Annotated in this window: 49 protein-coding genes and 8 pseudogenes (1 of these 57 running past the window's edge); 30 read left to right on the top strand and 27 right to left on the bottom strand. The window is 70.5% G+C overall.

Translation table 11 applies throughout. The features are described from left to right. Positions 1-760 carry the 5' portion of an NAD-dependent epimerase/dehydratase family protein gene (locus tag LG395_RS31830; protein ID WP_225812138.1) on the bottom strand. The gene continues 95 nt to the left of window position 1, outside the view, so only the first 760 of its 855 coding nucleotides appear in the window; it begins with the start codon at positions 758-760; its stop codon lies beyond the left edge, outside the window. 135 nt (positions 761-895) lie between these two features. On the opposite strand from LG395_RS31830, the gene LG395_RS31825 reads away from it, so the two are divergent. Next, the gene (locus LG395_RS31825) at positions 896-1,744 is read left to right on the top strand and encodes a helix-turn-helix transcriptional regulator (protein WP_225812137.1); all 849 of its coding nucleotides are present in this window, start codon (positions 896-898) and stop codon (positions 1,742-1,744) included. A 194-nt stretch (positions 1,745-1,938) separates the two neighbouring features. Next, positions 1,939-2,132: pseudogene (locus LG395_RS31820) on the top strand (transposase); the annotation flags it as partial. Between the two features lie 184 nt (positions 2,133-2,316). On the opposite strand, the gene LG395_RS31815 reads toward LG395_RS31820, so the two are convergent. Then, positions 2,317-5,442: a discoidin domain-containing protein gene (locus tag LG395_RS31815; protein ID WP_372463494.1), complete on the bottom strand. Its 3,126-nt coding sequence runs from the start codon at positions 5,440-5,442 to the stop codon at positions 2,317-2,319. A 639-nt stretch (positions 5,443-6,081) separates the two neighbouring features. Between LG395_RS31815 and LG395_RS31810 the strand changes: the two genes are divergently transcribed. Genes LG395_RS31810 through LG395_RS31800 form a run of 3 tightly spaced genes read left to right on the top strand, consistent with a single transcriptional unit; the run spans position 6,082 to position 7,304 of the window. After that, entirely contained in the window at positions 6,082-6,249 is a 168-nt protein-coding gene (locus LG395_RS31810) for a hypothetical protein (RefSeq protein WP_225812135.1), read from the top strand. Next, positions 6,246-6,812 carry a PRC-barrel domain-containing protein gene (locus tag LG395_RS31805; protein ID WP_225812134.1) on the top strand — a complete coding sequence of 189 codons (567 nt, stop codon included), beginning with the start codon at positions 6,246-6,248 and terminating at the stop codon, positions 6,810-6,812. The genes LG395_RS31810 and LG395_RS31805 overlap by 4 nt, the downstream gene beginning before the upstream one ends. A 39-nt stretch (positions 6,813-6,851) precedes the next feature. Next, on the top strand, positions 6,852-7,304 hold the full coding sequence (locus LG395_RS31800; RefSeq protein WP_225812133.1) for a PRC-barrel domain-containing protein: 453 nt from the start codon (positions 6,852-6,854) through the stop codon (positions 7,302-7,304). 144 nt (positions 7,305-7,448) lie between these two features. On the opposite strand, the pseudogene LG395_RS41755 reads toward LG395_RS31800, so the two are convergent. After that, positions 7,449-7,577: pseudogene (locus tag LG395_RS41755) on the bottom strand (IS5/IS1182 family transposase); the annotation flags it as partial. A gap of 341 nt (positions 7,578-7,918) precedes the next feature. Between LG395_RS41755 and LG395_RS31795 the strand changes: the two are divergent. Beyond that, positions 7,919-8,683: a hypothetical protein gene (locus LG395_RS31795; protein ID WP_225812132.1), complete on the top strand. Its 765-nt coding sequence runs from the start codon at positions 7,919-7,921 to the stop codon at positions 8,681-8,683. 588 nt (positions 8,684-9,271) lie between these two features. Here LG395_RS31795 and LG395_RS31790 read toward each other — a convergent pair. The 3 genes from LG395_RS31790 to LG395_RS31780 form a co-directional block, all read right to left on the bottom strand. Further along, entirely contained in the window at positions 9,272-9,835 is a 564-nt protein-coding gene (locus LG395_RS31790) for a hypothetical protein (protein ID WP_225812131.1), read from the bottom strand. Between the two features lie 123 nt (positions 9,836-9,958). Next, on the bottom strand, positions 9,959-10,381 hold the full coding sequence (locus LG395_RS31785; protein ID WP_225812249.1) for a recombinase family protein: 423 nt from the start codon (positions 10,379-10,381) through the stop codon (positions 9,959-9,961). Positions 10,382-10,522: 141 nt separating this feature from the next. Further along, positions 10,523-10,927, bottom strand: a complete 405-nt coding sequence (locus LG395_RS31780; protein ID WP_225812130.1) for a hypothetical protein — start codon at positions 10,925-10,927, stop codon at positions 10,523-10,525. Between LG395_RS31780 and LG395_RS31775 the strand changes: the two are divergent. Continuing rightward, positions 10,862-11,412: pseudogene (locus LG395_RS31775) on the top strand (IS5 family transposase); the annotation flags it as partial. The gene LG395_RS31780 and the pseudogene LG395_RS31775 sit on opposite strands and share 66 nt — an antisense overlap. Before the next feature lie 8 nt (positions 11,413-11,420). Here LG395_RS31775 and LG395_RS31770 read toward each other — a convergent pair. The 5 genes from LG395_RS31770 to LG395_RS31750 form a co-directional block, all read right to left on the bottom strand. Next, positions 11,421-12,725 (bottom strand): alpha-glucoside ABC transporter substrate-binding protein, encoded by a 1,305-nt coding sequence (locus tag LG395_RS31770; RefSeq protein ID WP_225812129.1) that lies wholly within the window; start codon positions 12,723-12,725, stop codon positions 11,421-11,423. Then, a complete protein-coding gene (locus tag LG395_RS31765; RefSeq protein WP_225812128.1) occupies positions 12,722-13,882 on the bottom strand; it encodes a GlnX family signal transduction membrane protein in 1,161 nt (386 codons plus the stop codon). Before LG395_RS31765 ends, LG395_RS31770 begins: the two co-directional genes overlap by 4 nt. A 65-nt stretch (positions 13,883-13,947) precedes the next feature. Beyond that, positions 13,948-15,351 carry a vWA domain-containing protein gene (locus LG395_RS31760; protein WP_225812127.1) on the bottom strand — a complete coding sequence of 468 codons (1,404 nt, stop codon included), beginning with the start codon at positions 15,349-15,351 and terminating at the stop codon, positions 13,948-13,950. Continuing rightward, a complete protein-coding gene (locus LG395_RS31755) occupies positions 15,288-17,744 on the bottom strand; it encodes a tetratricopeptide repeat protein (protein ID WP_225812126.1) in 2,457 nt (818 codons plus the stop codon). Before LG395_RS31755 ends, LG395_RS31760 begins: the two co-directional genes overlap by 64 nt. Next, entirely contained in the window at positions 17,741-19,453 is a 1,713-nt protein-coding gene (locus LG395_RS31750; protein WP_225812125.1) for a trypsin-like serine peptidase, read from the bottom strand. Before LG395_RS31750 ends, LG395_RS31755 begins: the two co-directional genes overlap by 4 nt. 148 nt (positions 19,454-19,601) lie before the next feature. On the opposite strand from LG395_RS31750, the gene LG395_RS31745 reads away from it, so the two are divergent. Together LG395_RS31745 and LG395_RS31740 are read left to right on the top strand one after the other, a co-directional pair. Further along, positions 19,602-19,904: a trypco2 family protein gene (locus tag LG395_RS31745; protein ID WP_225812124.1), complete on the top strand. Its 303-nt coding sequence runs from the start codon at positions 19,602-19,604 to the stop codon at positions 19,902-19,904. An 817-nt stretch (positions 19,905-20,721) separates the two neighbouring features. Then, positions 20,722-22,320, top strand: coding sequence for a phytoene desaturase family protein (locus tag LG395_RS31740; RefSeq protein ID WP_225812123.1), 1,599 nt, complete (start codon positions 20,722-20,724; stop codon positions 22,318-22,320). A gap of 1,005 nt (positions 22,321-23,325) precedes the next feature. Here LG395_RS31740 and LG395_RS31735 read toward each other — a convergent pair. After that, positions 23,326-24,210 carry an SDR family NAD(P)-dependent oxidoreductase gene (locus tag LG395_RS31735; RefSeq protein ID WP_225812122.1) on the bottom strand — a complete coding sequence of 295 codons (885 nt, stop codon included), beginning with the start codon at positions 24,208-24,210 and terminating at the stop codon, positions 23,326-23,328. An 87-nt stretch (positions 24,211-24,297) separates the two neighbouring features. Between LG395_RS31735 and LG395_RS41525 the strand changes: the two genes are divergently transcribed. Beyond that, positions 24,298-24,990, top strand: a complete 693-nt coding sequence (locus tag LG395_RS41525; protein WP_225812121.1) for a TetR/AcrR family transcriptional regulator — start codon at positions 24,298-24,300, stop codon at positions 24,988-24,990. Positions 24,991-25,039: 49 nt separating this feature from the next. Here the strand turns inward: LG395_RS41525 and LG395_RS31725 are convergent, their stop codons facing one another. Then, complete coding sequence (locus tag LG395_RS31725) at positions 25,040-25,852, bottom strand: AraC family transcriptional regulator (protein ID WP_225812248.1); 813 nt, start codon at positions 25,850-25,852, stop codon at positions 25,040-25,042. Positions 25,853-26,109: 257 nt separating this feature from the next. On the opposite strand from LG395_RS31725, the gene LG395_RS31720 reads away from it, so the two are divergent. Next, a complete protein-coding gene (locus LG395_RS31720; protein ID WP_225812120.1) occupies positions 26,110-27,192 on the top strand; it encodes an aldo/keto reductase in 1,083 nt (360 codons plus the stop codon). Positions 27,193-27,445: 253 nt separating this feature from the next. Next, the gene (locus LG395_RS31715) at positions 27,446-27,982 is read left to right on the top strand and encodes a hypothetical protein (protein ID WP_225812119.1); all 537 of its coding nucleotides are present in this window, start codon (positions 27,446-27,448) and stop codon (positions 27,980-27,982) included. A 149-nt stretch (positions 27,983-28,131) separates the two neighbouring features. Here LG395_RS31715 and LG395_RS31710 read toward each other — a convergent pair whose 3' ends face one another. Continuing rightward, complete coding sequence (locus LG395_RS31710) at positions 28,132-28,698, bottom strand: universal stress protein (RefSeq protein WP_225812118.1); 567 nt, start codon at positions 28,696-28,698, stop codon at positions 28,132-28,134. 304 nt (positions 28,699-29,002) lie between these two features. Here LG395_RS31710 and LG395_RS31705 point away from each other — a divergent pair, with 304 nt between their 5' ends. Then, complete coding sequence (locus LG395_RS31705) at positions 29,003-29,353, top strand: SAV_915 family protein (protein WP_225812117.1); 351 nt, start codon at positions 29,003-29,005, stop codon at positions 29,351-29,353. A 15-nt stretch (positions 29,354-29,368) separates the two neighbouring features. Continuing rightward, positions 29,369-30,703 carry a diaminopimelate decarboxylase gene (gene lysA / locus LG395_RS31700; RefSeq protein WP_225812116.1) on the top strand — a complete coding sequence of 445 codons (1,335 nt, stop codon included), beginning with the start codon at positions 29,369-29,371 and terminating at the stop codon, positions 30,701-30,703. An 810-nt stretch (positions 30,704-31,513) separates the two neighbouring features. Here lysA and LG395_RS31695 read toward each other — a convergent pair. Next, entirely contained in the window at positions 31,514-32,086 is a 573-nt protein-coding gene (locus LG395_RS31695) for a hypothetical protein (protein ID WP_225812115.1), read from the bottom strand. Between the two features lie 168 nt (positions 32,087-32,254). Between LG395_RS31695 and LG395_RS31690 the strand changes: the two genes are divergently transcribed. Then, positions 32,255-32,887, top strand: a complete 633-nt coding sequence (locus LG395_RS31690) for a TetR/AcrR family transcriptional regulator (protein ID WP_308071460.1) — start codon at positions 32,255-32,257, stop codon at positions 32,885-32,887. Between the two features lie 239 nt (positions 32,888-33,126). Here the strand turns inward: LG395_RS31690 and LG395_RS31685 are convergent, their stop codons facing one another. After that, positions 33,127-34,116 (bottom strand): helix-turn-helix transcriptional regulator, encoded by a 990-nt coding sequence (locus LG395_RS31685; RefSeq protein ID WP_225812113.1) that lies wholly within the window; start codon positions 34,114-34,116, stop codon positions 33,127-33,129. A 93-nt stretch (positions 34,117-34,209) separates the two neighbouring features. Between LG395_RS31685 and LG395_RS31680 the strand changes: the two genes are divergently transcribed. The 3 genes from LG395_RS31680 (at position 34,210) to LG395_RS31670 (ending at position 36,798) form a co-directional block, all read left to right on the top strand. Further along, positions 34,210-34,608: a VOC family protein gene (locus tag LG395_RS31680; protein ID WP_225812112.1), complete on the top strand. Its 399-nt coding sequence runs from the start codon at positions 34,210-34,212 to the stop codon at positions 34,606-34,608. A gap of 546 nt (positions 34,609-35,154) precedes the next feature. Continuing rightward, the gene (locus LG395_RS31675) at positions 35,155-35,403 is read left to right on the top strand and encodes an integrase core domain-containing protein (protein WP_225812111.1); all 249 of its coding nucleotides are present in this window, start codon (positions 35,155-35,157) and stop codon (positions 35,401-35,403) included. A gap of 402 nt (positions 35,404-35,805) precedes the next feature. Next, entirely contained in the window at positions 35,806-36,798 is a 993-nt protein-coding gene (locus tag LG395_RS31670; protein ID WP_308071448.1) for a YncE family protein, read from the top strand. A gap of 312 nt (positions 36,799-37,110) precedes the next feature. Here the strand turns inward: LG395_RS31670 and LG395_RS31665 are convergent, their stop codons facing one another. Next, positions 37,111-38,082, bottom strand: a complete 972-nt coding sequence (locus tag LG395_RS31665; RefSeq protein WP_225812110.1) for a LysR family transcriptional regulator — start codon at positions 38,080-38,082, stop codon at positions 37,111-37,113. 92 nt (positions 38,083-38,174) lie between these two features. Between LG395_RS31665 and LG395_RS31660 the strand changes: the two genes are divergently transcribed. Together LG395_RS31660 and LG395_RS31650 are read left to right on the top strand one after the other, a co-directional pair. Further along, positions 38,175-39,020: an alpha/beta fold hydrolase gene (locus LG395_RS31660; protein WP_225812109.1), complete on the top strand. Its 846-nt coding sequence runs from the start codon at positions 38,175-38,177 to the stop codon at positions 39,018-39,020. Beyond that, positions 39,017-40,413, top strand: a pseudogene (locus LG395_RS31650) (MFS transporter). Before LG395_RS31660 ends, LG395_RS31650 begins: the two are co-directional and overlap by 4 nt. Before the next feature lie 163 nt (positions 40,414-40,576). On the opposite strand, the gene LG395_RS31645 reads toward LG395_RS31650, so the two are convergent. After that, a complete protein-coding gene (locus LG395_RS31645) occupies positions 40,577-41,182 on the bottom strand; it encodes a TetR/AcrR family transcriptional regulator (RefSeq protein ID WP_225812106.1) in 606 nt (201 codons plus the stop codon). 70 nt (positions 41,183-41,252) lie between these two features. Between LG395_RS31645 and LG395_RS31640 the strand changes: the two genes are divergently transcribed. The 7 genes and pseudogenes from LG395_RS31640 to LG395_RS31615 all read left to right on the top strand — a co-directional run bounded on the left by LG395_RS31640 (position 41,253) and on the right by LG395_RS31615 (position 46,747). Then, positions 41,253-42,146, top strand: coding sequence for an NADP-dependent oxidoreductase (locus tag LG395_RS31640; RefSeq protein WP_225812105.1), 894 nt, complete (start codon positions 41,253-41,255; stop codon positions 42,144-42,146). A gap of 371 nt (positions 42,147-42,517) precedes the next feature. Next, complete coding sequence (locus LG395_RS31635; RefSeq protein ID WP_225812104.1) at positions 42,518-42,958, top strand: MarR family winged helix-turn-helix transcriptional regulator; 441 nt, start codon at positions 42,518-42,520, stop codon at positions 42,956-42,958. 99 nt (positions 42,959-43,057) lie between these two features. Further along, positions 43,058-43,897, top strand: coding sequence for an SDR family NAD(P)-dependent oxidoreductase (locus LG395_RS31630; RefSeq protein WP_308071446.1), 840 nt, complete (start codon positions 43,058-43,060; stop codon positions 43,895-43,897). Positions 43,898-44,198: 301 nt separating this feature from the next. Continuing rightward, positions 44,199-44,401: pseudogene (locus LG395_RS41750) on the top strand (hypothetical protein); the annotation flags it as partial. Positions 44,402-44,713: 312 nt separating this feature from the next. Continuing rightward, on the top strand, positions 44,714-45,211 hold the full coding sequence (locus LG395_RS31625; RefSeq protein WP_263983287.1) for a TetR/AcrR family transcriptional regulator: 498 nt from the start codon (positions 44,714-44,716) through the stop codon (positions 45,209-45,211). A gap of 549 nt (positions 45,212-45,760) precedes the next feature. Continuing rightward, on the top strand, positions 45,761-46,516 hold the full coding sequence (locus LG395_RS31620) for a VCBS repeat-containing protein (RefSeq protein ID WP_225812101.1): 756 nt from the start codon (positions 45,761-45,763) through the stop codon (positions 46,514-46,516). Between the two features lie 75 nt (positions 46,517-46,591). Next, the gene (locus tag LG395_RS31615; RefSeq protein ID WP_225812100.1) at positions 46,592-46,747 is read left to right on the top strand and encodes a hypothetical protein; all 156 of its coding nucleotides are present in this window, start codon (positions 46,592-46,594) and stop codon (positions 46,745-46,747) included. A gap of 471 nt (positions 46,748-47,218) precedes the next feature. On the opposite strand, the gene LG395_RS31610 is transcribed toward LG395_RS31615, so the two are convergent. Next, positions 47,219-47,614 carry a hypothetical protein gene (locus LG395_RS31610; protein ID WP_225812099.1) on the bottom strand — a complete coding sequence of 132 codons (396 nt, stop codon included), beginning with the start codon at positions 47,612-47,614 and terminating at the stop codon, positions 47,219-47,221. A gap of 94 nt (positions 47,615-47,708) precedes the next feature. On the opposite strand from LG395_RS31610, the gene LG395_RS31605 reads away from it, so the two are divergent. Next, positions 47,709-48,086 (top strand): hypothetical protein, encoded by a 378-nt coding sequence (locus LG395_RS31605; RefSeq protein WP_225812098.1) that lies wholly within the window; start codon positions 47,709-47,711, stop codon positions 48,084-48,086. Between the two features lie 153 nt (positions 48,087-48,239). On the opposite strand, the gene LG395_RS31600 is transcribed toward LG395_RS31605, so the two are convergent. The 3 genes and pseudogenes from LG395_RS31600 to LG395_RS31590 all read right to left on the bottom strand — a co-directional run. Beyond that, positions 48,240-48,704, bottom strand: coding sequence for an RICIN domain-containing protein (locus LG395_RS31600; protein WP_225812097.1), 465 nt, complete (start codon positions 48,702-48,704; stop codon positions 48,240-48,242). Positions 48,705-49,009: 305 nt separating this feature from the next. Then, positions 49,010-49,775 (bottom strand): annotated as a pseudogene (locus tag LG395_RS31595) (IS5 family transposase); the annotation flags it as partial. A 19-nt stretch (positions 49,776-49,794) separates the two neighbouring features. Then, positions 49,795-50,394: pseudogene (locus tag LG395_RS31590) on the bottom strand (transposase family protein); the annotation flags it as partial. A gap of 358 nt (positions 50,395-50,752) precedes the next feature. Between LG395_RS31590 and LG395_RS31585 the strand changes: the two are divergent. Further along, on the top strand, positions 50,753-51,502 hold the full coding sequence (locus tag LG395_RS31585) for a hypothetical protein (protein ID WP_225812096.1): 750 nt from the start codon (positions 50,753-50,755) through the stop codon (positions 51,500-51,502). A gap of 317 nt (positions 51,503-51,819) precedes the next feature. Here the strand turns inward: LG395_RS31585 and LG395_RS41930 are convergent. Together LG395_RS41930 and LG395_RS31575 are read right to left on the bottom strand one after the other, a co-directional pair. Continuing rightward, positions 51,820-52,032: pseudogene (locus LG395_RS41930) on the bottom strand (transposase); the annotation flags it as partial. Positions 52,033-52,084: 52 nt separating this feature from the next. Further along, a complete protein-coding gene (locus LG395_RS31575) occupies positions 52,085-52,828 on the bottom strand; it encodes an SDR family oxidoreductase (protein WP_225812095.1) in 744 nt (247 codons plus the stop codon). Positions 52,829-53,953: 1,125 nt separating this feature from the next. Between LG395_RS31575 and LG395_RS31570 the strand changes: the two genes are divergently transcribed. Next, a complete protein-coding gene (locus tag LG395_RS31570; RefSeq protein WP_225812094.1) occupies positions 53,954-54,211 on the top strand; it encodes an FAD-dependent oxidoreductase in 258 nt (85 codons plus the stop codon). On the opposite strand, the gene LG395_RS31565 is transcribed toward LG395_RS31570, so the two are convergent. The 3 genes from LG395_RS31565 to LG395_RS31555 all read right to left on the bottom strand — a co-directional run bounded on the left by LG395_RS31565 (position 54,138) and on the right by LG395_RS31555 (position 56,018). Then, a complete protein-coding gene (locus tag LG395_RS31565; protein ID WP_225812093.1) occupies positions 54,138-54,848 on the bottom strand; it encodes an alcohol dehydrogenase catalytic domain-containing protein in 711 nt (236 codons plus the stop codon). The two genes, LG395_RS31570 and LG395_RS31565, sit on opposite strands and share 74 nt — an antisense overlap. Then, positions 54,845-55,351 (bottom strand): hypothetical protein, encoded by a 507-nt coding sequence (locus LG395_RS41515; protein ID WP_225812092.1) that lies wholly within the window; start codon positions 55,349-55,351, stop codon positions 54,845-54,847. The genes LG395_RS31565 and LG395_RS41515 overlap by 4 nt, the downstream gene beginning before the upstream one ends. A gap of 100 nt (positions 55,352-55,451) precedes the next feature. After that, positions 55,452-56,018, bottom strand: a complete 567-nt coding sequence (locus LG395_RS31555) for a type 1 glutamine amidotransferase domain-containing protein (RefSeq protein WP_225812091.1) — start codon at positions 56,016-56,018, stop codon at positions 55,452-55,454. Positions 56,019-56,288: the final 270 nt, after the last annotated feature.

Here is a 56,288-nt window from a genome sequence, read left to right as displayed (position 1 = left end):
ACCACGGGTCGGGGTCTGTGAGTTCGTGGAGTCCGGCGGGCACCTCTACGCCGTTGAGCTGGTACAGCTCGACCGTCGTGACGGGGGCGTCGTCGGCGATGTTGTAGATCCGGCCGGCGATGCCCGGCGCGTACAGCAGACGCATCAGGCCCTGGGCGACGTCCGCGTGGTGGGCCATCTGCAGGCGCTGGTGCGGCGCCCATCGGTCAGCCCAGTGCAGGACGTTGGCGAGGTGCGGGTCGCCCTCGCCGTAGACGAAAGGGAGCCGTCCGATGCGTACGTCCAGGCCCTTGAGCGCGAGCAGTTCGCGCTCGGCCTCGGCCTTGGACTCGGGGTAGGCGCCCCACATCGCGCCGCCCGGTCGGCTCTCGTCCTCCTCGGTCAGCGGGCGGCCACGTCCGACGCCGTACACGTTGTTCGTGCTGACCTGCACGAAGCGCTCCACACCCAAGGCCTGCGCGGCGCGGCCCAGGGCCACCGCGGCGTCCCGGTTGACGGCCCACGCCTCCTCGTCCGGCACCCCGCGGAAGGAGGCGGCGACGTTCACGACGGCGTCCACGCCGGCGAGCGCCTTGCCGAGTGTCTCCTCGTCGCGCATGTCTCCGACGGCGACCTGGGCACCCAGCTTCGCGAAGTGCTCGCCGCGGGCCGCGTCCCGCACCAGGACCCGCACCTGCTCGCCCGGCTGCCGCTGGACCAGCAGCCGCGGCACGAAGCGGCGTCCGACCTGTCCCGTCGTACCGGTCACCAAAGTCAGCATGATGTGCTCCTCACGCACTGTGTCGCCTGTCTTGACGAACAGCCTCGGCGAATGCGGGAACGAGGGGGAGAGACTTCTGCATCAGGGGATCGGGAGTCCCTGGATAAGCCGGCCGGCCTCCCGCACCCTGGAGAGGTGAACCGAGCCGAACTCGCCGACTTCCTGCGCCGCGCTCGCGCCCGCCTGGCCCTCTCCGACGTGGGCCTCACGGCCGGCGCCCGCCGCCGTACGCCGGGGCTGCGCCGCGAGGAGGTGGCCCAGCTGGCCGGCATGTCCGTGGACTACTACACGCGGCTGGAACAGTCCCGGGGCCCGCGCCCGTCCCGCCAGATGCTCACCGCGCTGGCCCGCGCTCTGCGCCTGACGGAGGACGAACGCGACCATCTCTTCCACCTCACCGGCGAGGAACCGCCGCGCCGGGAGGAGACCGGCACGAACGTGCGCCCGGGCCTGCTCCTGGTGCTGGACCGGCTGCACGACACCCCGGCAGTCGTGGTGACCGACTGCGGCGAGGTCCTGGCCCAGAACGCGCTGTCGCGGGCGCTGAGCGGGGACGTCCTCGCCCGACCGCCCCGAGGACGCAACATGATCCGCCGATTCTTCCTGGACCCGGCGGCCCAGGAGCTGTTCCCGTCCGAGGACCGCCCGGAGCGCGCCCGCGAGCAGGTGGCCGCCCTGCGAGCGGTGGCCTCAGCCCGCCCCACGGACCCCGAACCGGCCGCCCTCGTCGCCGAACTACGCGCGGCGAGCGAGGAGTTCGCCCAGCTCTGGGACGAACACGAGGTCGCCGTACGCCGGACCTCCACGAAACGCTTCCGGCATCCCGCGATCGGCATCCTCGAACTCGACTGCGAGGTCCTCGTCAACTCCGACCACAACCAGCAACTCGTCATCCACACGGCCCGCCCGGGCACGGAGTCGTACGAGCGCTTGAAGTTGCTGCGGGTGGTGGGTTTGCAGGACCTGAGGCCGACGGGCTCCTGACCACGAGCGTGCCTTCGAGTGCGCTCCCTGCCCGCCGCACATCGCCCACGCTCTCGAACTCCCACGCCGTCGGTGCCGACAGCGGCACAACGTCTTGCTCAAGAGGTCCCAACAGAGGTTGTTGATCAAGGAACCATTGGCCAGCGTGTTCGTTGGTCGGGTCGTGGGGAAGCGTCAGTCGCGGCCGTGAATCCGTGTCGGACGAACTGTGTTCGCTCATCGAGCCGTTGCTGCCCGAGCCGGGGCCGAAGCGGGTCGTGGGCCGGCCGCGCGTGCCGGACCGGCAGGCATTGTGCGGGATCCTGTTCGTGCTGCACACCGGGATCCAGTGGGAGTACCTGCCCCAGGAACTGGCTTCGGCTCGGGGATGACCTGCTGGCGGCGCCTGGCCGCCGCCCCCGGTGTCGCCGCCCTCCTGGCTCCCTCCAGAGGCGCACACCCGTGGACGGGCCGGACCTTCTCCGCCGGATGGGGTAGCCGGGATGTCTCGGATGTCCCCCCGGTACGGCCCGAACCCGGGGTGTTCCGGGAGCGCGACGACGTCCGCGGTCTGCTGGGACAGCCAACTCGCCTCAGCGTACGGAGAGGCTGGTCAGCCGGGCGTCCCCCCGTTGCCCCGCGTCCGTCGCCAGAGCCACGTAGCGAGCGGTGCCGTCGACGGTGAGTTCGCGGCTCCCGCCGTGCCCGGTGAGGGTGCCGGCCTGCGTGTAGGTGAGACCGTCGCTGCTGAGTTCCGCCTTGAGGCCGGGGACGCGGCCTGCGGTCCACACGGTGCGGATCTCCCGGACGGTGTGCTCGACGCCCAGGTCGACGACGATGCGGCCGTCGGGGCCGGGCGTCCACCCGGTGTGCGGGTCACCGTCGACGGCGGCGGCGGGGGCCGACATGCCGGGCGGGAGGGGGGTGGTCGGGAAGACCGTGCGGCCCAAGGCGAGGTCGTTCAGCGGGTAGGCCTCGGCGCCCCGCAGGGTGATGGTGGTGGTGCGGCCCGCGCGGACCACGGCCACCTCGGTACGGCTCTGCCCGGTGACCCGCAGGGTGCAGGACGGCCCGCTGAGCCGCACGGTCGCGGCGTCCACGACCTCCGCCCGCAGTCCCACGGGCAGCTTCCGTCCGAGGACAGGGCTCACCACCACACGCGGGGGCAGCAGCTCGGCCGTGGCGCCGTCGAGCTGCGCCTCGTAGGCGCTGCCGTCGGCGGTGAGGGTCTGGTGCCCCTCGAACAGGACTGTGCGCGAGCCGGGTTGTGGGATGTCGACGCGGGTCGTGATCCTCCTGTCGGTCAGGTTGAACAGGCTCAGGTGGTCCTCGGTGAGAGCCGCGCGGACGCCGCCGTCCTGGGCCTGTGGTGCGTTACGGCGGGCGAGGTCACGGAGCTCGTCCGTGGAGATGCCGGGATAGCCCTCGACCAGCAGGGGTGAGGCCGCGCCGTCGGCCAGGACGACCGTGTCGCCGTACACCGCCAGCGGCTGCTGCGCATCCCGCACGATGAGACCGGCGCGACCGTCGACATCGATCCAGCCGCCCTTGCTGGAGACATCGGGTTCGGGCCAGGAGACGAGGTCGGTCCACTTCTGGCCGTCCGGCGAGCCCTGCACGGTGTAGGCGCGTCCGGCGGCCGCCTCCCAGCGGAGCGTGACGCGGTCCACCGCCTGGGTCGCGCCGAGATCGACGGCGATCCAGCTGTCGGCCCGCGGCCGTTCGGCCTTCGACACCGCCCAGCGGGTCGTGGGGTTGCCGTCCACCGCGAACCGCGGCTCCTTGCCGGGGTCGTACGAGGACGCGGTCGCGGTCCCGCTCCGGGCCAGATCGGTGCCGTCCGCACCGTCGCGAGCCTCGAAGGCGTAGAGCGAGTAGCCGTACGTCGGATCGGGCAGGACGCCGGTCATGCGCAGGTACCTCACCGCGGTCTGCGTGAAGGTGACCTCGTCCACGCGCGAGGAGGCGGCGGCGCCCCGGGCATCCTGCGCCTTCACGGTGGCGGAGCCCTCCGCGAAGCGATAGGTGCGGGAGCCCGTCAGACCCGCCATGCCCGGCATGGTGAGGTTGTGGACCTCAAGGTGCCCCTCCCCCGCCGCCACGCCGGTCGTCGCGTAGACGACCGCACCCGAGGGCAAGGTGGTCAGCCCCGCCTGGCCGGTACCGAGACGCAGCGCCGTTGCACTGCCGTCGAACCCGTCGCGGAGCTTGGTGTACGTCCTCACCTGGCGGCCGGTGACCTGTGCGGCGGTGCTGGGCAGGAACATGGGGTTGGCGCCGCTGATCTTGAACAGCCAGTTGTCGTGGGCCGGTTGCCAGGCGAACTTCACGAAGCCCGGCTTGGTCACAGCGCCGGCCCAGGCTCCGGCCGACTGGTGGGACACGAGACCGGGGCCGGTACCGAAGTCGGTGACTCCCGAGGCGTGTTCGAACAGTTCCGCTGCGGACAGGGGCCGGACCGTACGGCCCTGGCCCGCGGCCCACAGGTGCAGGAGGTAGCTGATGGCCACCTCCGCGCGGGCCTCCGGCTCGTACTTCGGCTCCCCGGAGAACTTCGCCAGCCGGTACTCCGGCGGGTACTTCTGGTACGACTCCAGTCGTTCGGCGAGGGCCAGTTCCGCCCGGGCCGCGGCGCGGTCCCCGGCCACCTGGGCGAGGAAGGCGAGCGGGATGACGTCCCGGCCGTAGAGGTGTTCACGGTCGTTGACCATCGGCATCAGCGGCTCGCCGGCGTCGCTCATCACCCCGAGGAGGGTGCGCCACAGCTCGTCCGCGTTCGGCTGGTTGGTGAGCACCTGGGGCAACGGGCGTCCGGCGGCGATGAAATGGGCGGCGTTGCGGCCGGACGTGCGGAACAGCTCTTGCTGGTAGTGCGGGCCGAAGGAGCCGTGATTCTCGACGATGAAGGTGTCGTACAGGTTGCGGGCGGTGTTGTCGGAGACGGGGACACCGTCGATACGGGCCGGGTTGGCCAGGTCCGCCTGGGGCAGGCCGGTCTCGTTGCGTGACCAGGTACCGAAGGCCTTGTCCCAGTCGGCGTGCCGGGCGTCGTCCGTGGCCCAGGCCAGTCCGGGGGCCAGGGACTGCGCGTAGACGCCCATCTCCTCCAGCTTGGTGTCGCCCTGATGGCCACCTAGCAGGCCGTTCGGCGTCCAGTTTCCCGAGTTAGGGTCGTTCCCCGTGCCCAAGCTCGTGGTGTAAGCGGCCTGTTCGCGGGCGATGGTGTCGACGTTGGTACGGGTGACCGCGTCGAGCTCGTCCCACAACAGCCGGGCCGCCAGGACGAAGTAGAGCTGGAAGGTGGTGTCGAAGAAGAGCGTCCGGCCCCACTGGGTGCCGCCGGTGAGCCGGTTCGACGCGGCGAAGTGCTGGATCGTGGCTATGGTCCGGGCCCTGAGCGTCTTCTCATCGATGCCGGCGCGGTCGCTGTCGTAGCTCCCGCGGGTGAGCAGGACGGCGTTGCCCAGCACCACGGCGAACCCGAAGTCCTTGGCCGTGTAGTAACCGCGGGCCTCGTCCCACTGCGTCTCGGACCACCGCGTGTGGTTCAGCAGAACTCGGTAGTAGATGTCCGCAACCGTGTCGGGCGCCGCACCCGGGCGTCCGTAAGCGCTCGCAGCGCCGCTGCCGAGGGTGATCGGGACGGTCGCCGCGAGCGCGGTCGCGCCGAGAAGCTGGACGAAACGGCGGCGGTCGACAGACACGGGAGCATCGGACACGCTGGGCGCCTCTCGGTAAGACAACGTTGTCACGCGGATGCCTGAGATTGTTCGTCCGCAAGAGACCGCGCGTCAAGGGGCGTGACGTCAAGGGGCGTGACGCCGAGGGCCATCGCCGCCTGCGGGGTGCGCGTGTCACGCTCGCGGGCCAGCCGCCGCCTGTCTGGGCGTCCTCCTGGCGGCCGCCCGAACGGGCTGGCGCCCAGGGCCCCGGCGAGGCTAGCCCGCCGACCCACCGGTGCAACGCTCACCACCGCGCTGGAGGCGGTGGAGGGGACGGTCGCGTCGCGGTCTTCGCCGAGGGGGTCGACGAGTCGGCTGCGAGTGACGTCGAACGGCGCCGCAGGAAGTGCGAACTCGGCGGTGACACGGGCCCGCGGAACGGTCGCTGAACGGCGTCGGTCAGCACAACAGCATGGGGAGCGAGGCGTCTTCGGCGACGACGCTCCGCCCGGCCTTCGAAAGCGAAAGGGCGGTTCCTGTCGGTTGCGGTCAAGTGTCCGAACAAGTGCCCGGTACGCGGACGACGTTGCGACGTGAATGGCCGGTTTCCCACTCCGAAACGCAGGCGTGTCTGCCAGTACAGAGGGCAACAGGAGACCACGGAGAGGTCGCTGAGCGCATCTCGGTTCACGACGGATGACCGACGGCAGGAGGTGGAAGACGATGTGGTGGTTCTGGCTGGTCGTCCTCGTCGCGGTGGTGGCATTGCTCGCCGGGGCGGTGGTCCTCGTTCAGGCACGACGCCGGTCCGGAACGGTGATCGCGGTCAACCGCGGGCGCGCCGGCCAGGGAGGCGGACGGTGAACACCCTCGTACTCGCCTCCGAACTGTCCGGACGAGTGGTGGTGACACTCGGCGGGGAGGCGGTGGCACAGATCAAGGATGTCGTCTTCGACGGGCCGGCGGGACGGATCACCGGTTTCACCCTGAGCGGGCGAGGCCTGCTGGCCGGGCCGTTGAAGCAAAGTCTTCCCTTCTCCCGTGTGCACGCGGTCGGACCAGCCGCGGTGATGATCGTCAGCCAGTCTCTCTTCGAGGACCGGGACGCGGTCGTCGGACGCGGCGAAGCCGATCGCGGCCGAGTCCTGGGGGCTCCGGTCCTCACCGAGGAGGGCACGGACATCGGGACCGTGGCCGACCTGGTCGTCGAGACGGGGACGAGCGGCCGGGTGGTCGGCTTCGAGGTCGCCGCCAACGACAATCTCGACCCGCAGCACCGCAGAGTGTTCGTGCCGCGTGGGCAGTCCCTGGCCGTCTCCGGTCAGGCCCTCGTCGTTCCCGCGCAGGCACAGCATTTCGTCACGGACGACCTGCCCAGCTTCGCCGCCCAGGTCGAAGCCTTCCTCACTCACATGCGGCACCGCTGACCAGGCGCCGCTCCCCCGCCCGACGAAGGAGGACCCGCGATGCTCTTCTCCCAGGCCTTCGGCCTACCCGTGATCACGGCCGACGACGCGACCACCCTGGGCAAGGTGGCGGACCTGACCGTCGACGCACGGGACGCCACGGTGGCCGCGGTGCGGTTGTCCGGAGCGGCCGGCAGCGCCGAAGCGCTGCCGTGGAGCGCTGTGGAGGCAGTGGGCACGGACGCGGTGATCGTCCACTCACGGGTCGTGGCCGAGCGGGGGCAGGACAGCGTGCCCGCCCATCACCGGGCAGTCGGGAGCCGGGTCCTGACCGAGCACGGCGTCGAGCACGGAATGATCAGGGACATCGCCTTCGACCCCGTCTCCGGTCGCATCCTCACGCTCTACACCGCCCTCGGGGAGATCGCCGGTGCGCGCCTGATGGGCCTCGGCTCCTATGCCGCGGTGGTGCGCGCCGAACCCACGCTCACCGGCGCCGTCGGCTCACCGTGATGTCCCGCTGCTGACGCTGTCAGACGACCGGCCACACCGGACTGCCGCCGGACTGCCGCCGTTCGCTCCCCGACCCCGCGGTCCCGACACACGGCGGTCTGTGGTCTTCCACATCGGTCCGGACTCGTTCCCCCGTCCGAGCTGGTTCGTACGGTGATACACGGCCACCAACAGCACCCGCTCAGCCGACGGAAGGCACCACGGCCGACCACCACCTGGGCCGTTGCCGCCCCGCTCCCGCACCACCCTAAGCAGCTTCTCGAACCACACCATCCGCAATCCGGTGCACCTCTCCACCCACACCCGCTCGGCCCTCTACACCCCACCCAGACAGGGGAAATGGCCGCCACCGAGCCTTGTGCAACACCTTTTAGGACCTGTTGCGAAAGTGGATCCCGCGCATTGATGATCACACTCTGTGGGACGTGTGGGTAGCTGGACTTGGAGACGAGGTCGAGCCCCTCCGATGTCCGGTGCTTCGCCTCGCGCGAGGCGAAGGTCTCTGATGCCCGATCGTGATCCACGGGTGTACAACCCTGTGTGGATCACGGCTGTCTAGAGCGTGCCGGGGGATGAGTCTCCGGCGTCTTTCGGGTGCAGAGAGCGGGGATCAAGTGGGGAAGAAGCTCTGGAGAGCTGTCGTGGCCGGTGGCGCGGTCGCTGTGTTCACCGGCATGGCCGCGGTTCCGGCCGGCGCGGCCGAAGGCGGGGTTTCGTTCACCCGCGTCCAGGTGAACGGCGGCAAGCCGATCGTGATCGGCGTGTCGAATGAGGTCGCGGCACCCGCCTCCTTCCGGATGGCGACCACCCACAAGTGGAAGTGGCCGGCGGTGTTTCTGTACCGCGGCGACACGGGTGACCGACTGTGGCACGCCATCGAGACAAGCGACTGCATCAAGGTGAGTGCGGGCGTCTGCGACTTCAACGAGACGATGTACTTCGACCCGAGCGTGTGGGACATGCACAACAGTGAGGCCGGAGCCTGGAAGGTCGCGGCCGAGGTGTACTTCCAGGGCGGCGGCGGTGACACTGATGACGAGGGCCTCACGGTGTACGTCAAGCGCAACTCCCGCCTGACCGTGAACGCCTCACCCGAGCCGGTGACCAAGGGCAGGACCATCACTGTGACCGGAAAGGTCACGCGAGCCAACTGGGAGACCAGGAAGTACGCCTCCTACGGAGGCCGCCTGGTGAGCCTGCAGTTCAAGCCCACCGGGGCCACCTCCTACACCACGGTGAAGAAGGTGTACGCGAACAGCTCGGGTGATCTCAAGACGACCGTGAAGGCGTCCAAGACGGGCACCTGGCGCTGGGCGTACTACGGCAACACCACCACTGGGCCGTCGACTTCGGCCGGGGACAACGTCGTAGTGAAGTGATTTCCTGGGCCGGCTGCCTCTCGCGCCCGCAGTCGCTCATCGACCCGATCACGCGGCGCCTGCCCGGTGGCGGTGTCGGGTGCGGTGCCGCGGGCTGGGGCGCGGGGCAGTTCCTCGCCCGGGGCCGGCCGGTTCGTCACTGCCCTGTCGCTGTGGGCAACGCAGCCGCGGCGGCGCTGCTGCCTGCCTGCCTGCCTGCCTGCCTGCCTGCCTGGAAGATGTCGCCCTCGCGTGGCGGCAGGACGGTCCTCATCACGAACGACGACAGGAGGATTTCGCAACCGTGTGGGGTGTTCGGCGGGGCGCACGACCTGGTTTGGGGTTTCCGTGCGCTGATTCGGGCACGACCGAGCCCGCCCGCCCCGAGGCCGGATGGGGCATGAAGAGCGGGCGGTAGTTCGAGATGGTCGGCCAGCATTCCGGCTTGTGTCGAAGGCAGTTGTGCGTGTCCGGGACGGTGTGCTTGCTAGGGCGCCGCGGGTGTGATCATGTTGCTGCCCTCACCAGCCGTGACGGTCGGGGCACAGCTGGCCGAAGTGGCGGAGCACTGGTAGCGATCCGCACAAAGCGGAAGGAGTGGCTGCCCAGTCAGTGGGCGCCGGCGAACGTGTCGGCCTTGACGACCTTCAGGCTGATCTTCGAGCCGCCCGCCGCCCCCTTGAGGCCGGAGGCCGTGACGTCCGTCTTGGTCGGCCATGTCGTGCCCGGCCAGACACCTTCGGCCTTCTCGGTCACCGAGAACGGAGACTTCTTCGTGCCGCCCACGACCGTCACGGTGACGGTGTACGTCATCCGCTCGTCCCCGTTGTTGTGAATGGTCAGCGGTACGACCTCCTGTCCCGACTCCAGCCGGGGGGTATACGCGATGACCTCACCCCCCGCCGCCGTGGCCGCGGTCTTGCCGAACCCATAATCTCCGGGATCCGGGACAGCGGTGTTCGTCGGGCTGACGGGGTCACCAGCGGGGGCGGCGGCCGCACGCTGGGCAGCCGCTTCCTGTGCTGCCTTGCTGAGGCCGTCGGCCGCCTTCGACGGCTTGGGCGGCTTGGACGCTGCCTCGGCAGCTACCGAGGACCTTGGCGGGGAGGAGGCGTCGGCCTTTTGGCCTCCCTGGGTGCCGCAGGCGGTCAGAGCTAGCGTCCCTGCTGTCATGGCTACTAACAGGAAGCGCGCGGAAACCCGGGCTTTGCCGGGCAGGTTGTCAGTCACAGGTGAACATGTACTCGGTTTTGAAGGTGAAGTCCAAGCTGCTCCAGCTCGTCCCCATCTTCGCTGTCACGGGCGCGCGGACGGAACTGGCGACGTAGACGGGACCGGCGTACCCGGTGAAGTTCCCTGAGTCCGTGTCACGACCGGTGCCGTCCACCTTGCACACGTGCAGGTACATGTACCGCGATCCCACGAGATTGTTGTCGAGGATGGCGCACCCCTTGCTCCCGTTCTCGTATGAGAACGGCGTGGCGAACCGCTGGCTGGGGTCCGTCTCATTGGAAACCCCGTGAGGATCACCCGGCAGTGCGCGGCGTGGGCCTTGATCTCAAGGGCGGCGGCCGGCGCGGCCTCGACCTGCGGACGGACCCGCACCTGGGTGCTGATCTTCTCGGCGAAGATCTTGTCCCGGGGGATGTTCTCGGCGGCGAGAGCGTCGAGCTGGGAGTCGAGTTCCTGGCCGTGGGTTGAGCAGCGTGCGTAGCCGATCCGGATGTCGGCGGTCGGGGTGTCCGGATTCGACGGTTCGGGGGCCTGGAGAAGAGGAGGTCGCCGGGTATGACGGTGTAGCCCGGCTCCGTCATCGAGGGTGGAGCCGGGCGCATGGCCGCCGGCAGGTGCGGGGAGGGCTCAGGGGGCCGAAGCTGGATCGGGGTCTGCGGTTGCCTGCGATCTGATCTGTCGGCCCCAGGCGTCCGACACCGCTTTCGGAACCTTCGTCATCAGGCCTTTCTCTTTGGTGAAGGCCAGGCCGCGGTTGTAGGCGCTGCTGGTGCAGCCGTCGGTCTGGCGGACGAGCCGCACGTCGGCGGACGTGTCGATCAGGGGCCTGTCCTCATCCTGGCGAGTGACCCGGAAACGGACCGGACCGGAGTCGGGGTCCACGTCGTGAGGCAGCGGAAGACTCACATGCGTGATGCGCTCCTTACGTAGTTCGCCTTTCACGCACTCGCTCCGCGCGCATAGTTCGTGCTGCACCGGCTCGACGACGCCGGTCTGGTCGACGTCACCCGCGTCGTCCTGGACACCGCCCACGTCCGCGCTAAGAAGGGGGCGAACACACAGGTCCGAGCCCCGTGGAGCGGGGCAAGCCGGGTTCCAAGATGCACGTCCTGTCGGACGCGAACGGCCTGCCCCTCCTCGTCGGCGTCTCCGCCGGCAACGTCCACGACAGCGAAGGACTCAAGCCGATGGTGAAGGGTCACCAAACGAGACACGACCCCCACCGCGGCCGCCACTTCAAGCCCCAGCGCCTGCACGCCGACAAAGCCTACGACCGCGCCGACCTGCGCAGATGGCTCCGCGGCAAGCGCATCGGCGTGCGCATCGCCCGCAAAGGCATCGAGTCCAGCGAGCGATTAGGGCGCCGCAGACGGGTCATCGAGCGGACGATGTCCTGGCTGTCCGGCTACCGCCGACTCAGCCCCCGCTACGAACGCAATCCCCGCAACTACCTGGCCTTTCTCGGACTCACCGCCGCCCTCTGCTGCTACAAGCGACTCATCCGCCTCACCACGTAGGACACCGTCTAAGGGGAGGCGCAGATGTCACTCAGGGAGAGGAACGACTGCCCGGGTGGTTCCTCGTGCTTCGTCAGGGCCTGCAACTGCTCCAGTAACCGTGTCAGTTGGGCGTCGGAGGGCTCCGCGTAGAACTCCAGTACCGCGCGGTAGAAGGTGTCGCGCAGTGCGGGGGGCATCACGTCCGAGGCGTCGAAGCAGAGCGTGTGCGCATTGGTGAGGTACGGGGCGATCTCACTGCCGATCCGGTCGCTGGGTTGCGGGGCCTCGGGGCCGGGGAAGAGCGGCTCCAGGCCCGGCTCGGACACTCGTGCCGCTTGGTCCTGCCAGGTCTCTCGGCCGTTCTGGCCGGACAGGCGGCGGATCAGGTCCTGTGCCGCGTGATGGTCACTGAAGACGGCCGCCATGTCGCCGGAGACCTCGAAGTCGTTCTGGTACTTGTGGTCACCTCGCAGGTAACTCGACGAAGGCGCGACGTCGACCGTGTCGTCGCCGCTGTAGAACGAGCGCATGTAGCCGATCTGGTGTTCGTGGCGGCAATTGGACGAGTTGAGCAGACCCTGAGGGCCGTGGGGTCCGCTCGGGCCCCGGTAGGACGTCATGAGGTCGCTCTCACGGGTTTTCCTGGACAGCCTGTCGAGACCGAGAATGGATCTCCAGGTTTTCCAGGCGCGCTTCACCTTGGCGTCCGTCCAGGCCAGCCTCCCGGTCGCCCACTTCGCGTACTCCCGAGGACCTGCCTGGTGGAGCAGGATGTCCTCGATCCAGTCGGTACCGGGCCAGCCGGACGTCGCTTCCGAGGCCAGCCCGATGCACCAGTTCCCCTGCCCGGACGACGCCGTCTTCTTGCTGAGGACCAGGCTTTTCAGATCCACCTTGAGGGGCACCCAGTAGGCGCGCGACGTCCCGTGGACCGTTATCTCGGGCGCCCAGGGCGGGACGACGTCCTGCATCTTGGTGCGGTGGATCGGCCGCAGTCTGTTCTCGCGTGCGTATGCGGCGAGTTCGCCGATGCTGTTGAGGATCGCCACATCCGGGGGTGAGCCGGCGTGGAGTTCGGCGACGAGGGTCTCGCTGATCGATGTGGTGCCCTGGTAGGTGTACGTGTAGCCGGTGCCGCGGGCAAGGTCCTTCAGCGTCGCCTCGAAAGCCTCGCCCTCGCGGTTGGTCCAAGGCCCGAGCACGACCAGTGTGCGCTGCTCCGGCTTCGTGCATCCGCCGCAGAGTGCGACCAGCAGGAGCAGGCAACAGGCCGGCACGATGCGGCGGAACATGGCCCGGCGGCTCTCAGAGCGGCGCAGGGTACGGTTCATGAGACAGCCCCCAGGGCGGCGACGAGACGGTACTCGCGCCCGTAGTCGTGCAGTGCCCCGGCGGCCACCGCGGCACCGGCCAGGCCGGCGAGCAGCACGGCCGGCCCCGTACCGCCCGGGAACAGCAGTCGGTCCTCGGACAGTGCGGCGCCGGTCTCGTCCCTCAGCGACGCGATCGTGTAACGGGACGGGGTGCTGAACGGGTTCTGCTCGGCATCGGTCTCGAACACGGGTGACGTCCCGGATCTCAGGTCCTGTGCGAGGACGAGGGCACGGTGCTGGGCACGATGCGCCAGCGCGGCGTCGTAGGCCATGAAGGGCAGGACCGCCAACGGGATCGCCACCGCGAGCAGCGGCAGGCTCACCATGATCCTGAACCGGCTGTTGAGGAAGACCATGGTCCAGGTCAGGCCGACCGCGAGCAGGACGAAGGTGACACAGGACAACGCCCCCACGGCGAGCACACGGCGGCTCAGGGCGGCCCGGCCGGCGAGCTGTCCGTGCAAGTCCGACTCCAGGGTGGAGATCCGGTCCACGATCGTGGTCGCCTGCGGGCCGGCCACGCCGGGGTTCCGGCATGACGAGGGCACGGGCGCCGCCTTGCCGGACGCCGCCCTGTGGCGCTCGGCGGCCTCGTCCCGGCCGTGGCTGCACATCATGGCCTGCGCGTAGGAGAGTTCCGCCGTGCGCAGGGAGATCTGCGCGTCGCCCTGTGCGCGGTTGACGGCACCGGCGTAGTCGCTGAGCAGTCCGATCACCACGTTGAGGTTCAGCTGCTCGGATCTGTCCAGCACGCCGTGCTGGGCGACCTGGGTAAGGTCCTGCGTGGCCTGTGCGCTGCGTGCCTTGTAGCGTTCGCTCAGCCCGCTGAGGGTGGCGTCGTGCCCCAGTGTGAGGCTGGCCCGGGCCTCGGTCTGGGCGATCTGGACGGAGGCCCGGGCGTCGGCGAGTTCCTCGAGTGCGGGGGCCAGGCTGTCCCTGATGTACGTGGAATCACCGTGGACCTGGGCGAACGCCCAGCAGAAGCCGCAGAAGGTGATGACCGCGAGCAGCGGCAGGGCGATCAACCGGTCGCGCAGATAGGTCCGGTTGCCCTGCAGTCCCACCGCGGGCCAGGCGTACCGCCATATCCGTCGTGCCGCGTCCGCGCCCGCCACCAGGCCGTGGTGCGCGCCACGGAGGAGCCTTCGCGGGACGGTCGCGGACCGCGCTGCCCGGCGCGTCACCGCCGGCCCCCGTCCGGCAGCGGAACCCGGCTCAGCTCGATCCGTGCGGACTCCACGTCGAACCGCTCGATCCTCGTCAGGAGCCGGACCTCAGGGTGGCCGGACGGGTGTTCGTGAACCTCGACGAGTCGGCGCAGGTGGTCCTTCATCACTTCGTCGCCGGCCGTCACGGCCAGGTGCCAGCAGGTGCCGAAGTGCTTCTCGGCCGACGCCTGGTCACCCCCGCGCAGCGCGGCGCACCCCTGCTCGAAGGTGCGGCGCAACTTCTCCGTCTGCCGGTAGTGGGCGACTCGGGGGTGCACCCTGCTGTACAGGTCGGCGTCGTCCGACCAGCGCATCATGACCGCTTCGGGCTCGGGCAGCCGGATCCGCTTGCCGTGCCCGGGGGCCACGGCCACCTCTATCTCGGTGAGGAACAGCTCCTTGCCGTCCTCGTCCGGGTGGTAGGGGGTGCCGACGCAGAGCAGGTAGTCGCGGGTCTCGGTCCGCCACGGCGCGGTGGTGTACTCCTCGATGGGCCCGCCGGCGGAGGAGTCGGCGGCGGACCGGTCGGTGCGCGCGGGGTGCAGGGCCACCCGTGTGGGGTGCACCTGCTCGAAGGAGTACCGGGTGACCCCTTTGCGGTAGTGCAGCCGCAGCCGGAGTCCGGTGATGTCGCGCTCCGCGGCCTGTTCGGCGAGCGCGGCCATCTCACCGGGCAGCCGGGTGAGGTCGCGTACCGCGCGGGCCTGCCCGCCCAGTTCGCCGGCGATGAGCAGCAGTTCTTCGGTCCGCCAGCCCGCTCCGATGCCGAAGACGTCGCAGACGAAGCCCCCGGCGCACCGCTCGACACGGTCGCGCAGGACGTCGAGTCTCTCGTACGCCTCCTCGTTCCTGCCGTCGGTGAGCAGCAGAGCGTGGCGGGACGCGGGGGCGTCCGGCCGGTCGAGGATCTCCAGCGCGGCCTTCAGCCAGGTGCCCATCGCCGTGCCGCCCCCCGGTGCGCACGCCCGCAGCGCGGCCTCCGCGGCGTCCCTCGACTTCCGGTCCGCGATCGCGAGACGGAAGTCATGCGGGTAGATCATGGTGGCCTGGTCGCTGCCGGCGACGAGGGCGAAGCGCGCCCCGTCGGGGATTCGGCCGAGGGCGTCCACCGCCGCCCTACGGGCGGCCGCGAGCCGGCTCGGCGGGCTGACCATCGACGACGAGTGGTCGATGAGCAGCACCTCGGCGTGGTCGACCGCGGACCGGCGCGGCACGGCATCGCCGTGCTTGCGGACGGACACGGTGAGCACCGCGTACATGCGGACCGGGTCGGTCACTCCGTCGCGCGGCTTGGTGAGCTCGGCGACCTGGTTCACCTCGACGGTGACCGTGGCCTCCGGCTTCCCGGCCGGGCCGGGGTGATCGAGCGCAGCCATGAGATGATCCTTCTCCCCAGCCATGGGCCGTTCCCGTTGTGTCGTAGGACGAGGGGGCGGACGCGGTAGGCCCGGTCCAGCAGTTCCTCCGCGTTTTCGGTGCCGTTCGGCCCGCCGGCTCGGGCGGCCTGGTGGGCGAGGCGCACGTAGAACGCGGAGAGGTCCGTGCGCAGATGCCGCTCGTCGGCGGGAAAGTCGATGCGTGCGGCGCCGGCACCGGCTGCCAGGGTCCTCAGCTCGGCGGGGGAAATCCCGCCCTCGTCAACGAGGCGCTGGGCGACCTCCCAGACCTCGGCCTTGACCCGGACGCCGACGTCCTCGTCCAGCAGGCCCTGGCCGTAGAAGAGCTGGGACAAACGGCCGAGTACCGCGTCCAGCCCGCGTGCGTCGCGGGCCATGCCCGCGGCGATCCGCACCGCCGCCACACGGGCGGCGGTGCGATGGGGTGAGTGCTGGGGTACGGCGTCGAGGGCGTCGATGGCCTTCTCGTGCGGGGCGCGCTCGCCGTCGAGGGCGTCGATGGCGCTCGGAAGCCCGGTGCGGTCTTCGCGGGCCAGCCAAGCCCGCGCCACACCGAAGGCCGCGCCCCCCAGGGACGGGTTGCGCACCCGTACCGCCTCGTGGAACCTTTGCGCCTCGGACCACGCCCCCAGCAGTTCCGCGCAACAGCCCAGGGCGAGCTTGGGCGCGTACTCGCCGGGGATCGCGGCGTAGACGTCGTCGAAGTGGCCCCAGGCGGCGCGGACGTCGTCGCGGGCGACGGCGAGCAGGCCGCGGTGCCAGTCCAGTCGCCAGTCGTGAGGGGCATGTTCTGGACCGATGGCGGCTTCTGCCTGGGCGAGTTCCCCTTCCGCCTCGGCCAGGTCGAGGATGCCCGGCCCGGGGGCGGCGGCCGGCCCGCCGGTCGCGTCGTCGGCTGCCTGCTGCCGTGCGCGCAGGGCCACGCGCACGCGCAGTCGGCAGCGCAGCAGGAAGATCTCCGGCGAGTCGTCCCAGTCGTCGGTGCGCTGGAGGAGCGAGGCCGGGTCGTCGTCGGAGAGGCGGCTCAACGCGCTGTAGTTGGCGTCCTGTGGATCGGGGCGCGGCACGGGCAGGTGCTGGGCCACCTCGGCGCTGCTCGGCGGCGCGCACAGGTGTGCGGGCGGTGTGCCCCCTGCCGGCTGCTCCGCCGCCCGCGGCAGCGCCGACGCCGTACCGAGCGCCCCGGCCAGGGCGTGTGGCGACTGCCAGAACAGCGGTGAGGGTTCGAACGTCTCCAGGCCGGTCCTGAGGGACCGCAACTCGCGGAAGACGCCGCGCAGTTGGTAGTCCATCTCCTGCGCGGTGGCGAACCGGTCGGCCCGCCTTGCGCGGGTGGCGCGGTGCAGCACACGGGCGAGCGAGACCAGGCCGAGGTCCTTGGGCGCGGGCGCGGTCATCCGCATGGCGACGTCGGCGCGTAACGCGCTCGCCGGGCCGGCCGTCGTACCGCCGCCGGCTCCTTCCGGCGGAAGCGGGTCCAGGGCGCCGATCTCCTGGAGGTCCTGCGTCTTGTCCCCGAGACCGCAGATGCTGCGCAGGGTCTCCCCCAGGCTGTACAGGTCGTCACGGCTGGTGGTCTCACCGGTCTCCTGGGGCACGTCCGGGGCGCGGAAACGGTCCGTGGTCACCCCGGGCGCTCCCTCGGCCCTGATGCTCCCCACGTCGATCACCATGAGCGTGGCGTGTTCGTGCATCAGGTTCTGGGGCTTCAGGTCGCCGTAGACCTTGTTGTGCTCGGGGGCGTGCAGATACGCCAGGGCGGACAGCGCGCGGATGCCGTACGCGAGCACGAACTCCTGGAAGCGGGCGTCACCGAAGGCCGCGGGGCGGCGCTGGGCCAGTGCCCGTACCTCTTCCAGATTGGGTCCGGTCAGGTAGGGCAGCACGAGGTAGTCACCGACGCCCTCGTGCTTGCCGAAGTTGATCACGTCGAGGATGCCGTCGTGGTGGAGGTCCCGGAGGGTGCGCCGCTCCTCGTCCATGGCGTTGCGCAGGTTTCCCACCTGCTCGGGGCGCAGGTACTTGACGACCACGTCGCGCTCGACCCGTCGGTCCCGTGCCAGATAGATCTGGCCGACCCCTCCGTGGCCGAGCGGTCCGACCAGCTCGTACTGGTCTCCGAGGACCGTGCCGCTCAGCACGTCCGGGGCGTCGCCGACCGGTGTGCCGGCTCTCCTCCTGATCTCGGGGAGGAGGGTCGGGTCGGTGCTCTCCTGCGGCAGCAGGACGTCCCAGGGGTCGCTCGGCACGGTCGCCGACGCGGACATGGACGCGTGCCGTCCGACGGTGGAGTCGACCCGCTCGCCGGAGACCCGGCAGAAGCCGGCCGGGGTGAGTGTCCCGGGGCACCCGGGCTCGGGGCACCGGGTCACTGGAAGCCCTCCTCCCCTCGCCTCTCCTCGTCCTGGCGGCGCAGCCGCCGTACCTCCCTTTCGAACTTCTCGACCGCCCGCTCGGCGTCGGGCAGCGGGCACGGGTCGACCATCAGCAACCGCTGGGCCTCGGTGAACGGGCCGACGGCGGCGCGATCCTCGCCCAGTCCGCGCCGCACGAGCGCGCTCTGCGCCGCGTTGAGCCGACCGCACAGCTCCCTGTGCCGGCCGAGCATGTCCTTCAGGGTGCGCTCGACTCTCTCCGCCCGCAGCAGGTGGGTCTCCACGGCTTGTTCCGCCACGGAGAGTCTCTCCAGGAGTGGCCATCCCGCCGTCTCCTGGGGGACGGCGGCCGCGGAGAGCTCCTCTTCCCGTTCCCGTAGCTCCCGGTCGAGTTCCAGGACCCAGATCTGGGCGAGTGGCGCATGGTCGCCGGGCCTCGGCGGTTGTACGACCCGGGGTTCCAGTTGTGCGTACGCGTCCCGGGCGCGGCGTTCCGCCGCGGCCAGCTCGTCCACGCGGGCGCACAGCCGGTCCAGCCAGCGCCGCGGACGGTCGTCGGGCAGCAGTTCGCGCGCCACCTCGCGCACGAACTCGTGATTGCCGCCGCGGAGTTCGAGGAGGAGGCGGGCGCCGCTGTCGCGCAGGTCACGCAGTATGCGCACGCCGGCCGCGGGTGATGTCGTGGACCGGTCGGCGCCCAAGACGGCCACAGCCGGGCGGGCGCCGCGGCCGCTCAACGCGTCGAGCCGATCACGCAGCGCGGCCAGCGCCTCCCGCGTCGCCGGCTGCTCCGGGTCTTTCAGGGAGGTGCCGGCCACGTCGATCACCAGGGAGATGCTGCCCACTTTGGGCTCGACCCCGGCTGCCGACAGGTCCGGAGCGCCCGAGAGGGCCGCGGACTCGGTGGACAACGGTGGCGACTGCTCGCGGTCCGCCATGTTCAGCACGACGGCCAGGGCCTGCCGGGCCGTGTGGTCGCTCTGCGGGATGTGGAGCAGCTCCACGTCCCACCCGTGGGAGCCTCCGTGCAGCCACCGCGTCACCTGGCGCTGAAGGCCGTGCGGGCGGGCGGTGTGAGTGGTGTGCGGCGAGACCACGTAGTCGGGTGGGATCACCTGGGGCCCCGTCACGTACGAACTGCCGATGTCCGGCAGGTACTTGGCGATGGTGGCCGCGGGGATCATGTACGCTTCGCGGTCCTGCTTCTCGGCCTGCACCACGATGCCCAGCAGCCGACCCGTGCCGGATTCGACCACGCCGGCACCGCTGAAGCCGCCCGTGATGCGCTGGCCCGGGTCCGGCACGATCACGACCCGCTCGTCGCCGTGGCCGCCGGGTCCCAAGCAGGAGCCGCTGACCCACCAGCCGCCCGAATGCCGCTCGGGAAAGCCGCTGATGCGGACCGGCGCGCCGTGGTAGTCCAGCACGCGGTGGAACTTCGCCGGGGAAGGCACCGGCGCGGCCCTGTCCAGAAGGAGCACCGCCAGGTCGCCCTGGTCCTTGCCGAAGGCCCGGAGCCGGTGGCCGTCCAGCACCGTGGCGGTGCGCGACTCGTTCCGTGACAGGCCTTGGAGCAGCGGGAATTCGACCCGTACCCGCTCCGGCCACTGCCGGGTGTCCGCGTCGAGGATCACATGCGCGCAGGTGATCACCCGGTCCGCGCCCAGCAGCACCCCGGCGCCCAGGATCCGCCCGCTGCCCGACATCGTGCCGGTGCGTAAACGCACCCTCCAAATCGCCTCGCCTGACGATCCGTCGGTTCTCTGTAAGACAACGCCCCCGTCCCCCATGCATACGTAGTATAGAAGCGAAGCCCGATATTGACCCCTCTGACGGATGGGCGGACCGTAAACGATGGAGCATGGGGCGGACGACCCGTACACGGCCGGCCTGGCCGACGTGATCAGCCGGATACGGGAGGAGTTGGAGGACGCCCAGCGTCGGGGCGCCGGCAGCCCGATCAGGTTCGGCGTCGAGAAGGTCAGCCTCGAGTTCACCGTGCAGGTGCGCCGCGAGGGCCGGGGCCGGGCGGGCCTGCGGATCGGGGTCGTCACCGCGGAGGCCGGCGGCACGCTCTCCCGCGACAACACGCACCGCATTCAGGTCGAGCTCCAACCGCACGGCGAGGACGGGTCGAAGATGGACGTGGGGCGCTGAGCCTGCGCGCCGTGAACAGGGGCGGAACCCCTCTCAGGCCGCGTGCGGTGTTGTAGGTGGCTGACGCGCATGTCCGCTTCCACGGCGGCGAAATCAAGCGCTGACCGCATGCCGGCGGATACGGCGGCCGGGCGTGCCGCTTGACCAGCGGTGTCACCTATAAAAGTACGCGCCCCTTGTAATGGGTCACTGCACCCGCCGCCGGTCGCGACAGGCGGCGATGACAGCCTTGGCGATCACCGCAACCAAACGACGTGTGGCTGCCTGCACCCCCCACCGGCCGGGACGGCTCCCCGGTCCCACCCGCCGCCGACCGGATCGAGGACGTCCGCGACCGGCTCCGCGATCCGGCCGCCGCCCGCGACATCCTCCGGGACAACGGCATCCCGGCCGTCTCGCGGGACGACGGTCCCGTACGTCGATGCGGTCGAGGTGGGAACCCCTCGCGAATCCGCCCTATGTCATCGACGGCGTGACCGGTCCACGACCGCGTGCGCGCCGGAATCCGGGAAGCCGCTGGAATCGCGCCGTGCCGACTTCGACCACATGGTGCGGCTCGGATGGATCCGCTCCTCGCAGCCGGTTGAAGTCCGCTTCGGCACCTCGCGGGCCGGGCCGTCGACTGAGCGGCGCCGGCCCGGCGACGCCGTACCCGGGACCCCGACACGCGCCTACGGGTGGCTGCTCCCTTTGGAAGTGCCCGGTTCCCGGGAGGAAGGTGGGTGGGAGGCAGGGCCGCGCCCCACCCGGCGGCCGAGTGACCGGCTCCCGCGGGACCTCCCGCGGCCACGGTCCAGGGATCGAGGAGGCTGATGAGATGACAGGTACGGTCGACGCCGTCGTCGTCGGTTCCGGTGTGAACGGCCTGGTCGCCGCCGCCGAGCTGGCCAAGGGCGGCTGGTCGGTGGCGCTCCTCGAAGGGAGCCGCCGGCTGGGCGGCTTCATCGCCACCGAGGAGCGGACCCTGCCCGGCTACCTGCACGACACCTACTCCTCGTGGCACCCGCTCTTCGTGTCCGGCCGGGCCTATGCCGCGCTCGGCGAGGACCTGCGCCGCCACGGTCTGGAGTACCGCAACACCGACGGCCTCGTGACGGGCACCGTCACCGACGACGGCCGCGTGGTCCTCGCCCACCGCGACCCCGCGGCCACGGCGGAGACATTCGGCCACGCGGAGGACCGGGCCGCCTACCTCGCCATGCTGCAGCGGTTCCTCGACAACATCGACGCCGTGGGCGGCATGCTGGGCGACGAGCTGCGCTCACCGCGCGTGCTCCGACACGTCGTGAGACTGCTGCGCCGCGAGCGTTTCGACGGTACCGAGGCATGGCTGCGGGCCACCGTCACCAGCGGCCGCTCGTATTGCCGCAGCGCCTTCCGCGGCGACGAGCCGGACGCGCTGTGGGCGCCGTGGCTGCTGCATGCCGGACTGTCCCCGGACCACGCCTCGGGCGGCCTGATGCTGCCCGCCATCGCCGCCGCGCTGCACGGTTTCGGGGTGCCTGTCGTGGCGGGCGGCGCCCACCTCTTCGTCCGCGCCTTCGAGAGGCTGCTCGGCGAACTCGGTGTGGACATCCGCACCGGGCAGCCGGTGGAGCGACTGATCCTCACGGACGGCAGGGTCACGGGCGTGGTCGCCGACGGCGGGACCATCCGGGCCCGCCACGCCGTCCTGGCCTCCGTGACCCCGACGGCGCTGTACGGCCGGCTGCTGCCGCCGGACGCCCCGGTCCCGCACGCTGTACGCGAACGGGCCCGGTACTTCCGCTACGGACGCTCCGCGATGCAGCTCCACGTCGCCCTCTCCGCCCCGCTCAGCTGGCACGACGAACGCCTGGCCGACGTGCCCCTGCTCCACCTGAGCGACGGGTCGGCGAGCACCGCGATCGCGTGCGCGGAGGCCGAGGCGGGTCTGCTGCCGCGCAGGCCCACGGTGGTCGTCGGTCAGCAGTACGTCCTCGACCCGCCGCGCGTGCCGGAAGGCGCGGCCGCCCTGTGGATCCAGCTCCAGGAACTGCCGTACGAGCCGATCGGCGACGCGGCCGGCGAGCTGGACGCGGCAGGCCGCTGGACCTGGGAGCTGACCGAGGGGTACGTCCGCCGGGTCCTCGCGCGGATCGCCCGCCATGCGCCGGATCTGCCGGACAAGGTGCTCGCGTGGGACGCCATCACACCGCCGGACCTGGCCGCGTACAACCCGAACGCTGTGGCCGGCGACCCATACGGCGGCTCGGCCGAACTCGACCAGAACCTGCTGTGGCGCCCGGTGCCCGGCGCCTCCCGGCACGCCACCCCCGTGCCCGGCCTGTGGCACATCGGCGCCTCCACCCACCCCGGCCCCGGGCTCGGCGGTGGCTCGGGACACCTGGTGGCACAGCGGCTCATCCGTGGCACGCGCCGGAGCAACCGCCGCTGATCCAGACTCTGCGGATGAGGCGGACTCCAGCCTCTGCGGATGAGGCGGGATCCAGCCTCTGCGGATGAGGCGGGCGCGCGGCCACCGCGTTGTCATCACAAGACCCGGTTCGACCGGTGCTCCGCGGAGCCCCAACGACTCCCGCTCCACCGGGCCGGCCGGTCCGTGGCCGCCGGGTCTGCCGGAGGACCGGACGGTGGGGGTCGTGTTTGGACCCATCGGACGCGGACCCTCGGTGCCACGTCAGGGTCCGCAACTGCGGGCGTGTCGAGGCCGCCGACCGTGCCCATGGCCGACCGGGAGGGTACGAGCTTGAGTGCGGTGCCCGCGTCGCGCTGGGGGTGCCGTTAGCCCCTCCCCGCCGCTTGCGGTGGGCCCGCTGGTCATCGGGCTGCGCGATCGTGGCCTAGATCCCGCGCCGCCGTGGACAGGCGCGGTTGTCGCGGGCTGAGTACGCCTTGTCGCCGCGCCTCCGGTCCGGTCGGCTGCGCGGCCGACCCGGACCACGCCGCCGGATGCGTGAGCCGGACAGCACGGGTCCGAACATGGGACTGTCACCCCGTTGGCCGGGCGAGGTCTGCCAGGTCAGCGGGCGGGCCCGGTCGTCGGACAGCAGACGGGCCTTGCTGGTCACCCCGCCCCGCGAGCGCCCCACAGCCTCGCACCCGCCGTCCTCCTCACACGTCCCGCCCCTGTTTACGGCCAGCCGGCCGGAGGCTTGCACGGCGCCCCGGCCGCGTGCTGATGCGCCCGGCAGGAGGTCGAGTCGATGGTCACCGCCCCCTCCCGTCGGCAGACTTGGCTTGCACTGCGGACGTGCTGCCCGACAAGCCACGAGATCCACTCGGACGGTGACCGCGGTGGTCAAACGGGGAGCGGGTCGTGGCCCATGGAGTCGAAAGGCAGGGCGGGCACGGCCGTGCGCGGTCGCATCAGGCGCGGTGAGTCCCGGGTCGGCCCCCGGGCGGCAGCGGCCCAGGCCTCGGCGGTCAGGCGGTCAGGCGTTCAGGCGTTCAGGTCGGGCACGCTCGTGCCCCGCTGGTCGCGCCACGTGGTGTCCGACCCGTCGACGTCGGTGCTGCGGCTGAGCGCCTCCCAGCGCTCGTCGGTTTCCAGGCGTCGGCGCCACGCCGCGCGCCCGAACTCGAAGGCGTCACTGCCGGCGAGCAGCCGCAGCGGCGGCTCCTCCAGTTCGGCGACCTCCAGGACGAGGCGCGCCACCTTGACCGGGTCGCCGTTGGCGATCTTCTCGAAGCCCTCCATCGCGCGGGCCGAAGCTCCGACCGACTGTGCGTAGGGCTCGCTGACCGGCGGGGTCTGCATGGAGGCGCCGGCCCACTCCGTCCGCATTCCTCCGGGTTCCAGAACGGTGACCTTGATGCCCAGCGGTGCGACCTCGGCGGCCAGGGCCTCGCTGAAGCCGCCGACGGCCCACTTCGCGGACTGGTACGCCGTCATCCCCGGGCTGCCGATCCGGCCGCCCAGTGAGGAGATCTGGATGATCCGTCCGCCGCCCTGCCGGCGCAGCAGGGGGACGGCGGCCTTGGTCACGTGGACCGTGCCGAAGAAGTTGGTCTCCACCTGCCGCCGGAACACCTCCAAGGTGGTGTCCTCCAGCGCGACCCGGTCGCCTTGGCCGGCGTTGTTGACGACGACGTCGAGGCGGCCGAAGGCGGCGTGTCCGTTCTCCACGGCGGCCTGCGCCGCGGCGGCGTCGGTGACGTCGAGAGGCTCGACGTGGACGCTCTCGCCGTACCTGGCGACCAGGTCGTCGAGCGCGCCGACGCGGCGGGCGGTCGCGACGACACGGTGCCCGGCACCCAGGGCCTCCTCGACGATCGCCCGTCCCAGACCGCGCGAGGCCCCGGTGACGAAAAAGACCGAACTCATGATGTCCTCCTGTAACGCAATAAGCATGCGTTATCAGTTGAACAGGAGGACGGCGATATGTCAAAGGGCTTGCGTTAACCTGGTCCCGTGGAAGAGATCCGACGACGAGCACGGTCCGCCGAGGCGAAGCAGGAACGACGGCACGCGCTCCTCACCGCCGCCACCGAACTCGGCCTGGCGCACGGCGTGCGAGAGGTGACACTCACCGCGGTCACCACCCACATCGGGCTGCACCCCTCCGCGCTGCGCCGCTACTTCGAGTCGCGCGAGGAACTGCTGCTCGAACTCGCCGAGCACGGCTGGGGCCAGTGGTGCGCCGGTCTCCTCGACGCCCTGGCCGAGACCTCGCCGCGGAGCGCCCGCGAGGTCGCCCAGGCGGTCGCGGCCTCGCTGGAGCGGCTGCCGCTGTTCTGCGATCTGCTCACCCACGTCGTGCTCAGCCTCGAAGGCGCGGTACGCCTCGACCGGGCGCGCAGCTACAAGACGGCGGCCACCGAGGCGTACGACGAGATGACCGACGCTCTGGTGGCGACCGAAGCGGGGCTCGATCCCGACGGGGCACGCACCGTGCTCACGGTCGCCATGAGCGCCGCCGCCTACCTCTACCAGCTCAGCCGCCCCAGCCCCACCCTGCGGCAGCTCTACGAGCAGGAGCCGCGATGGGCCCACGACGCGCTGCGCTTTCGCGAGCAGCTCACCCGGATACTCGAGACCGTCGTGTCGGGAGCGCAGCACACCCGCGACAACCCACCCGGCGCGGGGCCGGGCGTGGACCGGTGAGGGTGGGCAAGGCGCCGCACCGACGACGGGAGGCGGCGTCTCCGGGCGTCTACTCCTCGACTATCACCGCGTTCTGGAGGCGTGCTGCGTCCTGGCCCGGCGGTGCTCCGAACATGCGCCGGTACTCGCGGCTGAACTGCGACGGGCTGTCGTATCCGACGGCGTGACCGATCGCGGCCACGTCGTGCGGCGCTGCGATGAGCTGGATGCGGGCCTTTTGAAGCCGGAGTTGTTTCTGGTACTGCAGCGGACTCATGGCGGTCACCGCACGGAAGTGCCGGTTGAGCGAGGAGACGCTCATGCCGACTTCGTGGGCGAGGTCGTCGATGCGGATCACCTCGTCGTAGTGGGCCTTGATCCACTCGATCGCACGGGTGACGAGGGTCGTGCGGCTGTCGGCCAGGCCGATCTGTCTGACCAGGGCCGCCTGGGGTCCGTTCAGCAGTCGCCAATGGATCTCGCGTCGCACGCCGGGCGCCAGTACCGGGATGTCACGTGGCTCGTCCAGCAGGCGCAGCAGCCGGACGACAGCGTCGAGCAGCTTGTCGTCGGCGTCGCTGGTTGCGATGCCTGGACCTTCGTGAGGGCGGACGGCGACGGGGCCGGCTTCCAGCAGCAGTTGCGCAATGATCGCGGGTTGCAACGGAAGCCCGAACCCGACGAACGGCTCGGCGGGCGTGGCGCGGGTGATCTGTGAGGTCAGGGGAAGGTCGACGGTCACGACGAGGTACTGGCCCGTGCGGTAGTCGTAGATGCGGTCATTGAGGACAGCACGCTTCGCTCCCTGCGCGACCAGAGCGATCATGGGTTCGGTGACCGAGCCCAGCGGTTCGGTCACGTGCTCGGTGGAGAACACCGTCATCCCCTCGATCCACAACGGGCGTGGGCTGCCCGCGGCGAGCCGTCCGATCCGGTCACGAAGTTCGTCCAGGTGATGCACCACGCCAGTGGAGCACGGAAGGGTGTGCGCGGCCAACATGATCCGGGCAAGGTTGAGCGGATCGTGCAACAGTCCGCACGCATCGTTCTAGGCGATCACAACGCTTTGGGCTCGAATAGAGGAGCACAGGGAGGCGGCCTCCGTGCCGTCTCACACCTCTATCAGCTCGGAGCTTGGGCATGTCACTCGATTCCTACGTCACGCTCGGCCGCTCGGGACTGCGCCTCAGCCCGTTCACGCTGGGCACGATGACCTTCGGCGAGGATCACGGCTGGGGTTGCAGCCCGGAGGAGTCCAAGAACATCCTCGCGGCATACCTGGACCGGGGCGGCAACTCGATCGACACCGCCAACATCTACACCAACGGCCACTCCGAGAAGATCATCGGCGACTACTTCGCCGGCCGTCGAGCAGTGCGTGACCGGGTGGTGATCGGCACCAAGTTCTTCGGCAACCTGTACGAGAACGACCCCAACGGCGGCGGAGCCGGCCGTAAGGCGATCGTGCAACAGCTGGAGAACTCGCTGCGGCGTCTGCAGACCGACTACGTCGACATCTACTGGCTGCACAACTTCGACCCGGCCACGCCGGTCGAGGAGACCCTCCGCGCACTGGATGACCTGATCAGCGACGGCAAGGTCCGCTACGTCGGATTCTCGGACGTGCCGGCGTGGGCGACGGCCGAGGCAGCCACCATCGCGCGCCTGCGCGGATGGGCCCCGATCGTCGCGCTCCAGCTGGAGTACTCCCTGCTCGAACGCACCTCCGAAGGAGAGCTGATCCCGATGGCCCAGGCGCTGGGCATGGGCGTGATGCCGTGGGGGCCGCTGAAGAGCGGGTTCCTGTCCGGCAAGTACTCCAGCGCAGCCACAGGCCCGGTCGACACCGCTCGTGCGCAGTTGGTCGGCGCCCCGAGCGAGGCCGACTATGTCGTGATCGACGCGCTCAACGCCGTTGCCGGCGACGTGGGCGCCAGCCCCGCCGCAGTGGCCCTGGCCTGGGTGCAGGGCCGTCCCGGGATCACCTCCACCCTGGTCGGCGCGCGCCGCATGGACCAGTTCGAGGCGAACCTGCACGCCCTGGACGTGACCCTCACCGAGGCCCAGCGCGCCACGCTGGATGACGTGTCCGCTCCCACACTGAACTTCCCGGCCGCGAACAACAGGATGCTGGCGCCCATGCTCCAGTTCGCCGGAGCCACCGTGGACGGGACCCCGTCAGTGGTGTCCCCGCTGTTGCAGGCCAGCAGCGCCCGCTACTGACGACCACTCCCCCGGCCGGGCACCGATCGGATCGATCCGTACGGGGGCCCGTACGGAGGACCGCCCGATCCCTCTGGACGAGTCCGCCGAGGCTTCCGGCGTACTCGTTGCCGAGGGCACGGTGGGCGGGCCGGGTTGCTCCAACCGCCCTCGGGTCTCCGGCCGCCCGGAGGTGGCGGTCGGCTTGCCGCCCCGACTTCGTGAGTGCTGTCCTCTGCGGGAGGCTGTCAGTCCCCGTTCATAGGATCACGGCATGTCTGATGCCTTCACCGTCTTGTGGACCCATGACACGTGCCGTGCACTGCGCAAGGCGGGTCGCGTGGGAGAGCGACCGCCGGTCGCCTTCAGCGGCGTTCACTCCTCCCTGCCCGCGTGGACGGGTGCTCGTCCTGGGGACGAGGTGTACGCGCTGCATGTCAACCGGCGCGAGGTTTTCGTGGTGAGTCAGCTGCGGGTGCTCGACATGGAACGACGCGAGTGCTGCGGCGCTGCCCCCGCGACCTGGGAGGACCCCGCGTATCCGGGGCACGGCGACTGGTCGATGCTCGGCGCCGGCGGCTGCGGCGCCGTGGCGGTGCATGTGGACTCGACGCCCGTACGCTTCGACGTGGCCATCCCCGGTGAACTGCTCGCGAGGCTCACCTGGCGCAACCGGCGAGGTCAGACCCGCGGTCTGAAGCACGTGGTGGATGGCCGTCTCGAGAGATCGGTCAGCCTCCAGGGGTTCTACCGTCTGACCCCCGAGGCCGCCGGCGAGTTGGCGGAAGTCGTCGGCAGCTCTGGCGCCTGATAGTGAGAAACGAGCGAGAACTGAGCGTCCGGCACGCGACACGCTCCCGCATGCCACAGTACTTGTGGATCAAACACGGACGAGGTCGCGGCCTATCGACGCACGGACTTGACGATGCGCCAGCTCGCCACGCCCCCTTCTTGAAGAGCTCAGGCTTCGAACGGCACATCGAGCTCCCCCAGGGTGTGCTCGGTGCCCGGCCGCAGCCGCCAGGCGTTACGGCGACGCACGGCCGTCAGTTCGGACTCCAGCGGAGACGGCGGTACCGCGAGGACGGGGCAGGTGGCCCGGGCGATGCAGTGGCGGCTGACCGACGGCCTGAGCGCGCGGTACAGACGGCCACGTCGTCCGGCGCCGATCACGAGGAGGTCGTCCTCCCGGCGGGCGATCCGCAGCAGCGCGCGTCCGGGAGTGCCCCGGGCGACGATCGCCTGCCCGGGCAGCCCGAGGCCGGTGCTGCCGAACACGTCGCGCAGGGCTTGGAGCAGTCTCTCCCCGGCCAGCCGCTCCCACTCGTCGATCGTGATCGCCGGGGCCGGAGACCGGCGCGCGGCGAGTTCCCCTCCGGGCGGCTGCCAGGCCAGCACCGGCCAGAGCTCGGCTCGGCGACGCCGGGCCTCCTCGGCGGCCCGGCGCAAGGCGACACGGCTGCCCGAAGATCCGCTCACCCCTACCGCGATTCGAGCGGCTGAGGGCGCGTCGGCGGACTGGGACATCTCTTCACCGTTCTCCCCACGCCGGTGGTTCCGTTCCCGCCGGCGATCTCGTCGAAGCGGCTTCCATCCCACTTGCGGAAACGGCGTTCGAAAAGGCCGCGGGCCAGTTCTTGGCGCTCCTCTGACGGGCCTTGCCGGGGCCGCCGGACGGGCATGTCAGCACTCCGTCAAAGTCGTCCCGGTCACCGTCAGCATTCCGTCAGGAGGGGCCGGGGCGGGACACCGGCGGGCATAGCGTCGATGGCGAGCCCCGGTCCGCCTCCCCGCGTCCGGGGCACCTCAGCTCTCCTTCCGGAGGTATTCCATGGAAGAACTCCTGTACGGCGAAGACCCCGAGCCCTCCAATCGGTTCCCGGCCGGACCCCTGTACGTCCCGGTCCGGCCGGGCCCGTTCGGATGTGCGGCCCGCCTCTTCCGTACACCGCTCGGCGACCGCACGGCCGTCGGCTTCACCTCCGAGCGCCGGCTCGTCGTGACGCTCGGCGCCGGTCAGGCGTGGATCCGCCTCGCCGAGCCCGCACTGCGCGCACTGACCGCACCGCTGGGCGTCGCCGGCGTCACGATCGACCCGCTGTTCACGGCCCCGGCACCGGCCCCGGTCGGGCCGGCCGTCCTTAAGGCGGCACTGGTCGCCCCGGCCCAGCGGATCGGCTGAGAGGAGAGCACCGCGATGACCACCGTTCATGAACCCGCCGTCCCCGCGGCCCTCGCCGACCTGTCGGTGTGGCCCGCCTCGACGACCGAGTCCGGTCCCGGCCACCTGGCCGTGGGCGGAGTACCGCTCGCGGAGGTCGCCGACCGCTTCGGCACCCCGGTCTACGTCCTCGACGAGACCGAGGTGCGCCACCGCTGCCGCACCTACCGGGATGCCTTCCCGGACGCCGAAGTCCTCTACGCGGCCAAGGCGTTCCTGTGCCGGGCCATGGTCCGCTGGATGGACGAAGAGGGCCTCGGACTCGACGTGTGCTCGGCCGGCGAGCTGGAGCTCGCGGTCACCGCCGGTTTCTCACCGGAGCGGATGGTGCTGCACGGCAACGCCAAGTCTCCGCGGGATCTCGAGACGGCTCTCCGCCTGGGCGTGGGCCGTGTCGTCATCGACAGCCCCTCGGAGATCGCCCGGCTGGCCGCCGCCGTGGGACCCAGAGGCAGTCAGAAGGTCATGGTGCGCGTGGTGCCCGGCATCAGCGCGGGCGGTCACGAGAAGATCCGGACCGGCACGGACGACCAGAAGTTCGGCCTCTCCATCGCGGACGGCTACGCCCAGCACGCCATCGCCCGTATCCTCGACCAGCGGCAGCTCGAACTCACCGGTCTGCACTGCCATTTGGGCTCGCAGATCACCAGCGTCAAGCCGTACCTCGCGGCCGTGCGCCGCATGGTGGGCCTCATGGCCCGCCTGCACGAACAGCACGGCCTGGTCCTGCCCGAACTCGACCTCGGCGGCGGGCACGGCATCGCCTACCGGCCCGGCGAGGACGCTCTCGACCTGACGTCACTGGCCCGCAAGGTCCGCACCGAACTCGCCGACGCCTGCGCCTCGGCCGGACTCCCCGCGCCCCGGCTGGTCATCGAGCCGGGACGCGCGATCGTGGGCCCCGCCGGGATCGCCCTGTACCGCGTTCTGTCCGTGAAGCACTCGGGCGAGAACGTATTCGTGGCAGTGGACGGCGGCATGAGCGACAACCCCCGCCCGGCCCTGTACGGCGTCCGCTACGCACCCCGCCTGATCGGCCGGCACGGCACCGCGGCCTCGGCGCGGGTCACCGTGGTGGGCCGGCACTGCGAGGCAGGCGACATCCTGGCCGCCGACGCCGAACTCCCCGCCGACGTACGCCCCGGCGACCTGCTCGCCGTACCCGTGGCCGGCGCCTACCACCTCTCCATGGCCTCCGGCTACAACCTGGTCGGCCGCCCGCCCGTGGTCGCCGTACGCGACGGCCTCGCACGTCTCCTGGTCCGCCGCGAGTCGATGGAGGACATGCGCGTTCGAGACGTTGGCCTGTAGGCGCGCCGGTACCGGAGTCCCAAGGTGGCCGGTACCGGAGTCCCTAGACGTGAGAGCCGTGTCCTGAGCGCGGAGGCCGAGCCCTCCTGCGGTTGTCGAAGTCCGGCTCGCGCTGAGCGGCGGACTGCCGTCGTCGACGCGTCGGGGGTTCGTTACGCAGGGCGGTGGACTGGGGAACCGGCCCGGATCGCGGCAGCCTGACGAGATGCCAGGGGTCGGCGTGCACGGTTTGCCGAGCTGGGCGTCGGGGGTGGAGGCGTCGGGGCGCTGATGGGGTTTCTGGCGGGTGCTGGGACGTGTTGCCGCCGGTGAGCGCCTGTGCGCTGGGCATGCCCTCTCCACGGACACGCACCGGGCGGCGCACGGTCGAACGCATGGGGGCTACAAGGGAAACGTGTCCAGGGCGCGGGGACGGCACGGACTGCCCGAACGGGGAGGACGAGGTTCTGGTCGACGGGGTCCGCTGCGAGGAGTGCTTGTACTACTGGGAGCTGGACGCCACTGCGCCGGAGCGTCGGCTGGTGACGGATGACGGGCCGACCCGGCCGGCCGGGGACCCGCGGGAAGCCGGGCCGGGAACAGCCGCGTAGTCCTCAGGCTCCCCTGGCCCTGCTCCGCACCACCTCGTACGCGGTGCGGAGCATCTCCTGCCGGCCCTCGTCCAGACTGCGCGGCCGCGGGCTGCGTGATCCGGTAGCGAGGAAGGAGATGGCCCGGTCCAGGACACCTGTCTGACGTCGACGACGTTCTTCCCGACCAGTGAAGATGACGGCCAACACGCTGTCGGCACAGGTGTCGTGGTCGGTGGTGTCAGTTGCTCCCACCGGTGTTCCGGTGGGCGTTGTGTCCGAGGCGCAGGGCGGAGACGAGGAAGAAGATGCCGCCGAGCAGGGCGTAGCCGGCCAGGTTGCTCAGCGAGGAGTGGGAGGCGGTGGCCTGCCGGAGGAACGAGATCCCGGCGAGCGTGGAGATGCCGCCGCTGGCGATCATCGCCCACTGGCCTCCGAGGTCGCGTCGCCGCAGAGCAACGATGAGCTGGACGAGGCCGGCTGTGACGGCCCAGGCTCCCCACACACGCAGGACCGCCGGAATGCCGGAGGTGACCGCGAAGGCCAGACCGACGGCGGCGATCACACTGATCGCCATGTTGGCGTAGAGACCAAGAGCGGACCGGCTCGTTCGGGAGGAGCGGGCATCGACGACGGCGGCGCCCACGTCGAAGAGCGGGTAGATCACGAGCAGGGTCGCGCTCACCGGCCCGATGCTCGACGCGGTCAAGAAGACGACGACAGCCCAGATGAGAGCGAACCCGAAACGAACAAAGTAGAGCCGGCGAAGCGCCGACGCGACGGTGACGGGGGCAGCGATCGTGGTCGTGGCCATGACTGTTCCTTCCGCAGGAAGCCGTTGGAGTGGTGTCCGCTGACGTGGAGCGGGCAACGGGACGGTCGCCGCACTCCTGGGAGAAAGACTGTTCTCTCTGCCGTCCGGAGCTTGACACGACTCTTCGGCGATCGCAAGACCGATCGTTCTTTCTGCTACGGTGGGGTCATGGCAACACGGACGCGTCCCGCCCCCGACAACCCGAACGGCAGCTCATCGGGAGAGCCTGTCCGGTCCGAGGCGCGAGAGCGGCTACTGTCCACGGCCAGCGGGCTGTTCTACCGCGAAGGCATCCGGGCGGTCGGGGTCGAGCGGATCCTCGCCGAGGCCCCGGCCACGCGGGCGACGTTCTACCGGCACTTCCCCTCGAAAGAGGACCTCGTGATCGCCTACCTGCGCGGCGTCGACACCGGCATACGGGCCGGCGTGCAGGCCACCATCGAGGCCGCACCGTCCCCGGCCGACGCGCTCCGCGCGATCGGGACGGGCGTCGCGGACAGCCTGGCCTCGCCGGAGTTTCGCGGCTGCGCGTTCCTCAAGGCCGCCGCCGAGTACCCCGACCCCGAAGACCGGGTGCGCCAGGTGATCCTCGATCACCGAGCCTGGTACACGACCACGCTCACCGAACTCTTCGCGCAGGTCTTCGGGAACTCACCGCGTCGCGGCAAACCTGAACACGCCGCACGGCACTTCGTCATGATGCGCGACGGCGCCATGAGCGGCGCACACCTCGACGGCGTCGACAGCGTCGGCGCCGCGTTCCGCCGCGGCGTCGAGGGCCTGCTCACCGTCCTTCACTGAGCACCCCCACCGCATCGGGCCACGAAGCGGCACACAGCGACTTCCCTGCCGGGGTTGGCTGACGTGACGGTCGTTGTCTCGGGCGGCCCTGAAACCGCGTCCTGGATCACCGCGAAGGCTCGCTGTGTGATGGCGATCCAGGCATCGGTGTCGGCGAGGGACGACCTGATGGCGCTGATCAGCGCCTCGACCACCTACAGCTTCGGCTTGCCGACGTTCAGGCTGAGGAAGCCTCGCCGTCAGGCTCGGCGGGCACAGGACGTGAGGCGATCGGCGAGCGCGATGACGAGGTCGCGGAGTTCGTCGGGACGCTCGATGACGAACGGCCGGTCCAGTGAGGCGAGGACCGGAGGCAACCAGTCGAGCCGCTCCGCCCGCAGCTCGACGCGCAGCCAGCGCTCGGTCGCCCGGCCCTCGCCGGCCACGGGCTCGTGCTCCTCCAGGCTCGCGACGCTGACGGGAAGGTGGGCGCGGATCTGCTCGACCGTCCCGTGGATCCGCAAGGTGACCTCATGCCGGTAGCCGGCCGTGGCGAATCCGGACAACACGCGCTGTGCAGGAGCGGGACCCACGGGCGCTTCGAATGAGCCGGGCAGGGTCCGCGCGTCCGCGATGCGATCGAGCCGGAAGGTCCGGTCCTCGCCGATCTGGGCGTCCTTCCCCGTGACATACCACCGGCCCGCATGGGCGACGATCCCGTACGCGTGCAGCGTGCGTTCGCTGGGCCGTCCGTCACGGTCGGTGTAGCGGATCGAGACCGGTCGGCGGTGGCGCACCGCATCGGCGACGGTCAGCAGGATTCCGGCGTCCGGGGTGTCGAACTCGCCGGGCTGATCCGTGAAGGCGAGAGCTTCCAGAAGTGTGTCGAGCCGACGGGCGACGTGTCTGGGCAGCACACGCCGGATCTTCGCCGACGCCGTCTCGTTCGCCGTGCGCTCCGTCGTCGTCAGCCCGGCCCGGCGGCCGGCGACCAGACCGAGCAGCACGGCCAGCGCCTCGTCGTCGCTGAGCATGAGCGGAGGCAAACGGTACCCGGGAGCCAGGCGGTACCCGCCGTAACGGCCGCGCACGGACTCCACGGGCACGTCCAGGTCGATCAGCTGGTCCACGTACCGCCGCACGGTGCGTCCTTCGACACCGAGACGGTCGGCGAGCTCGGCCACAGTCCGGGTGCCGCCCGACTGCAGCAGCTCCAGGAGTGTCAGCACGCGGCCGGTGGGTCGAGGCATGTTCGCAGCATAACGCCAATACAGGACCGATTCTGTCCTCTATTTCTCCTAGCCTGCGACGCGTACGCCTCCAGCACAGCCAAGGGGATCCCCATGGACTTCGTCTCGATCCGCATCATCACCGGCGACGTAGCGCGCCTGGTCGAGTTCTACGAGCGCGCCACAGGGGCGCGGGCGACGTGGGCCAACGAGGACTTCGCCGAACTCAGGACCGCGGGCGCCACCCTCGCGATCGGCAGCACCCGCACCGTCCCGCTGTTCGCCCCGGGCTCTGCCCGCCCGGCGGAGAACCACAGCGTGATCATCGAGTTCCTCGTCGACGACGTGGACAGCGTTTACGACAACCTGACCGGCTTCGTCACCGACTTCGTCACCAAGCCCACCACGATGCCCTGGGGCAACCGTTCGCTGCTGTTCCGCGACCCCGACGGCAACCTCGTCAACCTGTTCACCCCCGTCACCCCAGCGGCCATCGAGAAGTTCGCACGCTGACGCCGAGCACAGCCGCTCACGTGGGAGCCCTGAGATCCCAGGGCTCCCGGTGAACGCGGCGGCCTAGTCCAGGAACCACCAGCCGGGGACATCCGGAAAGCCGGATCGCCGCCGCCTGGCCAAGTGTTACGCCCGCTCGCGCGCGCACGTCGAGAACGGACCACTCGACCACTCCTCCCGCCCCCACCATCAGCCCCGCCCGCACGCCCGAGGACATCGCTGACCCGGTAGTGGCGCTGCGGCGGCGAACCAAGGACGGGCCGGGCCGGCTCGCCGCCGGCCTACAGCGGCTGCGCGGCGTCGGCACCGAGTCCGCCCGCGCCTCCGAACATACCGGTCCCGGCACCGGCAAGGTCGGGTACACGTACCTGCATTCGGGGGCGCCGGGCGGTTGCCTTCTTCGCCGCCCACGGCATCGCACCGATCCGCTGCTGCCTCACCGACAACGGCGCGTGCCACCGGTCCACGACCCGGGCTGACGTGCTCGCCGCGACCGGTACGAAGCACAAGCGGACCAGGCCGTACACGCCGCGCACGCACGGGTAGGTGGAGTGGTACCACGGGACGCTCTCCCGCGAGTGGGCGTGCGTGCGCGACTACACGACCGAGCGTGAACGCCGCGTAGTACTCGAGGAGTTCGTGAATCACCACAACCACGAGCGGCCGCACGCCGCGCTCGGCGGCCGGCCGCCCATCAGCCGGACCGCCGTCAGCGACTACCGGATCGTCTTCGACCAGCCGCCCGAACCGCTCGCGGACATCCCGCAACAGCCCATCTTCGAGGACTTCGTGTGACCAAGGTCCCGAGACACCACGGTCAGGGGTTCCCACTGACCTTCACAGCGTGGCGGCGTCATGGTGGTTCGGGCCGGCCGGTGCCGGTATGACAGCCGTCGAGGACGTCGTGTCGGTACTGGAGCTGCCGTAGGCCGCGCCGGACAGTGGTGATCGGGTCGTCATGATCGGCGAGGGCGCGGTTGGCTGCGGTGGTGCGATCGCTTCACCTCGCCGCCATCCTCGTCTGGGCACGCCGCCGACCAGAGAGACAGAACCTGGTTCCCGCTGCCGCCGGTCTGGTGGTCGGTGACGGGGGTGATCCCGATGTCGGCCCACCCGTCGGCGGCGTAGGGCCGTAGCTGAACTCCGCTTGCGGGCGCTGCTGGGCGCGGCATCCTGGAAGAGGGGCAGGAGGCGCCCATGAGTTCCCGCTCAAGGATCCGGTGCGGCCTTGCCGCAGCTCTGCCTGCTCTGGTGGGCATGTTGATGCAACCGTCCGCCGCGGCGTCGACCGAGCCGCCCCCTTCGCCCCGTTCTTCCGTCAGCGTTACCGGCAGGCCGTACGGCGTCGCGATATCGCCGGACGGCGGCCACGCGTATGTCACCAGCGGCTGGCTCGGCAGGCTGTTGGTGTTCGATACGCACACGAAGCAGCGAACTTCCCACGTCCAAACCGGTGAGTCGCAGGACGTCGCGGTCAGCCCCGACGGGCGCCGGGCCTACGTCACCAGTCCCTCGACGGTCTTTCCCATGGTGAGTGTGATCGACACGGCCACGAACAGGGAGGTCGGCCATGTTCCCGTCGGCCACGGTCCGTTCGGCCTGGCCGTCGCCCCCGACGGCCGCCGCGTCTACGTCGCCAACGCCTACTCCGACTCCCTGTCCGTGATCGACACGGCCAGCGGCAAGGTCGTCGACGAGATCAAGGTCGGCAGCGACCCGGTCGACGTGGTGGTGTCCCCCGACGGCCGCCGGGTGTACGTCGCCAACTCCGGCTACGGGACCCCCACCTCCGTGTCCGTGATCGACACGACCACGGACAAGGTCGTCGGCCGGCCCGGCCGCCTCGGCAACTTCACGTACGGCCTCGCGGTGACACCCGACGGACGCCGGCTCTACGTCACGGACCTGATGGGCACCGTTTCCGTCGTCGACACGACGACCGGCAAGACGACCGGCGGCCCCGTCCCCGTCGGCTCGCACCCGAAGGACGTCGTGGTGAGCCCCGACGGCCACCGCGCGTACGTGACCAACGAATACTCGGACAGCCTGTCCGTGATCGACACGAGCACGAACAAGGTGACCGACACCGTCCGCGTCGGCGGGCCGACCCGTATCGCGCTGACGCCGGACGGCCGCCACGCCTGGATCACACAGAGCTGCTGCGGGTCGGTGTCGGTGATCGATTTCTGAGAGAGCGGTTCGTGACGTCCGTATCCGAGTGAGGCTGGGACGGGTCTGCTGGTCACGGGGCTCGGCCGGCTGGTGTTTCCTGGTGAAGCTGCCGGTGTCGGCTTCGGTGACGGTCTGAAGCTTGAGCAGGCGTTCCGATGTGGCGCGGGCGCCTTGACCGTTCTTCGGCAGCAGTTCGTGGCCGAGGGTTGCGCGGACGCCTCAGGCCCGCAGCGGAACCCGGCCGCAGCAAGGCAGCGGCAGCCGAAGCTTTCCTCGCGACAAGCCCCGACCACGCCACTGTCACTGACCTTCTCCACTACCTGTCCGAGTTCACCCAGGGGAACGGCGAGCCGGCAGACCGTGCGCGACAGTGCCGAGTGGGCCGAGCCGGTGGTCGAGCGCGGCACCGACCTCGGGGCAGTTCTTGCGGATGATGTCGAGGAAGGCGTTCAGTGCCGGGGAACGGTCCCGCGCACGGAAGGACAGGATCAGATCGGGCAGAGGCGTGCGCGGGGTCACCTCGCAGAACCACGTGCCCCGTCGCGGAGCGGTCAGCATGCGGGAGGGTCCCAGACCGACTCCCACCCCGCAGGCGGCGAGACCGATGATGGTGTGGATGTCCCTCGCGACGGTCGCACTGGAGAGCACCGGGGAGTCCTTGCCCAGCAGGGTCCGCAGCCCAGCGACGACGGCGGGCTCGTCCTCGCCCGGCGCCACGATCAGCGGCTGTCGCCGCAGCTGCTCCACGTCCACCGAGGACTGGCCCGCGTACGGGTGCGTGCTGCTCACGACCGCGACCAGGTGGTCATGTCCGATCGGGACCGATACCAGTTGCTCGGCTCCGACGCCCCGTGGCCGGCCGAGGCCGATCGCCACGTCCAGTTCGCCGGCGACCAGCGCGGCCGTGCTGCGCTTGGTCGCCATCTCGTGCAGTTCCAGCCGTACCTCGGGCCGTTCACGACCGAACCGGCCCAGGACGTCCGGCAGTGGTTCGAGCAGCGCCGAGGCGATGAACCCCAGGCGCAGCCGGCCCGTCTCGCCGCGTGCCGCCCTGGCCGCGTCGACCGAGGCTGCCGTGATCTCGTCGAGCGCCCTGCGTGCACGGGAGAGGAAGGCCGCGCCCGCAGCCGTCGGGAACACCCCCTGGCGGGTGCGATCGAACAAGCGGGTGCCCACTTCCCGTTCGAGGTCGGCGATCTGCTTGGACAGCGGAGGCTGCGCGATGCCCAGCGCGCCGGCTGCCCGGCCGAAGTGTGCGTGCTCGGCGAGGGTCAGTGCGTACCGCAGGTGCCGCGCCTCCATGCCAGCCTTCCGGTCATACCTCAGAAGTATCGTCGGCCAGCTTGCCAGATCTTTCACCGGATGATCGGGACCGGGTTGCGTGGAATGCAGCCATGACTGACCGCTCCTCCACAGACACCGTCTTCGTCTTCGTGCACGGGGCCTGGCACGGCTCCGGGCAGTGGGCGGCGACGCAGCGCTCACTCGCCGCACTCGGTGCCGCGAGCATCGCCGTCGACCTGCCGGGACACGGCTTCGACGCGCCACTGCCCGGCGGATACCTCCGGCCCGGCCAGCCGGGCCTCTTGACCGAGAGGTCCGCGCTCGCCACCGTGACGATGGACGACAGCGCCGAGGCGGTGCTGGACACGCTGCGCCAGGGCCGCCACCACCGTCGTGTCGTGCTCGTCGCGCACAGCGCGGGCGGCGGACCCGCATCGCTGGCCGTCGAACGCGCACCCGAACTCGTCGACGAGATCGTCTACCTCTCGGCCTTCGTGCCCGCCGGGCGCCCCCGGTTCTTCGACTACCTCGGCTCCCCCGAGAACGCCACCGCACGAGGCCGGAGCCTCATCCTGGGCGATCCCGGGGAGCTTGGCGCCGTGCGGATCAACCCGCTCTCGCAGGATCCCTCCTACGTCGAGGAGCTACGGCAGGCCTACTACCACGACGTTCCCTCGGACCGCTTCGACCGCTGGCGCTCGGCGCTGAGCCCCGATCTGCCGCTTGCGATCCCCACCACCCCGGTCATCGTGACCCCGGGCCGGTGGGGGCGCGTCCCACGGACCTTCCTGCGCTGCGCGGACGACCGGGCGCTGCCGGCGGCCGTGCAGGATCTGATGATCGCGGAAGCCGACCGGGCCATGCCCGGGAACCCGTTCACCGTGCGCACCCTCCCGGGCAGCCACAGCCCGTTCGCCGCCCGGCCCCGTGAGCTCGCCGCGGCCCTGCTGCCGTGAGCGACGGACGCCTCGTGCTGCCGGTGGTGCTCAGCGCCACTTTCGTGCAGCTGCTCAACGTCACTGTCGCCCAGGTCGCCGCGCCGGCGATCCAGGCCGGTCCGGGCGCCGGTCCGGGCGCCGTGCAACTCGTCCTCGCCGGATACACCCTGACGTACGCGTGCCTGCTCATCCCCGCCGCACGGCTGGGCGACCGGTACGGCTACCGCCGGCTGTTCGTGGCGGGCATCGTGGTCTTCACCGCGGGCTCGATGGCCGGCGCGTGCGCCTCCGACGCCGCGTCGCTGATCGCGGCCCGGCTGGTGCAGGGCTCAGGCAGCGGCCTGGTCGCCCCCAGGTCCTCTCCCTCATCCAGGCCGCGACCCCCGCGGCGCGCCGACCGCGCGCCCTCGGCTCGTACGGTGCCACCATGGCCCTCGCGTCACTGGCCGGGCCCCTGACCGGCGGCCTCGTCCTCCGTGCCGATCTCTTCGGCCTCGGCTGGCGACCGGTGATGCTCCTCACCGTGCCGGTGACGCTCGCCTCGCTGGCCGGAGCGACCGCGCTGCCCCGCACCGGCGGGGCGGACGGACTCCGCGTCGACAAGCTGGGGGCGCTGCTGGTGACCGTGGGAGCCGGCGCGCTGGTCCTGCCCCTGGCCCTGGGGCGGGAAGCAGGCTGGCCCTGGTGGACGTGGGCCGGTTTCGCCGTGGCCGTGGCCGCCCTCGCCCACTTCGTCCGGGGCCTGCCGCACCGGCCTGACCCGCTGATTCATCCCGCGGTGCTGCGTGACCGGTCGGCGCGCCGGGGCACGTTGCTGGTGTTCGTGTTCAACACGGGCGTGCCTTCCTTCACCTACCTGCTCTTCCTCCACCTTCAGTCCGCCGTCGGGTACTCGGCCCTGTCGGCCGCGTTGACGTCGGCACCGTTCGCCGCCGCCGCCGTCCTCGGCAGCCGAGCCGCGCCCGCTCTCACCCGCCGGCACGGGCCGACGGTTCTCTCCGTCGCATCCCTGGCGCTGGCCGGGATGTGCCTAGCGCTGGCCCCGCTCATCGGCTCGGCGGCGGGACGCCAGGCGGCACTGCCCGTGCTGGCCGTCGGCGGGACCGCGTTCGGCGCCTTCACCGCGTCGGTGTTCACCCTGGTGCCGGCCGACGTGCGTGGCCCCGCCGCCGGTTCGGTCTCCGGACTACTGCCCACAGCACAGCAGCTCGTCGGATCCGTCGGAGTGACCGCGGCCGGTCTCGCCTACTACGCTCCCGCCGCCGACGCGGACACCGCGTTCCGGCACGCCATGCTCTACCAAGCCGCCGCCTTCACGATCACCGCGCTGATCAGCCTCGGGCTCCGCCACCGGCCTGACACCGAGCCCCTGCACGGCCACAGCAGTCACAGCGGAAGGGCACGCATGTGACCAGGAGATCCTCAGACGCTGCGCGCCTCTGTCAGACCAGCGTGGGCGCGAGGTCGACGGGGTACGCACTTGCCGTTCGAGCCGGTCGACGAGCCCGCCGTGCTTCATGGTCCGCTCTGCCGCCGGGGTCGGGCGGAGCCGGGCCGGGCGGGCCGGGTCCCGACTACGATCCGGCCCTGCCGGTGGAGTGTGCGGACGGGCAGGTGACCTCCCAGGCCGCCTCGATCATCTGGAAGATCTCGTCCACCGTGGCTTTCGGATCCGCCGCCGCCCGGGCCAGCGAATAGGCGTCGATCACGAACCTCGCGATCGCCCGGCAGGCCGTTGGGGTCCGTGACAGGCCGGGATCGGCGGCGATGGCCGTTGCCAGCGACTCCGCGTGGCGCCGTCTCATCGACTCCTCGTAGTCCCGCAGGGCAGGTGATGCGTCGATCATGCGCCAGACGGGGGCGGCGCTGTCCGCCGCGCAGTGGCGCACCAGTGCCTGGATCTCGCGGCGCAGCGCGGGGATCAGCGGTTCGTGCGGCGCCCGGTCGGTGACCGCCCGCGTGAGGCGTTGCTCGAAGTCTTCGCCCTGCTCGAAGACCAGGGCCTCTTTCGAGGCGAAGTGAGAGAAGAGCGTGGTGACGGCCACGTCGGCCTCGGCAGCCACGTCACGGATGCCCACCGCGTCGTACCCGCGTTCCAGGAAGAGTCGCAAGGCCGCGTCGGCGATCTTCTGGCGGGTGACGGCCTTCTTGCGCTCACGTCGTCCGGTCGGCACGGTCATGCGTCTGACACTATCAGGTGTGAATCTGTAACGGTTACAAAACACTAACCGTTAGTGTTACGGTCGCCTCATGAAAAAGGTGAGCTTCGCCGAGTTCGGCGGTCCGGACGTCCTGCAACTCCTGGATGCCGAGGAGCCCCACGCGGGCCCCGGCCAGATACGCATCGCCGTGCGGGCGGCGGGCGTGAACCCCGTCGACTGGAGGATCCGGGAAGGCCAGGTCCTCGGGGCCCATCCGGTCGAGTTGCCCTCCGGAGTCGGGCTGGACGCCTCCGGGGTGGTGGACGAGGTCGGTGAGGGCGTCGAAGGGGTCAAGGCCGGCGACCGCGTGTTCGGCGAAGGTTCGAGCACGTATGCCGAGTTCGCCGTGCTGTCGGCCTGGGCCCGCATGCCCGAGGGGCTGACGTTCGAGGAGGCGGCCGGGTACCCCTCCGTGGTGGAGACCGCGCTGCGCGTCATCCGCGAGGTCGGTGTGCGGTCCGGGCAGACATTGCTGGTCAGCGGCGCGTCCGGGGGAGTCGGATCGGCGGTGCTGCAGATCGCCCGTGACCGCGGCATCAAGGTGATCGGAACGGCTGGGGCCGCGAACCAGGACTACCTGCGGAGCCTGGGTGCCGTCGCCACGACCTACGGCGAGGGCTGGGTCGAGCGGGTGCGGGAACTCGGCCATGTCGACGCGGCTCTCGACCTGGCCGGCTCGGGCGTGCTCCGCGAACTCGTCGAACTGACCGGGGACGCGCAGAAGGTGATCTCCATCGCCGATCTCAAGGCGCCGGAGTTCGGCGTCCGGTTCTCCGGCGTGGCCGGGAGCGTGCCGGAAGCGCTCGCCGAGGCCGTCGACCTCATCTCGCGAGGAAGGCTCCACATCCCGGTCGAGAAGTCGTACACGCTCGCCGAGGCTCCGGCGGCACACATCGACAGCCAGGCCGGCCACACGCGCGGGCGCCGGGTTCTGGTCGTCTGAAGCCGGCTGCGCGTCGCCCTCAAGCGGGAAGTGAGGGCGACGCCGGCCACGATCTCGGCCCTTCACCGGAAGACGGCGGGCCAAGTCCCAGGAGGACGGCGGGCCAATTGCCCGGCGAGGCCAACCATCGATCCGAAAGGTCACCTACAGGCCGTCGCCGCAGTCGGCAGGCCGCGTACCAGGTCCGGCGCAGGACGGAGCGGGCAACCCGGAGGTTCGAAATCGGTCCGACCGTCACCGGCCGTGTCGATCTGCACCATCGCCTCCGTCCGGTCACGCCGAACCGAGCGCACGCCTGGACGCGCTGCCCCGAGGGTGGCCGTCGTCCCGATCGCCTTGCGTCTCGTCGGTGCATATACAACACTGAAGAAGTGAGCACCTCTTCCATCGACGAGATCGTGGACGGCTGTCTGGCGGTGCGGATCCGGCTGATCGGCCGGGCTCTCACGGGCCTCTACGACGGCGCCCTCGCCGGACACGGATTGACCATTGCCCAGGTCAACCTGCTGGCCGCCCTGGGTAAGGCCGGTCCTTGCCGGCCGTCGAGGCTCGGCGAGGTGCTGCAACTGGAGAGGTCGACGGTCAGCCGGAATCTGACCCTCCTGCTGAAGCACGGCTGGATCGAGGCCCTGTCGTCCGATGCCAAAGGGATACGGGAGGTGGCGCTCACCCCCGCCGGCAAGGCCAAGGTCGAGTCCGTGCTGCCCGAGTGGCGGAAGGCCCAGCGTGACGCCGCGGAACTGCTCGGGACGACGGGCGTGGACGCGGTCCAGGCGATCGCGAGCGGCCTGGGGTACGCACCGGGCGCTTAGCCGAACCGGGGCCGGCCGGGGCTGCCGGGGCTGCAGGCCGCCCCAAATGTTGTATATACATCAAAGAGGAGAGAGATGACTGCGTCCTTCGCGAACAAGGTGGTCCTGGTCACGGGGGCCTCGCGTGGCATCGGCCGAGCCGTCGCGCTCGCCTTCGCCAGGGAAGGTGCACGACTGGCCCTCGCCGCCCGCTCGGCCGACCGTCTCGCCCAAGTGGCGGACGAGGTCCGCGCGCTGGGCTCGGAAGCACTGCCGGTACCCACCGACGTGACGTCGCACGATGCCGTGGAAGCTCTGGTCGACGCCGCGGTGAGCCGGTTCGGGCGCATCGACGTGCTGGTGAACAACGCCGGCATCGGCAAGGTGGGCACCGTCGAAGCGGCGGGGTTCGAGGAAGACGTCCGCCTGACGCTGCGTGCGAGCCTCTTCGGCATGATCAACGTGACGCGGCGCGTGCTCCCGATCCTCCGACGGCAGGGGACGGGCACGATCGTCAACATGTCGTCCGTCATGGGGCGCAAGGCGTTCGCCCGCTTCGGCTCGTACGCGATCGTGATGCACGCCGTCTCCGCGTTCTCCGACAGCCTCCGTCAGGAGGTGACCGGCCACGGCATCGGCGTCTCGGCCATCCATCCGGCGCTCACCGCGACCGACCTTCTGAGGGAGGCGGACGAGACCGAGATGCCGCCCCCGTTCAGGCACATGACGCCACTGCCGCCGGAGGCCGTCGCGCGAGCCGTGGTGGCTGCGGTCCGACGCGGCAAACGACGGGTCGTTCTGCCCCGGACCGCGAACATGCTGCTGCTCGGAGAGGCGCTCTCGCCCCGCGTCGGCGACGCGATCGCCACCGCGTTGACGAAGCGACCCGTGGCCGCGTTGCTCGGGATGAGTCGCGGCGGGACATACCACGAGACGATCTTGAGCCGTCCGGACTTCTGACGCCTCCTACGACGTTCCGCAGCGTCCCCGAGCAGCCGGACAGGCCCGGACTTGCGACAGGTCCGTAGCAGACCGAAGCGAGTCGTCCGGCGTACCGGGGCCAGCCGCCGTCGCGCTGGACCACGAGGACCCCGACCACCGGCCCTGGGGCAACGGCGAACTGCTCCCGAAGGAGCTGAGCTCGCCCTGCTTCGCCAGGTCCCGCTTCCCGCTCCTCCCGGCCCGCTCCCTGCCCGGCGCCGACCCCGCGCCGCCGGTGCCAGCAGGTAAGGAGGTGAGGTGGCTCCAGAGCTCCGACGACGTGGACCACGCCCTGGCCGCCCTCGCCGCTGACGCGGCCGACCTGCTCACCGGCCCCGACCGACGCGGACCGCCTCACCGTCTGCGGCTCTGCCCCCTGCAACCGCCGCCTGCTCAGCTACGGCCGCCGGCACCGGTGTTCCACCCGCTGCGGCGACCGCGCGCGCCGTCCGCACCTACGCCCGCCACACCGCATCCCCATGACGCTGCACCCAGCGACCACCAGCGCTGCATCGAACGACGCCCGGAGCCGCCGCCGCTCGAACCGCCGAACATCTGCTGTCCGGAATCGCGAACGAGGCCGGCCGGGTGGGGAGCCAACAGGGCTCCCGTGCTGCTGAGTTAAGACTTCGCACGCCCACCTCAACAGCACGGGAGCTGCCCTGTGCGTTGCGCACCCCGCCCTTACGCCCCCTCCCCCGCAGCCGCTCCGAAAAGGCCCGGTCGATCGTTTGCTCAGACGGGAAGTCCGGTGATGCCGAGGGCGAAGTCCCGATGCCTCACCCCGTGGTTGGCATGGACCAGCTCTGCGCGGCGGCCGAGGTGTCCAAGCGCACGGCCTATCAGCACTTCACCAGCAAGGACGAACTCGTCGCCGAGTACCTGCGCCGGTTCGACCCCACCGTGCTGTCCGACGTGTTCGACCGCACCGACCTCACTCCCCGCGAACGGCTCCTCGCCGCCTTCGACATCCCCCCCACCGCCCCCCTGTGCCCCTACATCGCCGCCGCCGTCGAACTCCACGACCCCCAGCACCCCGCGTCCCAGTACGCACGCGACTACAAGAAAGCCGTGGCCGCTCGACTCGCCGACACCGCCCGCGAAGCCGGCTCCGCCGACCCTGAACAACTCGGCGAACAGCTCGCGCTGCTCCTCGACGGCGCCGCGGCCCGTACCCGGGTCCTCGACGCCGACGCCTTCCCCACCGCCGCCGCCAGCGCCGCCGTCCTCATCGACAACGCCATCCCCGCCACAGCCGACGACGACCGGCGACGAGAGGGAGTGTCGAGCTGACTTCGCACTCCGCGGCCGGGCTGGACGCGCTGCCGATCGGGCGGTTGCACCCGCTGCCGATCGGGCGGTTGCACCCGCTGGTACGCGACACCAGCCGCCCGGCACCTCGCCCGGATCCGGCGACGGAGCGCAAGCAGGCCGTGTTGCGGCGCTGGTGGTCCTGGAACGGCCCGGCCGGCAGGGTCACCGTGGTGAGGGGAACGGCCGTACGGCGGCGGCTCGCCGGTGTGCTGTCCGCGCGGTGCGCCGGGCGGCGTGGGCAGTGCCGCCGTCCGCGCCCGACAGGGCCGCCGCCGTGGCACCGGCCGCGGTGAGGAAGGACCCGTCTGCCGAGGGGCAGCGTCACGAAGTCCTCCGCATGCGGATGGCAGGGGGCGCGGATGCCGATCCCCACGCGGCGAAGGCGTCTTCGGCACCTCAAAAGCTGCGCGACATGCTGTGCGAGGGGTCCACGGTGCAGGACTTGCCCGATGTCGACGGCACAGGAGACGACACCCGCCCGGGCCCCGCTCCCTGGCACTCCCGGCCCGGTGGCTACGATCCCTGCCCATGTCCGTACGCGCACCCGGCGGTACCTCCCGGCCGAGACGGCTCACCCGCACGGCGTTCCTGCTGGCGGGCGGCCTGTTGCTCCTGTCCGGCGGCGAGGACCGGCTGGGCGGGCCCCCTCCGCGCCCGGTGGGACCGCCCGCCGTCACCGCGTGCCGGACGCGATCGGGGGACCTGATCGCCGACGTGGACAACGACGGTCTGCCGGACCGGATCACCGACCCGTCCCACCGGGGCGGTCTGCTGGCGGTCACCTTCGCCGTCGGCACGCCCCGTGAAACGACGGTCCCGGCACGGGGGTTGGCCGATCGCACCGCCGGCCGGCAGGAGTACGTGAGCGCCGCCGTCGCGGACTTCGACCGGGACGGCTGGAACGACCTGGTCGTCGTGGCGGGGCAGGAGCAGGGCGGCGACGACCCGGTCCTGCCCCGCGTGGCCGAACTGAGGCTGGGGCCCTTCTCCGACACCGGCCGCAGCCGGCGCACGGTCCCCCTCGACCTGGGGGCCACGAAGGACATCGCAGTGGCCGACTACGACCACGACCGGTATCCCGACCTGACGGCGTACACGTACGCCGGAGACGGCACCTACGAGATCCAGGCCCGCCTCGGCGACCCGCACACGGGCCTCTCGCCCGACACCCGCGCGTACACGACGGACGTCCCCGCCACGGGCTACGACCCCCCGTCCCCGCTTCCCCACGCGGGCCTGAGCCCGTTCTACCCTCCCTGCGGGACACGGGCGCGGGCCGGATGACCCCTGGACCCTGTGTTCACCCGGGGACGAGGGGGCGCCTTCCGGCCAGGGGGGCAGTCCGGTCCGGTCCGCTCCGTGGCGGTCGGCGATCGGCGATCGGCGGTCGGTGACCGGCGCACCGCGCACGAGCCGCGGGCTCACCGCACGGTCACCGACGAGGAGTTGCCGGAGCCGCTGCCCACGCTGCCGATGGTGCACCGGCGGCTCGACGGCGCGCGGGTGGCGCGCTGATGTGCAGTCGTGGTGCCACCAGGTCACTGCGATGCCGGCCAGAAGGGCGCCGATGTGGCGGGCCGCTCCGGTAACGAGTGCCGCGGAGACGGGGCGCCGCCACGAGACCGGGTTGGGCGCCGCGTGGTCCTGGTGCGGGTGGTCGAGGTGGTGCGGTTCTTCTTCGGCACGGTGGAGCTCCTAAGGGCTGCCCTGTAATGATCTTCGGGCCGGAGGTAGTGAGGTGTTGCCTCAGCGACATCGGGCTTGATGCCCTCGCGCGCCGGGTATCGCAGGCGCATGCAGGCATGGGGAGAGGCCGTGTGGGCGTGGCTCCGGTGGGAGACTTTCCTGCGGAGCGTGGTGAAGCGGGCGCTGGCGGGAGATGAGACGCAACCTTGGTGGATGCCGAGGCGCGTGCTGACCGTGGAGTCGGCCGATGTCGACGACACTGCCGGTGTCGGGGCGATCTGGACCCTGTGGCGTCCGAAGTCATCGCGGATACGTGAGCACATCGCGCTTCTGGAGCGGTTCGGCGGGCAGTGGCGGTATGTGGGGGGCAGCAGGGGATCCGGAGACGATCCTGTCGACGTCGATGTGCTCGACGTCAGCTCCGGAGGGGGCGTACTCAGTCTCACCCGCAGCCTGGACCCTCCGCGATCCATCACCGCGGCCCCATGGATCAGTTGCGTCAAAGTCCGCCTCGGGCGGGATGTGAGTCACGTTCTCATCGGTGTCCGCCGGATCGAGGTTCCCGAGCAGCGCAGCCTCATCGCTGTTTGGACGTCTCCCCAGATCAGCCGCGAAGTCCGTCCCGTGATCGTGGCTCTGGGACGCGACGGCGCCGAGCTCTCCCGCATTGGCCCCCATGACAGCCTGGACACTCATACCTGGGCGCGACTTAGAACCCCTAACGGAATGCTCTACGCGGACTTGAGAGCTAACTCAGGGGACGTGAACGAACGGCTGCTACGGTCCGGACGTGACTCTGACTGACCTCAACAACGGCTTTCGTGACGATGAGCAGCGGCGGCACGTCCAGAGGGTCATTCATGATCGCCTCGCAGACGACCGTGACCCGCAGGAATGCCGCATCCTCATGCGGTTCTGGTGGCAGCTGGTCATGTCGTACCAAGAGGTGTCGATGGACGAGCTCAGCCGGAACGTCGGCACGCCGAAGCTGGACGTGATCGAGGCACTGATCAGCGCCATCAGGTCGTCCCATGCCGACATCGACGCCTGGATCACCACCACACAGCAAGTCTTCCCGGTGATCCAAGATCGAGGCTTCAGTGCTGCCCAGGACAACGAAAAGCCTGTTCCCGAACCTCGAATCGGCAAGTCAAGAGCCATCGGTTGATTGCCGACGCGTACGGCATCCCCGGCAGGCTGATCTACATCCGGTCGTCGGCCGCTGCCTGACGGCAGCGGTCAGCACGGGGCGGGCACCAACTCCTGCGGAATCCGCATCGGAGTCCACAGGAGCTTGGAGCCGGGCGCGTGCTGGGCCCGGTCAGTACTCCAGCGTGAACCGTCCCGGGTGGAAATCGAGTGGGTCCTGCACAATCGGGGCGGGGATGCCCCGACCCCCAACCGTCCACCACAGGAGCGTCCCTGCGTTCTCAATGCTGACCTCGCCGTTACCGAGGTCCACGATCGCGAACTCCTGGTCGACGCGCCAGTCGTGGCAGGGGCCCTGCACGATCGGAACGCCGTCCAGCAAAGACCCGTCCTGGACCTCCAGACACTTGCCGGCGAAGGTCTTGATCCTGACGGTGCCGTTGCCGACATCCTCGAACGTGAAGCGCTGACTGTCCCAGTCGAGGCAGCGATACAGCTGGATCGGGGCACCGTCCTGCCGACTGCCGTCCTTGACCTCGACGCAACGGCCGAGGGCCTTGATCTTGAAGGAGTCCTGCGCAGCGGCGGGACTCGCGGTCACCGTGGGGAACACGGCTGCGGCAACGACAGCGGCCACGCAGGCCCCCAGACGTCGTCCAGCACGGCGAGTACGAGCAGAGCCCATGTTCAGTCCTTTCTTCCACCGACAGATGACTACTGAGTGCATTGAATCGCAAGCATAGAGTGAGTTAAAGTCGGCAGTTTATGGGCCAATTCGCTACATAGAGTGCCTATTGGGCCGTACTCCGGGGTGCCATGTAACTGACGTGCTTGCGCTATCGAAGCCGAGCGCCTGTTCAGGCCACCGACGCGTAGCCCCTGCCGCTCGCGCCATACCAACCACAGCAGTTGCGTCCGGGGAACGGTCACCGTGACCGGCTTCTTCAGCCGTCGCCGGCAGAGGATGCTGCAAGCGATGCCGAGGAAGGCTTCGTGGATGTCATCGCGTATCTCCCAGCGGATGCGCAGGCGGCGGAACCAGTGCAGGTGGCGAACGCTCGCTCGACAACCCGGCGTTGGGTGCCCAGGCCGGAGCCGTGCTCGGTGCCGCGGCGGGCGATCTGCGGCTTGACGACGAGGTCCCAGAGCAGGCGGCGGTACTTGTCGTGGTCGTAGCCCCGGTCGGCCAGCACCACATCAGGGCGGCGCCGGGGCCGGCCGCGCTTGCCCCGCACCGGTGGTACGGCCTGGAGCAACGGGATCAACTGAGTGACGTCGTTGCGATTGCCGCCGGTCAGAGTAGCGGCGAGTGGGATGCCGGTCGCGTCGGTGATCAGGTGGTGTTTGCTGCCCGCCCTGCCCCGGTCGTCAGGGCTTCGTCCCGTCTTGGGGCCCCCTTCAACGCGCGGATGTGGGAGCAGTCGACAGCCGCACGGGAGAAGTCCAGGGCATTCGCGCCGCGGAGCTCGGCGAGGAGGACCTCGAGCAGCCGTGGCCACACCCCCGCCTCGGTCCATTCGGCCAGGCGCCGCCAGCAGGTCATGCCGGAGCCGAAGCCGAGTTCCTGCGGAAGGTGTTCCCAGGCGATCCCGGTGTGCAGCACGAACAGGATCCCCTGGAACACCAGCCGGTCCGGATGCCGCTTGCGCCCTGGATGCCGAACCCGACGCTCCACCTTGGGCAACAACGGCTCGATCACCGCCCACAGCTCGTCATCGACATCCCAGGTGCGAACGGTTGTGCCCTTCTTTCCAGTCCGGGCGTGCGCGTCGGCCGCGTTCGCGGCGGTGCGGGATGACCAGCCCGGTGCCGCGGTAGCCGCCGTCCGCTATCACCGTGGTGTGGCCGATGGCGTCCTTCGCCACGGACAGTTTCCACGCCTTGCAGTCGTTGCGATGGCCGGACACCGGCCGACCGACGGCGACGATGAGCCGGGTGTCGGCGTCGATGACGACCTGGTGGTTGGTGGAGTACCGGTAGTTCTACGACTGCCCGGCGATGGTGTGGTCGCGGGTGGGGTCAGGGTGTCGTCCACGAGCAGCACGGTGTCCTTTGCGGAACCGTCTGCGGGGCCGGAACGCGAGCGACGGGCCGAGGGCGTCGATGATGCGGTCGGCCGCCGACTTCGACACCCCGAACGGCGGCGCCAGTCGGCGCAGGGTGAGGTTCGTGCGCCAGTACGCGGCGACCAGCAGCACTCGGTCCTCCAGCGGCGTACTCCAGGGCCGGCCTTTGCGGACCGGGTCGGCACCCAGGAGATCGCCGACCAGCCTCAAGGCAGAACCACCGGCCCACTTCTGCAACGGCACATTGACGACGCCCGCCAGTTGGTGGTCGTCCTGCAACTCTGCACCGAGACGGACGTCGACCTCCTCTTCGGCTGACCCCAGCGGGCGTTACCGGCGCACTGCGACCAGCAGCTACGGGACAACGCTTGGGCAGGCGGTACTGCACACCAGCACGCACCGACGAGTCGAAGACATGATCCGGGGCGTCGTTGCAACCGGTGCCGGTATGGAGTGCCAGACTGGTGGGTCGTCCGGCTGAACGAGTCGATGAGCCGGTCGCTCACGTCACGCAGGGGGTACCGTTCCCCGGCCATCCACCCCGCGCCCATCGCGATCAAGCGTGGACGTTCAGCCCGTGACGTAGCCGCTGGCGATGTGACTCCGCTAACTTCTTTCCGTGACCATGCGAGAAGAGTCGAGGCTTATATACGCAGAGATCACCATGGAGGCTGATGGTTTCTACTTTCGTCCAACTCGAAATGGTGAGCCGCAAAGGATCTACATCCAGCTCTGGAGGGGCACTGGCCGCGAAGCCTTCGAAGAGGAGTTGCGTAGAGCCGGTGCAGTGCCCTTGCCGCAGGACATCTACCATAGAGCCTGGGACCTCCCAGACTATGGGATCATCGCTTTAACTGCCGGACCAGGAATATGGCTCGCCCTTCGCGCCGCGATCCGGGGAATCGCCGAACGACACCGGCATAAAGGCTTCCTGCTCGAACTGCCCGACGGGGGCTCGATCAGCGCGGATGGACACTCGGCGAAGGAAGTTGCCCGCCTCCTGACAGCGGCAGAGCAACTGTTCGAGCGTCAGAAGCAGACTCCGGACCTGCACTTTGTTGCGGTGGAGCGAGTAGCACGGCAACTGCTGGACCATCGTGCCGGTTTCGTGGTCCCCGAGTCCTGGGCAACATTCGTCTCGGTCGGCCCATCCCTTGATGGAATGGCCGCTCTCCTCGACGACTGCCGGACTATGCGCCAACGGCATGCAGTGGTCGGGTTCCTGACACAGGTGGTAAATGACAATCGAAAGCTGGAAGACATGACTGGCCAGCCAGCTGCCACCACGGCCGAAGCCCAGCAGGCCCTTACAGCAGTTGCTGAAGTCGTCAGGGGCCTCCCCCGCGGGATCTTCGAGAATGAGCCATGAATCCGTTCAGACGCCGGGGTTTGGGGCGAGGGGGGCGTCCCCATAGTCCCCGGATCGAGGGGATGGTGTAGGGCAGTGGCAGGAGCTGGGTAACGTCGTGCCGGTTGCCACCGGTGAGCCCGACAGCGAGCGGGGTTCCGTGCCGGTCGCCGTTCAAATGGCGCTTGGAGCCGGAACAGGCACGGCCGACGGGCGAAGAGTTGACATGCCCCCCCGTTGAGAGCCCTGACGTGCGGCGCGCCCGCGGAGCTGCCGTTCAAGTCGGGCAGGCCGGCGCGGCGAAGCGCGGCTGGCAGGGCGGCGCGCAGGCGAGGCCAGACGCCCGCCTCGGTCCAGTCCCGCAGCCGGCGCCAGGCCGTCACGCCGGAGCAGCGCACCGTCTTCCCGTGGACATCGCGCCTCGCGACACCGGTCCGCAGCACGCACATGACGCCGGCAAGTGCCAACCGGCCGGGAACGCGCAGCCGCCCGGGATGGCGGGGCCGTCGTTCGGGAGGGGGTGGCAGCAGCGGAGCCACCCCCTCCCACAGGTCGTCAGTAACAAGCTCAGCTCAGTTGAGGCCCGCATGCACGCTCACGCCCTCACCGCCGGCTCTCCCGGTCCCGCAGCCATTGTTCGAACTCGGTGGCGACGATGCGCTCGTCATGCACGCCGGCTGCGTCGTCGGAGGCCAGCCAGACGATGGGCGGGCCCATCACCGTGGGACTCAGGAACCCGTGGCCCTCGGCGACGACGTCCTCGGGCATCATCCCCGTGACCGTCGCGCCTCCGGGCAGCAGCAGGTTGACGGTGACGCCCGTGCCCCGCAGGTCGGCCGCCATGATGCGGGACAGCGCCTCGCTGCCGGCACGCGACGGCCCGTACGGAACGAAGCCGGCGCGTCGCATGGTTGAGTGATTGACCGAGATGTTGACGATGCGGCCACCGCCGGATGCCAGCATCCGTGGCGTGATCTCGCGGGCGACCAGGAAGTAGCCGGTCAGGTTGGTGTCGATCACCGCGCGGAAGGCGTCGGACGGTACCTCCCAGAAGCCCTGCGGCTGTGTCATGAAGCGCGGGTTGACCGTGCGCATGCCGATGCCGGCGTTGTTCACCAGCATGTCGATGCCGCCGAGCCGCGACCACGCTCGGTCGACGGCCCGGACCACCGACGACTCGTCGCGCACGTCCATTTCGACGCCGGTCGCCCCCGGCAGCCCCGCCGCGACGGACTCCGCACGCTCGCCGGACCGCCCGGTCAGCACGACGGAGGCTCCCGTCGCGGCCAGGGCGGCGGCCATGGCGAGTCCGAGTCCGCTCGTCCCGCCGGTCACCAGTACCTTCATCGGATCACCTCTGTCCTGAGAACCGGCCTGACCGGTTCAACGATCGCACTCACCGCCGCGTTCACGGACGCCGTCCGCGACCGTGGTCGTCGGTGGCAGGGCGTACCCGTGGGCGGAAGTCCGTGACCGGAACTCTAGGGATTGGAGCGCGCTCGAAGTCGGGCCGCGGCGGCTGTCGTGTCGCGTCCGGGTGACATGGCCGAGGTCGTACGGCTCGCCGCTCAGGGCCGTCCGGCTGACGTGGCCTGCGTGCGCCTCACACGCCCCCGCCGTTCCGCAGCCTCAGCCGCGCCGGCTCACGCCCTCGTCGCTGCCACTAGGGCATCCGTCACGCCGGTACGCGGACGCTCGCAAAGCCGAGGCCGCACGGCTGCCGCGCCGTGTGCCCGGCCGACCGGAGTCTCAGGCGACGAGGCGCGGCGCGACCTCCCGGGGCGGGGTGTCACACGGTGTCCACGGCCCGGGCGGGGGTCACGCGGCGAGGCGCTTCGCGAGGCTTCGCCTTTGGGGCCGCGTCGTCGAAGGCACGCGCGCGGGACGCGTCGTAGAGGGGGGCCAAGGCGGATATGCCCGGGTCGCGGGGGCTGCTGGGGGACAGCGAGTTGGTCACCAACACCCACAAGTCGCGCCCAGCCGGTGCTGGTGGATCTGCGGATCGTCGGCGACGTGGTCGGGTGGTGGTGTGGGGCTCCGAGACGGTGCCGCCGGCGCGCCGGCCGCGGATGCCGGACGGGTGCGGCGGCACTGGCTGGAGATCACGGTGGCCGTCGCTCGGTGCTTCGAGGTCCGGCAGGAGCCGGTCGGCAAAGGCATCACCGCCCACATCACCTTGCCGGAATCGCCGGCCGGCCGGCCGTGCTCCCCGGAATCCTCCTCCCACGCCTTGGCCGGACGTCCGGTCCCGCGGCTCTCCGCCGGTCGGTCACGGTCGTCGTCCGGGGTGGCCGGTTGACATATTCCGGGCCGGTGTGAGGCTGAAGGGGACACGGTTCCGCCGTCGCGTCACGTAGAGCCTGACAATGCCGCCCACCGGGTCCGGTCACCCACCAGTTCGCGGCGGCGACAGATGAACGTGACTCCTGCTCCGCAGGAGGACAGCTCCGGGACGCGAAGTGAGGCGATCGAATGGACCGGGTTCCCGAGGTGGCCGTGGTAGGAGCCGGCATCGTCGGCCTCTGCACCGCCTACGCACTGGCCGAACGCGGAACGACGGCGCGGGTGTACGAAAGCGGCGTTCCGGGCCACGGGCAGTCCGGTGGCCAGTCCCGCATCTTCCGCCATGCGCACGACGACGCCCGCCTGGTCGAATTCACCCGGCAGGGCCGCGCCGTCTGGGACGAGTGGGCCGACCGGTTGGGCGTCGAAATGGGTCGATGGCGATGACCCGGTCGGCGCCCAGCAGTAGCGCCGCCCGCGCGGCCATCTGACCGACCGCTCCGCACCCCCACACGGCGACCACGTCGCCCGGCTTCACCCCGCCGAGGTCGGCGCCCATCCACCCGGTGGGTGCCGAGTCGGATGCGAACAGCGCGGTGGTGTCGTCCAGGGCGTCCGGCACCGGGAAGGCTCCCTGGTCAGCGAACGGGACGCGAATGTACTCGGCATGGCTGCCGGCGAAGCCGCCCAGGGCATGGGAGTAGCCGTAGCAGCCGCCCGGGGCGGAACCCCAGAGGTGCTCGGTGATGCCGGGATTGGTGTTGCCGTTGTCGCAGAGGGAGAAGAGACCCTGCTTGCAGTACCAGCAGCGGCCGCAGGAGATGAAGGAGCAGACCACCACGCGATCGCCCGCCTTGTGCCGCTCCACCCGCGGTCCGGTCTCGACGACCTCGCCGACGAATTCGTGGCCGAGGACGTCGCCGGCCCGCATGAACGGGATGTACCCGCCCAGCAGGTGCAGGTCCGAGCCGCAGGTCACGGTCTGCGATACCTTGACGATCGCGTCCTGCTCGTTGCGGATCGCGGGGTCGGGTGTCTGCTCGACGGACAGGTCGTTGGTGCCCTGCCAGGTCAGTGCCTTCACAGCCGTCCCTCCCCCTGTGCCTTTTCGATCAACTTGTCCAGCGGGCGCCCGGTGACCGTGGGCCGGTTGGTCGACGGCCGGTCGGGGAGGAGGATCTCTCCCGTCTCGACCAGCGCCTTGGCCTGCCGCAGCGCGGTCCGCAGTTCCTGGACGGTGGCGTCTGCGGTCACCGGTTCGGCGGTGCCGGGCGGCCCGGCATCCTCCTTGTCGTGCAGCCGGCAGGCCAGTTCCGTCCCGCGTTCCCCGGACGCGGGGCGCAGCCGGGTGTCGATGGCGTCGCCGAGCCGGGCGAGCGGCTCCGGCAGCTTTCCGCCGGGCGCCACCTCCTCGGCGGACGCGCACACTGTCATCACGTGCCACCGCGGCTCGGTCTCCCCGGCATGGGAGGCTCCCGACCGGATGGCTTCGCCGGCGCGGCGGGCCGCTGAGACCGCGGCGCCCAGGGCCTCGGTTCCCAAGCTGACCACGGTGGAGACCGCGCCGCCTGCTGTGGGCTTCTTCACGGCTTCGTTCCTTTCTGAACGGTGATGTCCCAGGCCGCCCGCGGCCGCATGGGCCCGCGGAACGTCCTGCGGCGCTCGGGGCGCAGCTCCCGTTGCCCGGCTAGGCGCCGGAGACCGGACGGCCGGCATGGGCGAACTGCTCGACGATGGCGGCGCAGAAGGCCGGCAGGTCCGCGGGCGACCGGCTCGAGGTGAACTGGCCGTCGACGACGACCTCCTCGTCGACGACCTCGGCTCCTGCATTGCGCAGGTCCGTGCGGATGCTCGGCCACGAGGTGAGGCGGCGTCCGCGCACGACGTCGGCCTCCACCAGGGTCCACGGGCCGTGGCAGAGCGTGGCCACGGGCTTGCCCGAGTTCACGAAGGCCTTGACGAAGCCGACGGCGTCCTTGTTGACACGGAGCTGGTCGGGGTTCATGGTGCCGCCGGGCAGCAGCAGGGCGTCGTAGTCGTCGGCGGAGGCGTCCGAGACGAGCCGGTCGACGGGAAAGGTCCCTGCGGAGTTCAGGTCCCACTGGCGGGCCTGGATCTCGCCGGGATGGATGGAAAGGACCTCTGTCTGCGCCCCGGCGCCGTGCAGGGCGCCACGCGGCTGCTCGAGCTCGACGCGTTCGACGCCGTCGGCCGCGAGGATCGCGATCTTCCGACCGCGGAGTTCGTGTGCCATCGTGCTCATCCCTTCGGTGAGGGGCTGGTGAGGCTGCCGCCAGGCCGCGGCGTGGACGTCACGCGTGTCATGGGCTTGACGTGGGTCGTCACCAGCGGATCCGTTGCTTGACCTGAGAAGCGGGCGCGGATCCGGCCTGCCGGGTACGCACCTGTCAGGCGGGGCCGCCGTCCGGCCTACCGGGTGGGACGCCGTTCGTCGGCCTGCCTCGTCCTGTGGGAGCGGGCGGGCGGCGGTCCTTGTGCTCCCTTACTTCTTGTGGCCGTTGCC

It is taken from the genome of Streptomyces spinosus (genome assembly GCF_020400655.1).
Taxonomy (GTDB): domain Bacteria; phylum Actinomycetota; class Actinomycetes; order Streptomycetales; family Streptomycetaceae; genus Streptomyces; species Streptomyces argyrophylli.
Note: the sequence above shows the minus strand (reverse complement) of the source record. Positions and strands in the feature narration are given on the sequence as shown.

Bases quoted from the DNA above. Each gene is read 5' to 3' on its own strand.
- LG395_RS31810 (WP_225812135.1), top strand. From the start codon at position 6,082: ATGACCGACGGCAGGAGGTGGAAGACGATGTGGTGGTTCTGGCTGGTC.
- LG395_RS31800 (WP_225812133.1), top strand. From the start codon at position 6,852: ATGCTCTTCTCCCAGGCCTTCGGCCTACCCGTGATCACGGCCGACGAC.
- LG395_RS31790 (WP_225812131.1), bottom strand. From the start codon at position 9,835: ATGACAGCAGGGACGCTAGCTCTGACCGCCTGCGGCACCCAGGGAGGC.
- LG395_RS31770 (WP_225812129.1), bottom strand. From the start codon at position 12,725: ATGAACCGTACCCTGCGCCGCTCTGAGAGCCGCCGGGCCATGTTCCGC.
- LG395_RS31760 (WP_225812127.1), bottom strand. From the start codon at position 15,351: ATGGCTGCGCTCGATCACCCCGGCCCGGCCGGGAAGCCGGAGGCCACG.
- LG395_RS31750 (WP_225812125.1), bottom strand. From the start codon at position 19,453: ATGTCGGGCAGCGGGCGGATCCTGGGCGCCGGGGTGCTGCTGGGCGCG.
- LG395_RS31745 (WP_225812124.1), top strand. From the start codon at position 19,602: ATGGAGCATGGGGCGGACGACCCGTACACGGCCGGCCTGGCCGACGTG.
- LG395_RS31740 (WP_225812123.1), top strand. From the start codon at position 20,722: ATGACAGGTACGGTCGACGCCGTCGTCGTCGGTTCCGGTGTGAACGGC.
- LG395_RS31735 (WP_225812122.1), bottom strand. From the start codon at position 24,210: ATGAGTTCGGTCTTTTTCGTCACCGGGGCCTCGCGCGGTCTGGGACGG.
- LG395_RS31725 (WP_225812248.1), bottom strand. From the start codon at position 25,852: ATGACGGTGTTCTCCACCGAGCACGTGACCGAACCGCTGGGCTCGGTC.
- LG395_RS31720 (WP_225812120.1), top strand. From the start codon at position 26,110: ATGTCACTCGATTCCTACGTCACGCTCGGCCGCTCGGGACTGCGCCTC.
- LG395_RS31715 (WP_225812119.1), top strand. From the start codon at position 27,446: ATGTCTGATGCCTTCACCGTCTTGTGGACCCATGACACGTGCCGTGCA.
- LG395_RS31710 (WP_225812118.1), bottom strand. From the start codon at position 28,698: ATGTCCCAGTCCGCCGACGCGCCCTCAGCCGCTCGAATCGCGGTAGGG.
- LG395_RS31705 (WP_225812117.1), top strand. From the start codon at position 29,003: ATGGAAGAACTCCTGTACGGCGAAGACCCCGAGCCCTCCAATCGGTTC.
- lysA (WP_225812116.1), top strand. From the start codon at position 29,369: ATGACCACCGTTCATGAACCCGCCGTCCCCGCGGCCCTCGCCGACCTG.
- LG395_RS31695 (WP_225812115.1), bottom strand. From the start codon at position 32,086: ATGGCCACGACCACGATCGCTGCCCCCGTCACCGTCGCGTCGGCGCTT.
- LG395_RS31690 (WP_308071460.1), top strand. From the start codon at position 32,255: ATGGCAACACGGACGCGTCCCGCCCCCGACAACCCGAACGGCAGCTCA.
- LG395_RS31685 (WP_225812113.1), bottom strand. From the start codon at position 34,116: ATGCCTCGACCCACCGGCCGCGTGCTGACACTCCTGGAGCTGCTGCAG.
- LG395_RS31680 (WP_225812112.1), top strand. From the start codon at position 34,210: ATGGACTTCGTCTCGATCCGCATCATCACCGGCGACGTAGCGCGCCTG.
- LG395_RS31670 (WP_308071448.1), top strand. From the start codon at position 35,806: ATGAGTTCCCGCTCAAGGATCCGGTGCGGCCTTGCCGCAGCTCTGCCT.
- LG395_RS31665 (WP_225812110.1), bottom strand. From the start codon at position 38,082: ATGGAGGCGCGGCACCTGCGGTACGCACTGACCCTCGCCGAGCACGCA.
- LG395_RS31660 (WP_225812109.1), top strand. From the start codon at position 38,175: ATGACTGACCGCTCCTCCACAGACACCGTCTTCGTCTTCGTGCACGGG.
- LG395_RS31645 (WP_225812106.1), bottom strand. From the start codon at position 41,182: ATGACCGTGCCGACCGGACGACGTGAGCGCAAGAAGGCCGTCACCCGC.
- LG395_RS31640 (WP_225812105.1), top strand. From the start codon at position 41,253: ATGAAAAAGGTGAGCTTCGCCGAGTTCGGCGGTCCGGACGTCCTGCAA.
- LG395_RS31625 (WP_263983287.1), top strand. From the start codon at position 44,714: ATGGACCAGCTCTGCGCGGCGGCCGAGGTGTCCAAGCGCACGGCCTAT.
- LG395_RS31620 (WP_225812101.1), top strand. From the start codon at position 45,761: ATGTCCGTACGCGCACCCGGCGGTACCTCCCGGCCGAGACGGCTCACC.
- LG395_RS31610 (WP_225812099.1), bottom strand. From the start codon at position 47,614: ATGAGTGTCCAGGCTGTCATGGGGGCCAATGCGGGAGAGCTCGGCGCC.
- LG395_RS31575 (WP_225812095.1), bottom strand. From the start codon at position 52,828: ATGAAGGTACTGGTGACCGGCGGGACGAGCGGACTCGGACTCGCCATG.
- LG395_RS31570 (WP_225812094.1), top strand. From the start codon at position 53,954: ATGGACCGGGTTCCCGAGGTGGCCGTGGTAGGAGCCGGCATCGTCGGC.
- LG395_RS31555 (WP_225812091.1), bottom strand. From the start codon at position 56,018: ATGGCACACGAACTCCGCGGTCGGAAGATCGCGATCCTCGCGGCCGAC.